This is a genomic window from Escherichia sp. 93.0816 (assembly GCF_013368855.2).
GTDB classification, from domain to species: domain Bacteria; phylum Pseudomonadota; class Gammaproteobacteria; order Enterobacterales; family Enterobacteriaceae; genus Escherichia; species Escherichia ruysiae.
Genome location: NZ_JABWNC020000001.1, coordinates 113,401 through 170,337, shown reverse-complemented (window position 1 = coordinate 170,337; position 56,937 = coordinate 113,401). Strand labels below are relative to the sequence as shown.

General features: G+C 49.9%; 61 protein-coding genes (2 of these 61 cut by a window edge). 26 read left to right on the top strand and 35 right to left on the bottom strand.

The genetic code is table 11. The annotated features are described in order from the left end of the window. A protein-coding gene (gene pabC, locus HEM79_RS00840; protein WP_176241224.1) for an aminodeoxychorismate lyase crosses the window boundary here: on the bottom strand, window positions 1–450 show its 5' portion. Its footprint begins 360 nt before the window's first position; only the first 450 of its 810 coding nucleotides appear in the window; its start codon is at window positions 448–450; the stop codon falls past the left edge of the window. 355 nt (window positions 451–805) lie between these two features. Here pabC and HEM79_RS00835 point away from each other — a divergent pair, with 355 nt between their 5' ends. The 6 genes from HEM79_RS00835 to HEM79_RS00810 all read left to right on the top strand — a co-directional run bounded on the left by HEM79_RS00835 (window position 806) and on the right by HEM79_RS00810 (window position 6,791). After that, window positions 806–1,339 carry a fimbrial protein gene (locus HEM79_RS00835; RefSeq protein ID WP_175119336.1) on the top strand — a complete coding sequence of 178 codons (534 nt, stop codon included), beginning with the start codon at window positions 806–808 and terminating at the stop codon, window positions 1,337–1,339. A gap of 74 nt (window positions 1,340–1,413) precedes the next feature. Beyond that, window positions 1,414–2,091 carry a fimbria/pilus periplasmic chaperone gene (locus tag HEM79_RS00830; protein WP_176241225.1) on the top strand — a complete coding sequence of 226 codons (678 nt, stop codon included), beginning with the start codon at window positions 1,414–1,416 and terminating at the stop codon, window positions 2,089–2,091. A 29-nt stretch (window positions 2,092–2,120) separates the two neighbouring features. After that, the gene (locus tag HEM79_RS00825) at window positions 2,121–4,694 is read left to right on the top strand and encodes a fimbria/pilus outer membrane usher protein (RefSeq protein WP_176241226.1); all 2,574 of its coding nucleotides are present in this window, start codon (window positions 2,121–2,123) and stop codon (window positions 4,692–4,694) included. A gap of 28 nt (window positions 4,695–4,722) precedes the next feature. Next, window positions 4,723–5,718 (top strand): fimbrial protein, encoded by a 996-nt coding sequence (locus tag HEM79_RS00820; RefSeq protein WP_176241227.1) that lies wholly within the window; start codon window positions 4,723–4,725, stop codon window positions 5,716–5,718. A 9-nt stretch (window positions 5,719–5,727) separates the two neighbouring features. Next, window positions 5,728–6,249, top strand: a complete 522-nt coding sequence (locus tag HEM79_RS00815; RefSeq protein ID WP_176241228.1) for a fimbrial protein — start codon at window positions 5,728–5,730, stop codon at window positions 6,247–6,249. A gap of 14 nt (window positions 6,250–6,263) precedes the next feature. Next, window positions 6,264–6,791, top strand: a complete 528-nt coding sequence (locus HEM79_RS00810) for a fimbrial protein (RefSeq protein ID WP_065226607.1) — start codon at window positions 6,264–6,266, stop codon at window positions 6,789–6,791. A 58-nt stretch (window positions 6,792–6,849) separates the two neighbouring features. Here the strand turns inward: HEM79_RS00810 and fabF are convergent, their stop codons facing one another. The 8 genes from fabF to yceD form a co-directional block, all read right to left on the bottom strand. Next, window positions 6,850–8,091: a beta-ketoacyl-ACP synthase II gene (gene fabF / locus HEM79_RS00805; RefSeq protein ID WP_000044680.1), complete on the bottom strand. Its 1,242-nt coding sequence runs from the start codon at window positions 8,089–8,091 to the stop codon at window positions 6,850–6,852. A gap of 88 nt (window positions 8,092–8,179) precedes the next feature. Then, window positions 8,180–8,416, bottom strand: coding sequence for an acyl carrier protein (gene acpP, locus HEM79_RS00800; RefSeq protein ID WP_000103754.1), 237 nt, complete (start codon window positions 8,414–8,416; stop codon window positions 8,180–8,182). Between the two features lie 210 nt (window positions 8,417–8,626). Beyond that, entirely contained in the window at window positions 8,627–9,361 is a 735-nt protein-coding gene (gene fabG, locus HEM79_RS00795; protein ID WP_001008544.1) for a 3-oxoacyl-ACP reductase FabG, read from the bottom strand. 12 nt (window positions 9,362–9,373) lie between these two features. Beyond that, window positions 9,374–10,303, bottom strand: coding sequence for an ACP S-malonyltransferase (gene fabD, locus HEM79_RS00790; protein WP_176241229.1), 930 nt, complete (start codon window positions 10,301–10,303; stop codon window positions 9,374–9,376). Window positions 10,304–10,318: 15 nt separating this feature from the next. Beyond that, window positions 10,319–11,272, bottom strand: a complete 954-nt coding sequence (fabH, locus tag HEM79_RS00785; RefSeq protein WP_000288127.1) for a beta-ketoacyl-ACP synthase III — start codon at window positions 11,270–11,272, stop codon at window positions 10,319–10,321. 67 nt (window positions 11,273–11,339) lie between these two features. Beyond that, window positions 11,340–12,410: a phosphate acyltransferase PlsX gene (gene plsX, locus HEM79_RS00780; protein ID WP_000197577.1), complete on the bottom strand. Its 1,071-nt coding sequence runs from the start codon at window positions 12,408–12,410 to the stop codon at window positions 11,340–11,342. 80 nt (window positions 12,411–12,490) lie between these two features. Then, complete coding sequence (rpmF, locus tag HEM79_RS00775) at window positions 12,491–12,664, bottom strand: 50S ribosomal protein L32 (RefSeq protein WP_000290727.1); 174 nt, start codon at window positions 12,662–12,664, stop codon at window positions 12,491–12,493. A 51-nt stretch (window positions 12,665–12,715) separates the two neighbouring features. Continuing rightward, a complete protein-coding gene (yceD, locus tag HEM79_RS00770) occupies window positions 12,716–13,237 on the bottom strand; it encodes a 23S rRNA accumulation protein YceD (RefSeq protein ID WP_001174481.1) in 522 nt (173 codons plus the stop codon). Between the two features lie 198 nt (window positions 13,238–13,435). On the opposite strand from yceD, the gene yceF reads away from it, so the two are divergent. Beyond that, complete coding sequence (gene yceF / locus HEM79_RS00765) at window positions 13,436–14,020, top strand: 7-methyl-GTP pyrophosphatase (protein ID WP_010352275.1); 585 nt, start codon at window positions 13,436–13,438, stop codon at window positions 14,018–14,020. Between the two features lie 116 nt (window positions 14,021–14,136). Here the strand turns inward: yceF and rluC are convergent, their stop codons facing one another. Continuing rightward, complete coding sequence (gene rluC / locus HEM79_RS00760) at window positions 14,137–15,096, bottom strand: 23S rRNA pseudouridine(955/2504/2580) synthase RluC (protein WP_176241230.1); 960 nt, start codon at window positions 15,094–15,096, stop codon at window positions 14,137–14,139. A 572-nt stretch (window positions 15,097–15,668) separates the two neighbouring features. On the opposite strand from rluC, the gene rne reads away from it, so the two are divergent. Further along, window positions 15,669–18,857, top strand: a complete 3,189-nt coding sequence (gene rne / locus HEM79_RS00755) for a ribonuclease E (protein ID WP_176241231.1) — start codon at window positions 15,669–15,671, stop codon at window positions 18,855–18,857. 195 nt (window positions 18,858–19,052) lie between these two features. Here rne and flgL read toward each other — a convergent pair whose 3' ends face one another. The 11 genes from flgL to flgB form a co-directional block, all read right to left on the bottom strand. Next, the gene (flgL, locus tag HEM79_RS00750) at window positions 19,053–20,006 is read right to left on the bottom strand and encodes a flagellar hook-associated protein FlgL (RefSeq protein ID WP_176241232.1); all 954 of its coding nucleotides are present in this window, start codon (window positions 20,004–20,006) and stop codon (window positions 19,053–19,055) included. Window positions 20,007–20,018: 12 nt separating this feature from the next. Further along, complete coding sequence (flgK, locus tag HEM79_RS00745; protein ID WP_176241233.1) at window positions 20,019–21,662, bottom strand: flagellar hook-associated protein FlgK; 1,644 nt, start codon at window positions 21,660–21,662, stop codon at window positions 20,019–20,021. 65 nt (window positions 21,663–21,727) lie between these two features. Beyond that, entirely contained in the window at window positions 21,728–22,669 is a 942-nt protein-coding gene (gene flgJ / locus HEM79_RS00740; RefSeq protein WP_176241234.1) for a flagellar assembly peptidoglycan hydrolase FlgJ, read from the bottom strand. Continuing rightward, on the bottom strand, window positions 22,669–23,766 hold the full coding sequence (gene flgI / locus HEM79_RS00735) for a flagellar basal body P-ring protein FlgI (protein ID WP_000589294.1): 1,098 nt from the start codon (window positions 23,764–23,766) through the stop codon (window positions 22,669–22,671). The genes flgJ and flgI overlap by 1 nt, the downstream gene beginning before the upstream one ends. An 11-nt stretch (window positions 23,767–23,777) precedes the next feature. Continuing rightward, the gene (gene flgH / locus HEM79_RS00730; protein ID WP_010351791.1) at window positions 23,778–24,476 is read right to left on the bottom strand and encodes a flagellar basal body L-ring protein FlgH; all 699 of its coding nucleotides are present in this window, start codon (window positions 24,474–24,476) and stop codon (window positions 23,778–23,780) included. Between the two features lie 52 nt (window positions 24,477–24,528). Then, the gene (gene flgG / locus HEM79_RS00725; RefSeq protein WP_106487221.1) at window positions 24,529–25,311 is read right to left on the bottom strand and encodes a flagellar basal-body rod protein FlgG; all 783 of its coding nucleotides are present in this window, start codon (window positions 25,309–25,311) and stop codon (window positions 24,529–24,531) included. Between the two features lie 137 nt (window positions 25,312–25,448). Further along, a complete protein-coding gene (gene flgF / locus HEM79_RS00720; RefSeq protein ID WP_176241235.1) occupies window positions 25,449–26,204 on the bottom strand; it encodes a flagellar basal-body rod protein FlgF in 756 nt (251 codons plus the stop codon). Window positions 26,205–26,223: 19 nt separating this feature from the next. Further along, window positions 26,224–27,429: a flagellar hook protein FlgE gene (flgE, locus tag HEM79_RS00715; protein ID WP_176241236.1), complete on the bottom strand. Its 1,206-nt coding sequence runs from the start codon at window positions 27,427–27,429 to the stop codon at window positions 26,224–26,226. 24 nt (window positions 27,430–27,453) lie between these two features. Further along, window positions 27,454–28,152, bottom strand: a complete 699-nt coding sequence (flgD, locus tag HEM79_RS00710; protein ID WP_176241237.1) for a flagellar hook assembly protein FlgD — start codon at window positions 28,150–28,152, stop codon at window positions 27,454–27,456. Between the two features lie 11 nt (window positions 28,153–28,163). After that, complete coding sequence (gene flgC, locus HEM79_RS00705) at window positions 28,164–28,568, bottom strand: flagellar basal body rod protein FlgC (RefSeq protein WP_001196460.1); 405 nt, start codon at window positions 28,566–28,568, stop codon at window positions 28,164–28,166. A 3-nt stretch (window positions 28,569–28,571) separates the two neighbouring features. Further along, window positions 28,572–28,988, bottom strand: coding sequence for a flagellar basal body rod protein FlgB (gene flgB, locus HEM79_RS00700; RefSeq protein WP_000884707.1), 417 nt, complete (start codon window positions 28,986–28,988; stop codon window positions 28,572–28,574). 153 nt (window positions 28,989–29,141) lie between these two features. Between flgB and flgA the strand changes: the two genes are divergently transcribed. The 3 genes from flgA to flgN all read left to right on the top strand — a co-directional run bounded on the left by flgA (window position 29,142) and on the right by flgN (window position 30,591). Then, window positions 29,142–29,801 carry a flagellar basal body P-ring formation chaperone FlgA gene (gene flgA / locus HEM79_RS00695; protein ID WP_176241238.1) on the top strand — a complete coding sequence of 220 codons (660 nt, stop codon included), beginning with the start codon at window positions 29,142–29,144 and terminating at the stop codon, window positions 29,799–29,801. A gap of 75 nt (window positions 29,802–29,876) precedes the next feature. Beyond that, window positions 29,877–30,170, top strand: a complete 294-nt coding sequence (gene flgM, locus HEM79_RS00690; RefSeq protein ID WP_000020871.1) for a flagellar biosynthesis anti-sigma factor FlgM — start codon at window positions 29,877–29,879, stop codon at window positions 30,168–30,170. Between the two features lie 4 nt (window positions 30,171–30,174). Then, window positions 30,175–30,591, top strand: coding sequence for a flagella biosynthesis chaperone FlgN (flgN, locus tag HEM79_RS00685; protein ID WP_176241239.1), 417 nt, complete (start codon window positions 30,175–30,177; stop codon window positions 30,589–30,591). A 39-nt stretch (window positions 30,592–30,630) separates the two neighbouring features. On the opposite strand, the gene murJ is transcribed toward flgN, so the two are convergent. The 4 genes from murJ to rimJ form a co-directional block, all read right to left on the bottom strand. Then, window positions 30,631–32,166: a murein biosynthesis integral membrane protein MurJ gene (gene murJ / locus HEM79_RS00680; protein WP_001050689.1), complete on the bottom strand. Its 1,536-nt coding sequence runs from the start codon at window positions 32,164–32,166 to the stop codon at window positions 30,631–30,633. A gap of 109 nt (window positions 32,167–32,275) precedes the next feature. Further along, a complete protein-coding gene (locus HEM79_RS00675) occupies window positions 32,276–33,199 on the bottom strand; it encodes a Gfo/Idh/MocA family protein (protein WP_000736172.1) in 924 nt (307 codons plus the stop codon). Window position 33,200: 1 nt separating this feature from the next. Continuing rightward, window positions 33,201–33,848, bottom strand: coding sequence for a YceH family protein (locus HEM79_RS00670; RefSeq protein ID WP_176241240.1), 648 nt, complete (start codon window positions 33,846–33,848; stop codon window positions 33,201–33,203). Between the two features lie 10 nt (window positions 33,849–33,858). Then, complete coding sequence (gene rimJ, locus HEM79_RS00665) at window positions 33,859–34,443, bottom strand: ribosomal protein S5-alanine N-acetyltransferase (RefSeq protein ID WP_176241241.1); 585 nt, start codon at window positions 34,441–34,443, stop codon at window positions 33,859–33,861. Window positions 34,444–34,678: 235 nt separating this feature from the next. Here rimJ and mdtH point away from each other — a divergent pair, with 235 nt between their 5' ends. The 9 genes from mdtH to HEM79_RS00620 all read left to right on the top strand — a co-directional run bounded on the left by mdtH (window position 34,679) and on the right by HEM79_RS00620 (window position 41,420). After that, window positions 34,679–35,887: a multidrug efflux MFS transporter MdtH gene (mdtH, locus tag HEM79_RS00660; protein WP_000092223.1), complete on the top strand. Its 1,209-nt coding sequence runs from the start codon at window positions 34,679–34,681 to the stop codon at window positions 35,885–35,887. 171 nt (window positions 35,888–36,058) lie between these two features. Beyond that, window positions 36,059–36,619, top strand: coding sequence for a lipoprotein (locus tag HEM79_RS00655; protein WP_176241242.1), 561 nt, complete (start codon window positions 36,059–36,061; stop codon window positions 36,617–36,619). 105 nt (window positions 36,620–36,724) lie between these two features. Further along, on the top strand, window positions 36,725–37,771 hold the full coding sequence (gene pyrC / locus HEM79_RS00650; RefSeq protein ID WP_000126575.1) for a dihydroorotase: 1,047 nt from the start codon (window positions 36,725–36,727) through the stop codon (window positions 37,769–37,771). A gap of 73 nt (window positions 37,772–37,844) precedes the next feature. Then, on the top strand, window positions 37,845–38,090 hold the full coding sequence (dinI, locus tag HEM79_RS00645; protein WP_001217754.1) for a DNA damage-inducible protein I: 246 nt from the start codon (window positions 37,845–37,847) through the stop codon (window positions 38,088–38,090). A 276-nt stretch (window positions 38,091–38,366) separates the two neighbouring features. Further along, window positions 38,367–38,621 carry a biofilm formation regulator BssS gene (gene bssS, locus HEM79_RS00640; protein ID WP_000414435.1) on the top strand — a complete coding sequence of 85 codons (255 nt, stop codon included), beginning with the start codon at window positions 38,367–38,369 and terminating at the stop codon, window positions 38,619–38,621. 114 nt (window positions 38,622–38,735) lie between these two features. Beyond that, window positions 38,736–39,854: an N-methyl-L-tryptophan oxidase gene (solA, locus tag HEM79_RS00635; protein WP_000872757.1), complete on the top strand. Its 1,119-nt coding sequence runs from the start codon at window positions 38,736–38,738 to the stop codon at window positions 39,852–39,854. A gap of 47 nt (window positions 39,855–39,901) precedes the next feature. After that, complete coding sequence (locus HEM79_RS00630; protein WP_001253739.1) at window positions 39,902–40,015, top strand: YceO family protein; 114 nt, start codon at window positions 39,902–39,904, stop codon at window positions 40,013–40,015. Between the two features lie 261 nt (window positions 40,016–40,276). Next, window positions 40,277–40,843 (top strand): cytochrome b, encoded by a 567-nt coding sequence (locus HEM79_RS00625; RefSeq protein WP_021550586.1) that lies wholly within the window; start codon window positions 40,277–40,279, stop codon window positions 40,841–40,843. 1 nt (window position 40,844) lies between these two features. Further along, window positions 40,845–41,420: a YceI family protein gene (locus tag HEM79_RS00620; RefSeq protein ID WP_176241243.1), complete on the top strand. Its 576-nt coding sequence runs from the start codon at window positions 40,845–40,847 to the stop codon at window positions 41,418–41,420. A gap of 41 nt (window positions 41,421–41,461) precedes the next feature. On the opposite strand, the gene trhO is transcribed toward HEM79_RS00620, so the two are convergent. Further along, window positions 41,462–42,514, bottom strand: a complete 1,053-nt coding sequence (trhO, locus tag HEM79_RS00615) for an oxygen-dependent tRNA uridine(34) hydroxylase TrhO (protein WP_176241244.1) — start codon at window positions 42,512–42,514, stop codon at window positions 41,462–41,464. 224 nt (window positions 42,515–42,738) lie between these two features. Here trhO and lpxL point away from each other — a divergent pair, with 224 nt between their 5' ends. From lpxL to HEM79_RS00600, 3 genes are all read left to right on the top strand, one after another. Beyond that, the gene (lpxL, locus tag HEM79_RS00610) at window positions 42,739–43,659 is read left to right on the top strand and encodes a kdo(2)-lipid IV(A) lauroyltransferase (RefSeq protein ID WP_176241245.1); all 921 of its coding nucleotides are present in this window, start codon (window positions 42,739–42,741) and stop codon (window positions 43,657–43,659) included. A gap of 170 nt (window positions 43,660–43,829) precedes the next feature. Beyond that, window positions 43,830–45,056, top strand: a complete 1,227-nt coding sequence (gene mdtG / locus HEM79_RS00605) for a multidrug efflux MFS transporter MdtG (protein WP_176241246.1) — start codon at window positions 43,830–43,832, stop codon at window positions 45,054–45,056. A gap of 82 nt (window positions 45,057–45,138) precedes the next feature. Beyond that, window positions 45,139–45,513: a MysB family protein gene (locus HEM79_RS00600; protein WP_000180062.1), complete on the top strand. Its 375-nt coding sequence runs from the start codon at window positions 45,139–45,141 to the stop codon at window positions 45,511–45,513. Here HEM79_RS00600 and HEM79_RS00595 read toward each other — a convergent pair whose 3' ends face one another. From HEM79_RS00595 to mdoG, 3 genes are all read right to left on the bottom strand, one after another. After that, window positions 45,514–45,741: a YceK/YidQ family lipoprotein gene (locus HEM79_RS00595; protein WP_001237191.1), complete on the bottom strand. Its 228-nt coding sequence runs from the start codon at window positions 45,739–45,741 to the stop codon at window positions 45,514–45,516. It abuts the gene before it with no gap. A gap of 148 nt (window positions 45,742–45,889) precedes the next feature. Next, on the bottom strand, window positions 45,890–48,433 hold the full coding sequence (gene mdoH / locus HEM79_RS00590; protein ID WP_176241247.1) for a glucans biosynthesis glucosyltransferase MdoH: 2,544 nt from the start codon (window positions 48,431–48,433) through the stop codon (window positions 45,890–45,892). Then, the gene (mdoG, locus tag HEM79_RS00585; RefSeq protein WP_072132895.1) at window positions 48,426–49,961 is read right to left on the bottom strand and encodes a glucans biosynthesis protein MdoG; all 1,536 of its coding nucleotides are present in this window, start codon (window positions 49,959–49,961) and stop codon (window positions 48,426–48,428) included. The genes mdoH and mdoG overlap by 8 nt, the downstream gene beginning before the upstream one ends. Window positions 49,962–50,353: 392 nt before the next feature. Between mdoG and mdoC the strand changes: the two genes are divergently transcribed. After that, entirely contained in the window at window positions 50,354–51,511 is a 1,158-nt protein-coding gene (gene mdoC, locus HEM79_RS00580) for a glucans biosynthesis protein MdoC (RefSeq protein WP_001070366.1), read from the top strand. A 7-nt stretch (window positions 51,512–51,518) separates the two neighbouring features. Here mdoC and clsC read toward each other — a convergent pair whose 3' ends face one another. The 6 genes from clsC to csgB all read right to left on the bottom strand — a co-directional run bounded on the left by clsC (window position 51,519) and on the right by csgB (window position 55,336). Further along, window positions 51,519–53,000, bottom strand: a complete 1,482-nt coding sequence (gene clsC / locus HEM79_RS00575) for a cardiolipin synthase ClsC (protein WP_176241248.1) — start codon at window positions 52,998–53,000, stop codon at window positions 51,519–51,521. Further along, the gene (ymdB, locus tag HEM79_RS00570; protein WP_000842234.1) at window positions 52,942–53,475 is read right to left on the bottom strand and encodes an O-acetyl-ADP-ribose deacetylase; all 534 of its coding nucleotides are present in this window, start codon (window positions 53,473–53,475) and stop codon (window positions 52,942–52,944) included. The genes clsC and ymdB overlap by 59 nt, the downstream gene beginning before the upstream one ends. Window positions 53,476–53,568: 93 nt before the next feature. Continuing rightward, a complete protein-coding gene (locus HEM79_RS00565; protein ID WP_176241249.1) occupies window positions 53,569–53,874 on the bottom strand; it encodes a type 1 fimbrial protein in 306 nt (101 codons plus the stop codon). 116 nt (window positions 53,875–53,990) lie between these two features. Further along, window positions 53,991–54,323: a curli assembly chaperone CsgC gene (gene csgC / locus HEM79_RS00560; protein ID WP_000992819.1), complete on the bottom strand. Its 333-nt coding sequence runs from the start codon at window positions 54,321–54,323 to the stop codon at window positions 53,991–53,993. 58 nt (window positions 54,324–54,381) lie between these two features. Continuing rightward, window positions 54,382–54,840 carry a curli major subunit CsgA gene (gene csgA, locus HEM79_RS00555; protein ID WP_000771421.1) on the bottom strand — a complete coding sequence of 153 codons (459 nt, stop codon included), beginning with the start codon at window positions 54,838–54,840 and terminating at the stop codon, window positions 54,382–54,384. Window positions 54,841–54,880: 40 nt separating this feature from the next. Beyond that, window positions 54,881–55,336 carry a curli minor subunit CsgB gene (gene csgB / locus HEM79_RS00550; RefSeq protein ID WP_010345644.1) on the bottom strand — a complete coding sequence of 152 codons (456 nt, stop codon included), beginning with the start codon at window positions 55,334–55,336 and terminating at the stop codon, window positions 54,881–54,883. A 756-nt stretch (window positions 55,337–56,092) separates the two neighbouring features. Here csgB and csgD point away from each other — a divergent pair. Continuing rightward, on the top strand, window positions 56,093–56,743 hold the full coding sequence (csgD, locus tag HEM79_RS00545; RefSeq protein WP_000481491.1) for a biofilm master transcriptional regulator CsgD: 651 nt from the start codon (window positions 56,093–56,095) through the stop codon (window positions 56,741–56,743). 4 nt (window positions 56,744–56,747) lie between these two features. After that, window positions 56,748–56,937, top strand: the start of a protein-coding gene (gene csgE, locus HEM79_RS00540) for a curli production assembly/transport protein CsgE (RefSeq protein ID WP_000833234.1). The gene runs 200 nt beyond the window's last position; the window shows 190 of its 390 coding nt (coding positions 1–190); the start codon lies at window positions 56,748–56,750; its stop codon lies off the right edge, out of view.

Here is a 56,937-nt window from a genome sequence, read left to right as displayed (position 1 = left end):
GATCAGTACTTGCTCAAGCCGATTAAGATGTTTAATACCTGCGAGATAAGGATTGCGTCCAAGGCGTACTGGACTTAGCGCCAGAGTAATACCCTCCCGCCGCCAGCGGGTGTAATGTTCAGGAAAGGGGGAGACAGATAAAATGCGCCCAGGCGATTCGCAGTGGGCGATGCTATATCCTCGACCACCACTGCCGCGAGTGATAATAACTTTTAAAACGCCACGCTCAGCTTGTCGTGCCAGACTTTGCATCTCATCTTCCAGTATAGGCCAGTCGGAATAAGGAATGCTTAAACGGGAGCAGGCTTCACGTAAACGTGTTAAATGCGCGGTCAAGAGTACTACCTGCCCACGGTTTATCAAAGCCGTTGTAAAACATCCATCACCGAACTGAATGCTCCTGTCACAAGCCGGTAACTCATTGTTACATTTTCCATTAATTAAAAACATTCACTTCCCCAATAAACAAAGAAATACAGTAAATATTTTAGCTTCTATGTTCAAATTTATCTGTTCACTGGCCTCTTTTTGATTGCCCAAAGATATTTATACAACAGCACACATTTAAATCATCAATATTATTGTACAAATCCCCCAGCAATCCTAACAAACCTCACCACCAATCATACACAATACGAATCAATTAAGTATGCCTAAAAACATATTTAAGTAAAAATAAGGTGTTTAACGTTTTGTGCTTTAATATTATATTTTTTCCTGAGGAATTTAAAATTCACTGGAGTGATGGCAGTGCCTTTGTACTGTCAAAGTAAGCATATTTGCTGCAATCTCAAGGATAATGTAAATGAAATTCAAACTAGCCGCTCTGGTTTTAGTAACAACTGCTGGTCTTAGCTCTGTAGCCTCTGCAGATGATGGTAAAATAAACTTTATTGGAGATATCATTGAATCAGGCTGTGAAGTTAACAGTACGCTGTCATCTCCAATGACAGTGAAATTAGGCACAATTGCTAAAACAGCTTTTAACGCTACGGCTGGGACTACTGCTGCAAATACCAAATTTACGCTGGTATTAAAAAATTGCCCGAATGAGCTCAAAAATGTTGCTGTTAAATACGATGGTACTCCGGATCAGATCAATCAGGATGCTTTACAAGTTACTGATTACGGTACAACCGGTGTAGCAAAAGGTGTTGCAATTCAGCTCATGAATTCTTCCGGTAGCGTGCTGCCTCTCGGTACTGAATCCGATAGCACGGCTCTCAATAGCACTGGCGACACTAACCTGGACTTCTTTGCACGTTATATCGCTACAGAAGATACCATAGAGGTTGGTAGTGCAAATGGTACTGTGAACTTTACGTTAGCGTATAACTAAGATACGCCTGATTTTAATATAATTACGTCAGGTAAAACCGAGTTACTCGGTTTTACCTTTTAAAGGTTTTTGAGATGAAATTATCGACTTATTTTCTTGCTACTGCATTGTTATTATCCAACTCTGTTGCACAGGCGGGTGTCATTGTTGGGGGAACACGAGTTATTTATAACGGCGATAAAAAAGAAACGTCTCTGCACCTGAAAAATCCGGATAAATCCTCCTACCTTATTCAGTCATGGGTCGATGGAGATCCGCAAACTAACGCCAAGGCTCCTTTTATTATTACCCCCCCTCTGTTCCGCCTGGGCGCCACTGAAGAAAATGCGTTGCGCATTATTCGCGCTGGAGGCAATCTGCCGACAGATCGCGAAACGATGTACTGGATGAATATTAAAACGATACCCGCAACTGAAAAGCAGGAAAATGTCAACACCTTGCAAATTGCCATTAAAACGCGAATTAAATTGATTTATCGACCAAATGAGATTGCGTCCACTTTACCAGAACAAGTCGCGAAAAATTTGACCTGGCGACGTAGCGGACAGCAAATCACTGTCACCAACCCAACTGCTTACTATATGAACTTCAGTCAGGTCAAGATTGGCGGAAAGGCATTACCTGATGCCACATATGTTGCTCCTATGAGTAGTGCGACATTTCAAATTCCAGCCAACACAACAGGAAATGTAAGCTGGACAATCATCAGTGATTACGGTGCAGCAGGCGACGTACACAACGCTTCTTTGTAAGACGCCATTTAACTGCATAAGGATGTGTAATGAGTTCAAGAATCAATAAAAAGAAAATGATACGGAACAAAATTGCCTGTTTCGTTGCTCTGCAATGCGCCCTGTCTCTCGCCTCATCGGCATATGCACGCGAATATTTTAACCCCGCATTACTGGGAATCGACGGCCCAGGCTCAGGTATTTCAGATCTTAGCGCTTTTGAAGAGGGTGTCGGTCAGATTCCTGGAACCTATCGTGTTGACGTTTACCTAAACAAAATGTCGCTGGGTACACACGATATTACTTTCAGTATGCAGAAAGACCTTCAGGGTCAGAACATATTGCAACCATGTATATCGGTGGAAAAATTAAAGCAATTTGGTGTTCGTACCGAGTTATTCCCGCAACTTATCAATAAAGAAGGCTGCGCCAATCTCGCGGCAATTCCGATGGCCTCGGCAAAACTCATTTTTAACCGTCAGCAGCTAATGGTGGAAATACCTCAAGCGGCAGTCGAAGCGAAACCGCGTGGATACGTGGCACCTGAAAATCTGGATGAAGGAATAAATGCGTTACTGCTGAACTACAATTTCACCGGTGCTAATACAAAATCGCGTGATAGCAATTCATCTGATTCTGACAGCTATTATCTTAATCTCCTTCCTGGATTAAATATCGGGCCATGGCGCTTACGTAATTACAGTACCTGGAGTCGTAACACTTTTGGTAGTGATACCCAGAACAACTGGGATTCTCTGTATACCTATGCCCAGCGAAATATCATTTCGCTCAAGAGCCAGCTCACGCTTGGAGAAAGTTCTTCTCCGTCAGATATGTTTGATAGCGTTCCGTTTCGCGGTGTGCAGCTAGCTTCTGATGACGATATGTTACCTGACAGTATGCGTGGTTATGCGCCTGTTGTACGCGGAATCGCCAGAACCAATGCGCAGGTTATTGTTAAACAAAATGGTTACACCATTTATCAAACTTATGTTTCGCCAGGCGCATTTGAAATCACGGATATGTATCCGACCGGAAGTAGCGGCGATCTGGACGTAACGGTTAAAGAAGCGGATGGCAGTGAACAGCACCAGGTTGTTCCCTTTGCATCGCTCCCCGTGTTGCAACGTGAAGGCCGCCTGAAATATAGCGTGACCAGCGGGAAATACCGCTCTTATGACAGTCGTGTTGATAAAGAGTATTTCACGCAAGCAACAGCCATATATGGCCTGCCCGTTGGATTTACCTTGTATGGCGGTGGGCAATTCTCGCAACATTATCAATCATTAATTTTAGGTATGGGTAAAAACCTGGGTGAAATGGGCGCCTTATCTATCGATACCGCCCAGGCTTGGTCCCAACAGCAGGAACAAGAGAAAACCAGCGGTCAGTCAGTACGGGTACGCTATAGTAAAAACATTCTCGCCACCGGGACTAACGTTTCTATCGCGGGCTATCGCTATTCCACATCGGGTTATTATTCACTGCAAGAAACGCTCGACACCTGGCGTGAAAATAATCAAAACATGCCAGAACGGCGGCGTAACCGAGCGGAGTTCCTGCTTAACCAAAATCTTGGGCAGAATGCTGGTTCAGTATCGCTTAATGCCATTAGCGAAGATTACTGGAACAGCGATCGACAAATGCGTTCTGTTGGCGTTGGCTACAGTAATAGCTGGAGTGGCATGACTTACAGCCTGAATTACAGTTATAACCGTAATACCAACGACAATAGTAATTACCGCGACAATAATACAACGCGTAATAAGTACTACAATAGCGATCAGATTTTCTCATTTAATATCAACATTCCATTAAATCGCTGGTTGAATAACAGTTGGGCAAGCTACAGTCTGAATACCAGTAAACACGGAGATACCAGTCATTCTGTAGGCCTGAATGGTTCTGCGCTTGACGATCAGAACCTCAACTGGAATATTCAGGAAAGTGAAACGGATCACGGTGTAGGTAATGGCGGTTATGCCAGCCTGGACTATCAGGGAACCTATGGTCGCGTCAATGCTGCGTACAGCTATGACCAGAACCAGCACCGGGTGAACTATGGTATTGATGGGGGTATTGTTGTTCATGCCAATGGCATCACCCTAAGCCAGTCCCTGGGAGAAACCACTGCACTGGTTGAAGCGCCAGGTGCCAGCGGTGTAAATATCAGTAACCAGACCGGTGTAAATACCGACTTTCGTGGCTACACGATCGTTCCTTATATCAGCCCCTATCGTGAAAACACTATTTCACTTAACACTGAAGCATTACCTGAAAATGCAGATGTTGAGCTCTCCTCACGTACCGTAACGCCGACACGTGGCGCTATTGCGCGAGCAAACTTTAATATTCGCATAGGTAATCGTGTATTAATGATGCTGGATAAACCATCGGGAGAAGCGATACCTTTCGGAGCCATTGTCACCCTGCTTAACAGTGAAAATGCAAACAGCTTTATCGTCGGCGATAACGGACAAGTCTATATGACAGGTATGCCGGACAGTGGTGTACTCGCCGTTAAATGGGGAAACGATGCGCACCAAAATTGCCGGGTTGAATTCAACGTCACTCAACAGCAATCGACAAATAGTGTATTAGAGAGCCATGGAAGGTGCGAATAAATTGAGCCAGAAAAGAGGAAACAATGCTATGAATAAACAAAGGGTAATCATCTTTCTTATCTCAGGCATTGCATTACTGCCGTTAACAACAACAGCATCGCAATTTCGGACTGATACTGCACAGGTAGTCACTTACTCTCATGATTTTTCAACGTGGAGCATACCAACGAGTGTAGGTGGAACAACCTGGTTTGATGACTGGAATAAATTGTATTGGATCGATATCGCGTCCGGAGGTTCTGGCAGTGCATATGCCGATCTTACAGTAAATGGGACGGTGGTCGGAACAACGGGCGACGGAGCAACCATATATCAAACTAGCAATCCAGGTATTGGCATTGCATATCAACTCAATTTTTCAACTCCAACAGATACCACACCAAATTTGGCGAAAGCAGCACCTCACACGCTGACTTTCCCGGAAGGTTTAAGCAAGAGTGGTTACCTACACATCAAGTATGAATTAGTTCGTCTTACAGAGCAGATACCGCCAGGACCTCTTGTCGCTGTTCCTGACGTCACATTAAATTATCACAACCCGCCGGGAAGCACTTATTCGGATAAATCATTTCTTGCACGCTCGGGAGTTTCTTCGCAGCCTACCATGACGCCATGCACGATAAATGCCCCAAAAGAAGTGAACCTTACAACACTTTATGGCGGTAATGCAGTCAGTGGGGCACAGCTGGCTACGCCAATACCTACGATAACATTAACAAATTGTCCGGGCGCAATTACGGGTATCTCTTACAAATTTAGCGCCTTATACGGAACTCACGGCTCGGTGGATGGCGTGATGAACGGTGAGACCGGAACCGGCTATGCGCAAGGCGTATATGTGCAATTTCAAAACCCCGATGGAAGCGGATTCGATCAGTTTAACAATAACTTTGCATTGAATTATATCGGCTCAGGTGATTATACAATACCCGAATATAAAGTAGCTTATTACATTGACGATGTTAATAACATAACCACCGGCCAGGTAAAATCCGCATTGCAATTTACTGTACAATATAATTAAGGAAAAATGATGAATATAATATGGAAGCGTAAGTTTATAATATTTGTTATCGCCAGCAGTCTTCTGGGGGCTTCCTCCGTTAATGCGGTAGATATCAATATTAATGGATTAGTACTGGCATCTCCGTGCGTCGTTAATGGTGGGAATAATGCCGTGAATGTAAATATTGGCGATAATATTCAGGCGGATTCTCTTTCGGCTGCGGGAAGCGCATCCACCTGGAAAGACTTCACTTTGCAATTAACCAATTGCCCACTCTCAACCTCCAGCTTTAGCGTCGCTTTCTCTGGTACGCCGGACGATGATATTGCCACAAACTACGCCAATACTGGTTCAGCAACCAATCTCTCTCTTGAGCTCACTACGCAGGATGGTTCTACAACGTTAGGTAATGGTTCATCAATCAATAATACCCCTATTCCTGGTTCTCACGCCTATGACCTTCAGCTTCGTACGCGGGCTGTATCGAAAGGAAATGTGATGCCTGGATCAATCACCGGCCTGGTTCAGGCAACATTTACTTATCAGTAACAGGTGCTAGCGCCATGATTACTCAACGAAGTGCCACAATTTTTACCTTACTGGTAACGCTCTGGCCTTTATGTGCATTTCACTCTGCCCAAGCGGCTGATATTAACATTAATGGCACGGTGGTAGCATCAGCATGTGTCATAGACACACAAACGAAGGATCAAACTGTCAGGTTTGAGCAGGCGCGAGCCGTTAATTACGACACGGTCGGCCATACCAGTGAGTGGCAGAACTTTAGTCTGAATTTATCTTCTTGCCCTGCATCAACAAGCAGTGTTACAGCGTTGTTTACCGGGGAAAGCGATCTTGTTGACCAGACGAAGTTCGCGAATACACTTGGGGATGCCACCGGGATGGCGCTGCAGATTATGACGGATGACCACATAACAGAAATTAGCCCGAATGGTAAAATGACGGTAAACGTCGACCAGGCCAGTAGAAAAGCGACCTTCCCACTTGCTGCACGGATGTATACCCCTACCGGTACGGTCACGGCAGGTGAATTCCATACTGTTGTGCAGTTTACGTTTACTTATCAATAAGTTGACGTAAAAAAAGCGAAACACATTGTGTTTCGCTTTTTAACTATCGACTTAAGGATTAAACGCGTTTAAAGATCAACGAACCGTTAGTACCTCCAAAGCCGAAGGAGTTACACAGGGTATACTCCATTCCGCTGACCTGACGCGCTTCGTGCGGTACGAAATCCAGATCGCAACCTTCATCCGGGTTATCCAGGTTGATGGTCGGCGGAACAGCCTGATCGCGCAGTGCCAGGATGGAGTAGATAGACTCTACCGCACCCGCCGCACCTAACAGGTGACCGGTCATGGATTTCGTGGAGCTTACCAGCACACGGCTTGCAGCTTCACCGAAGATGGTTTTCACTGCCTGCGCTTCGGCTTTATCGCCAGCAGGCGTTGAAGTACCGTGCGCGTTAACGTAGCCAATCTGGCTCGCTTCAATACCTGCATCACGCAGAGCATTTGCCATTGCCAGAGCTGCGCCTGCGCCATTTTCCGGCGGCGACGTCATATGATAGGCATCGCTGCTCATACCAAAGCCGACGAGTTCAGCGTAAATTTTCGCACCGCGTTTTTTCGCGTGTTCGTACTCTTCGAGCACCAGCATACCGGCACCATCGCCCAGTACGAAACCATCACGCTCTTTATCCCACGGGCGGCTAGCCGCTTGCGGGTTATCATTGCGGGTAGATAATGCACGTGCCGCGCCGAAACCGCCAACGCCCAGCGGCGTACTGGCTTTCTCTGCGCCACCTGCAACCATCACGTCAGCATCGCCATACGCGATAATACGCGCAGCATGACCAATGTTGTGCACGCCGGAAGTACAGGCGGTCGCGATAGAGATGCTTGGGCCACGCAGGCCATACATGATAGTCAGGTGACCTGCCACCATGTTCACAATCGTTGACGGAACGAAGAATGGGCTGATTTTACGTGGACCACCGTTCATCAAAGATGTGTGGTTTTCTTCGATCAGTCCGAGGCCGCCAATCCCGGAGCCAATTGCGGCACCAATGCGGGTTGCGTTCTCTTCCGTTATTTCAAGGCCAGAATCCTGCATGGCCTGAACGCCAGCGACAATTCCATATTGAATGAAGGCATCCATCTTGCGCTGTTCTTTGCGCGAGATAATGTCCTCACAGTTAAAATCCTTTACTAAGCCAGCAAATTTCGTTGCATAGGCGCTAGTATCGAAATGGTCGATTAGGCTGATGCCACTCTGACCGGCAAGCAGAGCTTTCCAGGTAGACTCTACGGTATTGCCGACAGGAGACAACATGCCCAGTCCGGTCACAACTACACGACGCTTAGACACGTTTGTCCTCCAGGGAGGGAAAAAAATGATTCTAGTGGGACAAAAAGATAAAACTCAGGCGGTCGAACGACCGCCTGGAGATGTTCACTTACGCCTGGTGGCCGTTGATGTAATCAATGGCAGCCTGAACGGTGGTGATTTTCTCAGCTTCTTCGTCCGGAATCTCAGTATCAAACTCTTCTTCCAGAGCCATTACCAGCTCAACGGTGTCAAGAGAATCCGCGCCCAGGTCTTCAACGAAAGAAGCATTGTTGGTAACTTCTTCCTGCTTAACGCCCAGCTGTTCGCCGATAATTTTCTTAACGCGTTCTTCGATAGTGCTCATACTCTTAAATTTCCTATCAAAACTCGCTTTCGCGATGGTTTTCGTAGTGTATAAAATGTTGAAAAATTTGCAACTAAATCCCGGCAGGTCTTACCACGATTTTACGTTATTTTGAGGCCATACCCCCCAACAACGCAAATCATTTTGCACTAATTATTACTCATAACCACGCAGACTGCGCGCAACATGAGCATTTTGTGCAAATCGCGGTCAGACCATGTACATCCCGCCGTTCACATGCAAAGTTTCACCCGTGATGTAAGCTGCTTCGTCGGATGCCAGGAATGCAACCGCGTTGGCGATTTCCTGTGCGCCGCCGAGGCGACCCGCAGGAACCTGCGCCAGGATACCCGCACGCTGGTCATCGCTCAGCGCACGTGTCATGTCCGTTTCAATAAAGCCCGGAGCAACAACGTTTACAGTAATACCACGTGACGCAACTTCGCGCGCCAGGGATTTACTGAAGCCGATCAAGCCCGCTTTCGCCGCAGCGTAGTTGGCCTGACCGCCATTTCCCATGGTACCAACCACAGAACCGATAGTGATAATACGACCATGACGCTTTTTCATCATAGCGCGCATTACCGCTTTTGACAGACGGAAAACAGATGAAAGGTTGGTTTCGATAATATCGTTCCACTCATCATCTTTCATTCGCATTAACAGGTTATCACGAGTGATACCGGCATTATTGACCAGGATATCGACTTCACCAAATTCTGCGCGAATTTTTTCCAGAACAGATTCGATAGATGCCGGGTCGGTCACATTCAACATCAGACCTTTACCGTTATCACCTAAATAATCGCTGATCGCCTGAGCACCGCTTTCACTGGTCGCAGTACCGATAACTTTCGCGCCACGAGCTGCGAGCGTTTCCGCAATTGCGCGACCAATCCCACGGCTTGCACCGGTTACCAGTGCGATTTTTCCTTCAAAATTCATGTTTTTCCTCTTTTAAAGCTCGAGCGCCGCTGCCATCGCTGAAGGTTCGTTCAGCGCCGAGGCGGTCAGGGTGTCGACAATGCGTTTTGTCAGGCCAGTAAGCACTTTGCCTGGTCCCACTTCATAAAGATGTTCAACGCCTTGCGCTGCCATGTATTCAACAGATTTCGTCCATTGAACCGGATTATACAGCTGACGTACCAGCGCATCACGGATAGCATCGCCATTGGTTTCGCATTTCACATCAACGTTATTCACAACCGGAACGGTTGGGGTATTGAAGGTGATTTTCGCCAATTCAACAGCCAGTTTGTCGGCAGCCGGTTTCATCAGCGCACAGTGAGACGGTACGCTCACTGGCAACGGCAACGCACGTTTTGCGCCCGCAGCTTTACAGACTGCACCTGCACGCTCAACCGCTTCTTTATGACCGGCAATAACGACCTGCCCCGGAGAGTTAAAGTTTACCGGAGAAACCACCTGACCTTCTGCAGCTTCTTCACACGCTTTCGCAATAGACGCATCATCCAGACCGATGATTGCCGCCATAGCGCCCGTTCCTTCCGGTACGGCTTCTTGCATAAACTTGCCGCGCATCTCAACCAGACGCACTGCATCAGCAAAATCAATCACACCAGCGCAAACCAGCGCGGAGTATTCACCCAGGCTGTGACCGGCCATCATCGCCGGTGCTTTACCGCCCTGCTGCTGCCACACACGGTACAGCGCAACAGATGCAGTCAACAGCGCAGGCTGGGTTTGCCAGGTTTTATTCAGTTCTTCGGCAGGCCCCTGCTGAGTCAGCGCCCACAGGTCGTAGCCCAGCGCCGCAGAGGCTTCAGCAAACGTTTCTTCGACAATAGGATAGCTCGCCGCCATATCAGCCAGCATTCCAACGGTTTGAGAGCCCTGTCCAGGGAACACAAATGCAAATTGCGTCATCTTTAAATCCTTATCCTAGAAACGAACCAGCGCGGAGCCCCAGGTGAACCCACCGCCAAAGGCTTCAAGCAGAACCAACTGTCCAGGCTTAATACGCCCGTCGCGTACAGCTTCATCAAGTGCACAAGGCACAGAAGCGGCCGAGGTATTACCGTGTCGATCCAGCGTCACGACAACATTGTCCATAGACATGCCGAGTTTTTTCGCCGTCGCGCTGATAATACGCAAGTTCGCCTGATGCGGAACCAGCCAGTCCAGTTGGGAACGATCAAGGTTATTTGCCGCCAGCGTCTCATCAACGATGTGCGCCAACTCGGTTACCGCAACCTTGAAGACTTCGTTGCCCGCCATGGTCAGATGAATTGAATTTTCTGGATTCACACGGTCGGCGTTAGGCAATGTCAGCAATTCACCATAGCTGCCATCGGCATGAAGATGCGTGGAGATAATTCCAGGCTCTTCAGAGGCAGCAAGTACCGCAGCGCCCGCGCCGTCGCCAAAAATGATAATGGTCCCACGATCTGTTGGATCGCAGGTGCGCGCCAGTACATCGGAACCGACGACCAGAGCATACTTCACCGCACCAGATTTCACATATTGATCGGCTACGCTCAACGCGTAGGTGAAACCTGCACAGGCTGCAGCAACGTCAAACGCCGGGCAACCTTTAATGCCCAACATGCTTTGAATCTGACATGCTGCGCTCGGGAAGGCGTGCGTGGCAGAGGTTGTTGCCACAACGATCAGGCCAATCTGGTCTTTATCAATGCCCGCCATTTCAATTGCACGCGTCGCCGCTTCGAAGCCCATGGTAGAAACGGTTTCGTTTGGCGCGGCAATGTGGCGTTCGCGGATGCCAGTACGAGTGACAATCCACTCGTCAGAGGTATCCACCATTTTTTCCAGATCGGCGTTTGTCCGCACTTGTTCGGGCAGATAGCTGCCAGTACCAATAATCTTCGTATACATGTACGCTCAGTCACTTTTCGGTTATATACCGTCACTTGCAAACTGCGAGTTCGCTGGCAGCGTCCTGCTACCGCAGAGATCCGCTTTTGCCACCGTCCAACAGCTCAAAACCAGCTGGGTATACAGATTCCAGGCGAGCGGCAATTCGCTGAGGAACTTGTCGCTGCACCGCCTGCACTGCCTGTTCAATCGCGACCGCAAAAGCTCGCTGATTGGCTGCACCATGACTTTTTATCACCGTGCCGCGCAATCCTAACAGACAGGCGCCGTTATACTGGTCGGGGTTGAGGTGACTGAATCGCCTCGTCAGGCTCTTTTGTAGCCAACGCTTTAATAACAGTAGCCACCACGACCGTTTTTTCCCTTCTCCCTGAGATTTCAGCAGAGAAAGGAACATCCTGACAACACCTTCCATCGTCTTTAATGTGACATTTCCTGTAAAGCCGTCACAGACCAACACATCTGTCTTGCCAGTTAATAACTCATTGGCTTCAAGATAGCCGATATAATTGATAGAAGGGATTGTTTTAAGCACCGCTGAGGCATCCCGAATGCTGTCGAGACCCTTTACTTCTTCTTCACCAATATTGAGCAACGCCACGCGAGGATTTGGAATTTCCACCACCTCTTCAGCCAAAACTGAGCCCATAATGGCAAATTGCACCAACATTGTGCTGTCACAATCGACGTTGGCTCCTAAATCGAGAACCACCGTTTTGCCCTTTTGTTGATGCGGTAACACCGTCACCAACGCCGGGCGCTCAATCCCCTCCAGGGGCTTGAGTAATAATTTAGCCAGCCCCATCAGCGCCCCGGTATTGCCAGCACTGACACAGGCTTGCGCTCGACCTTCTTTCACCAGCTCCAGCGCCACGCGCATTGAGCTACCGCGACTGGCGCGGATAGCCTGCGAAGGCCGGGCATCACTGGCGATAACTGACTGCGCAGGAATAATCTGCAAACGCGAACGTTGTTCAAAATCAGCTTTAGCAAGTAATGGCGTGATGGCGTCGGGGTTACCGACTAAAAGAAGAGTGAGTTGCGAATTAGAGTTCAGTGCCTGCAAAGCTGCAGGCACTGTCACAGAAGGGCCAAAATCGCCCCCCATGACATCTAACGCCAGGGTTAGACGTGTCAAGGTATCGTCGCCGCCCGGTTTGGTCTTTCCCCAGTTTCCTGGGGAAAATCCTCACTAAGCTTCATCACGCAGATGCGTGATTACTTAGCGATGACCTTGCGGCCACGGTAGTAACCGTCGGCAGTGATGTGGTGACGCAGGTGTTTTTCACCAGAAGTTTTGTCTACAGACAGGCTGGTGACTGCGGTCAGCGCGTCATGGGAACGACGCATGCCACGTTTGGAACGGGTTGGTTTATTCTGTTGTACGGCCATGGACCTTACTCCTCAATTACGGTTTATCCCCGATCCAACGGGGAGCACCAATTACTTACGCTTTAAGCTGGCTAATACGGCAAATGGGTTTGGCTTTTGCGCTTCTTCAGGCAGTTCACCAAAGACCATGTCCGCTTCGGACACTTCACAGTGTTCAGAATCATGCACCGGAACTACCGGCAAGGCGAGGATGATTTCATCTTCAACCATTGCAAGCAGATCGATTTCACCGAATTCGTTAACCTCAATCGGTTCATACGCTTCCGGCAGTGCTTCAGCCTGTTCGTCTGAACGCACAGGACTAAAACAATACGTTGTGTAGACCTGATGAGTAAACGGCTTCCCGCAACGCTGACACTCGAGCGTTACCGTCACCTTCGCATCGCCGTTTAACACTGCGAGACGTTGGTTATCGATAGCGAACGACATGGAGCATTCCACATCACTGTCCACACTGACTACGGATTCGGCGACGCGCTCAACCTGATCAGGAGTATAGATACCCTGGTAATCAAGGCGTTTTTGAGCCGTACGAACCGGATCGAGAGTCAGGGGTAATTTTACCTTTTGCATAGGGCGCGCATATTAACTTTGTAACGTCATAGAGTCAAAGAAAAAGGCAGCCTGTGGTTGCCTTTTGCCAATAATTCGCACACATTGCGGGTTACTGCTTTATTTTCGTTCAGTGCTGATAACGAACATCAACCTGCAAAACGAAGCGCATAGTTTAAAATGGCTATCATCAATACGCTATATCTGATGGAAAAAAATATGTCTAAACTTATTTTAGCCTCCACTTCGCCCTGGCGCCGCGCCCTACTTGAAAAACTACAAATCTCTTTCGAATGTGCCGCCCCGGAGGTCGACGAAACCCCGCATAGCGATGAATCGCCGCGCCAGCTGGTGCTCCGGCTGGCGCAAGAAAAAGCGCAATCCTTAGCATCACGTTATCCCTCTCATTTAATTATTGGTTCAGACCAGGTGTGTGTTCTTGATGGCGAAATCACCGGTAAACCGTTAACGGAAGAAAATGCGCGTCTGCAATTACGCAAAGCCAGCGGCAATATTGTCACCTTCTATACTGGGCTGGCGCTGTTTAATTCGGCGAGCGGGCATCTGCAAACGGAAGTGGAACCTTTTGACGTTCATTTCCGCCACTTAAGCGAGGCGGAGATTGATAATTACGTGCGTAAAGAACATCCCCTGCACTGCGCTGGCAGTTTTAAGAGTGAAGGGTTTGGCATTACGCTATTCGAGCGTTTAGAAGGACGTGACCCTAACACGCTGGTTGGTTTGCCGCTCATCGCGCTCTGTCAGATGTTACGTCGGGAAGGGAAAAACCCACTGATGGGGTAGTTTTGTCTGCCGGATAAAGCATTTACGCCGCATCCGGCAATCGGTTCTGGCAGCCTGATGCAGCGTAAACGTCTTATCAGGCCTATCGCCTTTTATATCTGGCTTATATGCTTGTATTAACGCCCATTACGCAGTTTCTGCAAACAACGCTTCAGACCATCATCCATCGGCGCTTCGATACGCATCACCTCACCCGTTCCCGGATGGGTAAACTTCAATGCTGCCGCGTGCAGGAACAAACGCTTCAGCCCCGTTCCAGTCTCAGTGAGCTGTTGATCAAACTCACGATCGCCGTAACGATCATCAAACGCAATCGGATGACCAGCGTATTGAGTATGCACACGGATCTGGTGTGTACGTCCGGTAACCGGACTGCAACGAACCAGCGTGGCAAACGCATAGCGTTCTTCCACTTTGAAGCGCGTTTCTGACGGTTTACCTTCCTGGCTCACACGCACAATACGTTCGCCGCTTTGCAGAATATTCTTCAGCAGCGGAGCCTGAACACTCTTCACGTGCGACTGCCACTGACCGCGTACCAGCGCCAGGTAATCTTTTTGCATCCCTTTTTCACGTAATTGCTCATGCAGAGAACGTAACGCCGAACGTTTTTTCGCTACCAGCAATACACCTGAAGTGTCCCGGTCGAGTCGATGCACCAGTTCAAGGAATCGCGCTTCCGGGCGCAACGCCCTCAGCCCTTCAATAACGCCGAAACTTAAACCACTGCCGCCATGCACCGCCGTACCTGAGGGTTTATTGAGCACCAGGATATGATCATCTTCATATAAGATGACGTCCGCCAGCGCCGCCACTTTTTGCAGATGCGGCGAAACGGCCTCTTCTTCCCGTTCGGCAACGCGAACCGGCGGAATACGCACTTCATCACCGGCTTCGAGTTTATATTCAGGCTTAATACGTTTTTTGTTCACCCGCACTTCGCCTTTACGCAAAATACGGTAAATCATACTTTTTGGTACGCCTTTCAATTGGGTACGCAAAAAGTTGTCGATACGTTGCCCCGCTTCATCAGCGGTGATAGCAACGATTTTTACGGATGGAGTCTCTGTTTTCATGGTGGGCGATTCTAAATAGCCAACAGGATTCGCGCCACTCATTTTTCTATGCTTATATTTAGTTCTGCACCTTATTACTTCCCAGTGCAATCACTTAATTGATGGTTATTAAACCAATCGCCAGCAAGAAGTGAAAAAACTGTGAGTAAGTGGGTGATAAATGGTAAAAGTCATCTTGCTATAACAAGGCTTGCAGTGGAATAATGAGAACGTTTCCGTGTCCAACCTTGTTAAAACAAGAAATTTTACGGAATACCCCATTTTGCCCGACCGATCATCAACGCAGCAATGGCGTAAGACGTATTGATCTTTCAGGCAGTTAGCGGGCTGCGGGTTGCAGTCCTTACCGGTAGATGGAAATATTTCTGGAGAGTAATACCCAGTCTGTTTCTCTGATAATTGCGCTGTTTTTCCACATGAAAAACGGGCAACCGACACTCTGCGCCTCTTTGAGCTGACGATAACCGTGAGGTTGGCGACGCGACTAGACACGAGGCCATCGGTTCACACCCGGAAAGGCGTTACTTTGCCCGCAGCTTAGTCGTCAATGTAAGAATAATGAGTAAGTTACGATGAAAAGAATGTTAATCAACGCAACTCAGCAGGAAGAGTTGCGCGTTGCCCTTGTAGATGGGCAGCGTCTGTATGATCTGGATATCGAAAGTCCAGGGCATGAACAGAAAAAGGCGAACATCTACAAAGGTAAAATCACCCGCATTGAACCGAGTCTGGAAGCTGCTTTTGTTGATTACGGCGCTGAACGTCATGGTTTCCTCCCACTAAAAGAAATTGCCCGCGAATATTTCCCTGCTAACTACAGTGCTCATGGCCGTCCTAACATTAAAGATGTGTTGCGCGAAGGTCAGGAAGTTATTGTTCAGATCGATAAAGAAGAGCGCGGCAACAAAGGCGCAGCACTGACCACCTTTATCAGCCTGGCAGGTAGCTATCTGGTTCTGATGCCGAACAACCCGCGCGCGGGTGGCATTTCTCGCCGTATCGAAGGCGACGACCGTACCGAATTAAAAGAAGCACTGGCGAGCCTCGAACTGCCTGAAGGCATGGGACTTATCGTGCGCACCGCAGGCGTCGGCAAATCTGCTGAGGCGCTGCAATGGGATTTAAGCTTCCGTCTGAAACACTGGGAAGCAATCAAAAAAGCCGCTGAAAGTCGCCCTGCTCCGTTCCTGATTCATCAGGAGAGCAATGTTATCGTTCGCGCATTCCGCGATTACTTACGCCAGGACATCGGCGAAATCCTTATTGATAACCCGAAAGTACTCGAACTGGCGCGTCAGCATATCGCTGCATTAGGTCGCCCGGATTTCAGCAGCAAAATCAAACTGTACACGGGTGAAATTCCGCTGTTCAGCCACTACCAGATCGAATCGCAGATCGAGTCCGCTTTCCAGCGTGAAGTCCGTCTGCCGTCTGGTGGCTCCATTGTTATCGACAGCACCGAAGCGTTAACCGCCATCGACATCAACTCCGCTCGTGCAACTCGCGGCGGCGATATCGAAGAAACCGCGTTTAACACCAACCTGGAAGCTGCCGATGAAATTGCTCGCCAGCTACGCCTGCGTGACCTCGGCGGTCTGATTGTTATCGACTTCATTGACATGACGCCAGTACGCCATCAGCGCGCGGTGGAAAACCGTCTGCGTGAAGCAGTACGTCAGGATCGTGCGCGTATTCAAATCAGCCATATCTCTCGCTTTGGCCTGCTGGAGATGTCCCGTCAGCGCCTGAGCCCGTCGCTGGGTGAATCCAGCCATCACGTCTGCCCGCGTTGCTCTGGTACTGGCACCGTGCGTGATAATGAGTCCCTGTCGCTCTCTATTCTGCGTCTGATTGAAGAAGAAGCCCTGAAAGAGAACACTCAGGAAGTCCACGCTATTGTTCCTGTCCCTATTGCCTCTTACCTGCTGAACGAAAAACGTTCTGCGGTAAATGCAATTGAAACCCGTCAGGACGGCGTGCGCTGTGTGATTGTACCAAACGATCAGATGGAAACTCCGCACTACCACGTACTGCGCGTGCGTAAAGGGGAAGAGACGCCGACCTTAAGCTACATGCTGCCGAAGCTGCATGAAGAAGCAATGGCGCTGCCGTCAGAAGAAGAGTTTGCGGAGCGTAAACGTCCGGAACAACCTGCACTGGCAACTTTTGCCATGCCGGATGTGCCACCTGCTCCAGCCCTGGCTGAACCTGTAGCACCTGCAGCAGCTCCGGCGCCTAAAGCAGCGCCGACTACGCCTGCGGCTCCTGCCCAACCAGGCCTGTTAAGCCGTCTATTCAGCGCCCTGAAATCGCTGTTCAGCGGTGGTGAAGAAACCAAACCAACCGAGCAGCCTGCACCGAAAGCAGAAGCGAAACCGGAACGTCAGCAGGATCGCCGTAAGCCTCGTCAGAATAATCGCCGTGACCGTAATGAACGCCGCGACACGCGTAGCGAACGTACAGAGGGTAGCGATAATCGCGAAGAAAACCGTCGTAATCGTCGCCAGTCACAGCAGCAGACTGCCGAGACGCGTGAGAGCCGTCAGCAGACTGATGTAACGGAAAAAGCGCGTACCACCGACGAGCAGCAAGCACCGCGTCGTGAGCGTAGTCGTCGCCGCAACGATGATAAACGTCAGGTACAACAAGAAGCGAAGGCACTGAATGTTGAAGAGCAATCTGTTCAGGAAACCGAACAGGAGGAGCGTGTACGTCCGGTTCAGCCGCGTCGTAAACAGCGCCAGCTAAATCAGAAAGTGCGTTACGAGCAAAGCGTTGCGGAAGAAGTAGTAGCTGCACCGGTGGTTGAAGAAACCGTCGCCGCCGAACCTGTTATGCAGGAAGCGCCTGCCCAGCGTACTGAACTGGTGAAAGTACCATTGCCAGTCGTTGCACAAACTGCGCCGGAACAACAACAAGAAGAGAACAATGCCGATAACCGTGACAACGGTGGTATGCCGCGTCGTTCTCGCCGCTCGCCGCGCCACCTGCGCGTGAGTGGTCAGCGTCGCCGCCGCTATCGTGATGAGCGTTATCCGGTTCAGTCACCAATGCCGTTAACCGTAGCGTGCGCGTCTCCGGAACTAGCCTCTGGCAAAGTCTGGATTCGCTATCCGGTTGTACGTCCGCAAGATGTACAGGTTGAAGAGCAACGCGAACAGGAAGAAGTACAGATTCAGCCGATGGTAACTGAAGTCCCTGTCGCCGCCGCTGTCGAACCCGTCGTTGCCGCGCCGGTTATTGAAGAAGTGACCGAAACCGTAGAAGCACCGGCTCAGGTTGTACAAGCGCAACCGGAAGTGGTTGAAACGACGCATCCTGAAGTGATTGCCGCAGCGGTAACTGAACAGCCACAGGTGATTGCCGAGGCTGATGTTGCTGTAGCGCAGGACGTTGCAGAACATGCGGAGCCGGTAGTTGAACCACAGGAAGAGACGGCAGATATTGAAGAAGTGGCTGAAACTGCCGAGGTTGTGGTTGCCGAACCTGAAGTTGTCGCTCAACCTGCCGCACCTGTGGTCGCTGAAGTCGCAGCAGAAGTTGAAACGGTAGCCGCTGTTGAACCTGAGGTCGCAGCTGAGCATAACCACGCTACCGCGCCGATGACACGCGCTCCGGCACCGGAATATGTTCCGGAAGCACCGCGTCACAGTGACTGGCAGCGCCCTACTTTTGCCTTCGAAGGTAAAGGTGCCGCAGGTGGTCATACGGCAACGCATCATGCCTCTGCCGCTCCTGCGCGTCCGCAACCTGTTGAGTAATCATTAGCTCAAAGTAATCAAGCCCTGGCAACCGCCGGGGCTTTTTATTTCATCTTTGAATCAACAGATTCAAATTCATCAAATGGCATTCTTACTAGCCAACTACTCAAATCAGGCAAAAAAAATGCCCGCCCCGGCGATCCCAGAGCAGGCAGACAAAACATACCCAGTTTCATGATATGTTTGAAAAAGTGCTTATTTGTTGAGCTGGAAAAGCGATAACCCCTGCATATCAGTAAACGCTTTGTACGACGCCTGCAATGCCGTTTGCTGCATGATGTAAGATGAAATAGTCGCGTTCCAGTCCACATCAACCAAATCACTCATCTGCTGCGTTTGGCCTAAAGCGCGATCGCTACCTAAAGAATCCAGCGACTCCAGCTCGTTCAGCTGCGTGCCTAATTCCGCGCGTACGGTGAGCACATTATTCAACGAGTTTTTCAGGCCACGGTTGGTTTTATCTAACGCCGCAGCGGAGGTTTCTTGATCCGCTTCACTATCCGCAACAGGTGTTTTAAGCGCCGCAATGGCGCTATCCAGCATGGCAAAAAGATTGGTTTCAGAATCGCTACCGTCTGGTTCCGCTACAGCATTACTGGTAATGCTATTAAAAATTTTGTCGCCGGTATGCCCTATCACCATCGAACGCGAAGCATCGACCTGTTGCTTAATACTTTCTGTTCCGCCGACATATTTACCTTTCTCTTCGCTAAACGGCGCGGTTTCTGTTTTATAACCCGCAAAAATGTAGCGCCCGTTACCGTCAGTGGTATTCGCCAGATTCAACAACTGGTCACGTAGCCCCTGAATATCCGTTGCCAGCGATGCCCGGTCATCGTCACTCAAGGTGCCGTTGCTGGCATAGACAATTTTCTCCTGAGCATTCTGGATAGCAGTGGTCACCTGGCTAAGCACGCTCTCTTCCAGTGACACTTTTTGAGTGGCAAAAGTACGCGCCAGCGTGTACTGGCTGTTTTGCGCCTGCGCTTGTGAGAGCACTACGGCTTGTGATGCAGCAATGGGATCATCTGAAGGGTTAATGACTCGCTTACCCGTCGACATCTGTTCGCCGTACTTCATCCATTCCGCCTGAGAACTGGTGATACCGCGCATATTCTGCTGGTACATCATTTGAGTACTGAAACGCATTTTTTCTCTCCCTTAGCGAATGTTAATCAGCGCATCAAAAATGGCGTTCGCCGCCTGCAAAACCTGCGCATTCGCCAGGTAATACTGCTGAAAACGTTGCAGGTTGCCGTACTCTTCGTCGAGGTTGACGCCGGAAATAGATTGCTGCTGATTAGAAAGCTGCGTCACCACATTACCCTGCGTAGTACTGCTGGTTTTCAACGTAGCGGTTTTATTACCGATGTCGCTGACCAACGAGGCATAGGCGTCGTTAAAGGATTTCGCCCCGCCCACCGTTTTACTGTTGCTTTGCAAATCCAGCAGCGCCTGACCATTGCGGTTGTCGCTCTCACCAGCCGTTTTATCACTCGCCATGGCGATTTCTGCTTCATCGGTGATTAAAACATCCATGTTGACGATGGCATCGCTTACCGGTTTCAGCGTAAAGCTGTCGTTAGCGTCTGGTGTGCCAGTAAACGTCAACTCCAGACCATCAAACGTGACTTTACCGTCAGCATCAGGCGTCACCGGAAAAGTGGTATTGCTGGCAAGGCGGGTGACTTGCCACTGATCGTTGCTAAAGGAAATTTTATAATCTGTCGCCAGCACGGCGGAGCCATCGGTCACGGTGGCGCTAATCGCGCTGTTACCCTGGTTTTTAGTATTCTCCAGTACAACCGGCTTCCCGACGGCAAAGAAATCCTGCCCTTCCTTACCATTGGCATCAAATCCCTTGTTATGTTGGGTATTGAAAGCCTCGGCAAATGCCAGCGCCAGTTGTCCAAGCGTATTACGCGTCTGGTCCAGATCCTGAGAACGGAATGTCAGAATGCCGCCCAGCGACCCGGTATTCAGCAATTTCTCCGGGATCTCAATATTGCCCGCTGTCCCATCAACATAAGCGACCGTGGTACGAGAAGGATCTGCGCTGGACGGTACTGCCGCAAGCTGGCGCGCCGTGCTACCTTGTACCAGCGAGTAACCATTGGCCATCGTGATGTTATAAGTGCCGCCATCCTGAACGCTGACTTCTACACCAACAATCTGGTTTAATTCACTCACCAGTTGATCGCGTTGATCCAGGAGATCGTTGGGTGACGCCCCTGCCCCCACACCTGTCAGGCGTGAGATTTGATCGTTCAGGCTGGCGATTTGTTTAGCGTAATTGTTGATCTGGTCAACGCTGGCACCTATCGCGATATTGACCTGTTTGTCCTGGTCGCGCAGATACTGATCGGTGGTTTTAAACTGATTCACCAGCCCTTCTGATTTACCAATCAGCGCCTGACGTGCTGCTGGATCTTCCGCGTTGCTGACCAGCGTTTGCAGACTGGTGAAGAAGTCCTGCATCTGTGTTGCCAGCGACGTGGTGCTGCCAGAGAGCATATTGTCGATTTTCGACATCTGTTCATAGCGGGAAGTCAGGCCGCTACTCTGGGTCTGCGCCGCACGTAACTGGTTGGTAATAAAGGCGTCGTACTCACGCTGCACGCCAGAAACGTAGACGCCATTGCCAACCCAGCCGCCTGCACCCAGAGTGCTATTGGCCTGCGCCATAATGGTCGTTTGACGGGTATATCCGGCAACGTTATAGCTGGAAATATTATTACTCGCCGTATTTAACGCCGCCTGAGCCGCATTAAGTCCGCTCATGGCGTTATTGATCAAGCTGGACATGGAGGTTCCTTATAAGCTTTCAATTACAGAGCATTATCGGCAGACACCCGCCGGACTTGAGTTGTTCAGAACAGATTATCGATACTCATGTTGTAGGTTTTACTCACCTTGTCGCTTACCGATTTCATCTGTTGAATCATATTGGTGAGTTTGCGGGCATAGTGAGGATCGGTAGCATATCCCGCGTCCTGTAATGCCTGCGCCCCCTGCTCGGCGCTTGCGGCGGTCGTCACGGCAGCGTAACGCGGATTACGCGTTAACAGTCCAACATAATCCGACAATGCTTCAAGATAAGAGCTGTAAACCCGAAACTTCGCCTTCACTTTTTTCGCTTCGCCGTTTTCATATTCGGTGGTGGTAATTTCAGTCACCGGTCCTTTCCAGTTGCCGGAGGCTTTGACGCCAAACAGGTTATAGCTTGGTTCACCATTTTCACGACGAATTTGCCGTTGACCCCAGCCTGATTCCAGCGCAGCCTGGGCGAGGATCAGATGATGTGGCACACCGCTTTGCTGGCTTGCCAGTTGGGCGGGCAATGAGAGTTGGGCGAGAAATGCTTTACTGTCACCAGGCAGCGAATCATCGTAGTTGCGTGGCACGGCTTTTTGCACCAGCTGCGTAATCGTCTGATTTTGATAACGCATCACGGTTTCGAGCGGGAATTTCATCGGTGCCGCTGGCGTCGCTTCATCTGGCAGTGGTTGTTCTGGCGTCATCTGCTTAACCATCATCTCCGCCAGTCCCAGACCTTTTCCCGCCGTCATCTGTTGGGCAATCTGCTGGTCATACATACTGGTGTAGAGACGAGTGTGCTCGCTGCTGAACAGACCCTCTTTCGGTAGGGCTTCACGCATACTTTTCAGCATCATCTGCACGAACATCCCTTCCACCTGGCGGGCAACCGGGCGAATATTTGCCGCAGGATCTTCGCCCGCTTTCGCTTTCAGATCGTTAAGCGATTGCGCATCCCAGGCGGCACTCGCCAGTAGTTTGCTGTCGCTAATCATCAGATGATTTCCAGTTTTGCCCGCAGACATCCCGCGCTTTGCATTGATTGCAGTATGGACATCAGATCCATCGGCGTAGCGCCCAGCGCATTGAGCGCGCGCACCACGTTATTGAGGCTGGCGCTGGAACGTACGCTTTGCAGCGAACCGCCGCTCTGGCGTAAGTCGATCTGGGTTTGTGGCGTTACCACGGTCTGCCCGCCACCAAACGGTGTGTCTGGTTGGCTCACGTTAGCCTGACGATTTACCGTAACCGAGAGATTCCCCTGCGCTACCGCGCAACTGTCCAGCGTCACTTCACGGTTCATCACCACTGAACCAGTACGCGAGTTAATAATCACTTTGGCGTCCTGCGGGATGACATTAACCTGCATATTCTGGATATCGGCAAGGAAACGCACCTGGGAACTGTTGCCACTCGGCACGCGTACCTGAATAGTCCGCGCATCTAACGCCGTAGCGTTACCGTATCCACGTGTGCGGTTGATGGTATCGGCAATTTCCTGCGCCATGGTGAAATCTTCCTCATTTAGCTGCAAATTGAGGGTATTGCCAGCGCCAAACTGGCTGGGCAATTCGCGCTCAATAATCGCACCATTAGTGATCCGTCCACCGTTCAGTTGGTTAACCTGGACACTGCTGCCTCCCGCCGATGCGCCCGCACCGCCAACCAGAATGTTGCCCTGCGCCAGCGCATACACCTGGCTATCAACGCCCTTAAGCGGGGTCATCAACAACGTGCCGCCACGCAGACTTTTGGCGTTCCCCATAGAAGAAACCACCACGTCGATGGTTTGCCCCTGGCGACCAAATGGTGGAAGCGACGCCGTCACCATTACCGCAGCCACGTTTTTGAGTTGCATATTGGTGCCAGTCGGAACGGTAATTCCCAACTGCGAGAGCATGTTATTAAGCGTTTGAGTGGTAAACGGCGTCTGGGTCGTCTGGTCGCCTGTACCATCCAGGCCAACGACCAGGCCATAACCGATCAGCGAGTTTTGCCGTACGCCCTGAACGCTGGTGAGATCGCGAATACGGTCGGCCTGCGCCACCGTCGCAACCAGCAGAAGAATGAACGCAGAGAGAAATTTAATCACCACAGCCTCACTTACATTGGCGACAGGTTAAGGAAGAAACGCTGTAACCAGCCCATATTTTGCGCTTCGTTAATGTAGCCGTTACCCACGTACTCAATGCGCGCATCCGCCACCTGAGTAGACGGTACGGTATTGCTGCCGCTGATGGTGCGTGGATTGACCACGCCGGAGAAGCGAATAAATTCAGTGCCCTGATTAATGGCGATCTGTTTTTCACCCACCACATGCAGGTTACCGTTGACCAGCACCTGATCGACCGTCACTGTTAATGTGCCGCTAAAGGTATTGCTGGCATTAGCACCGCCTTTACCGTTGAAACTATTGCCGCCAGAGGCATCGACATCGGCGCGGGCGTTACCAAACAGTCCCTGCAAATAGCGCGGCACGGTATCAAAACCGAAGCTGGTTTTGCCATCGCGGCTGGCATTAGCGGAGGAACTCTTGCTGGCGCTGACGTTCTCCTGCAACACAATGGTCAGCGTGTCACCAATATTGCGCGGCCGGCGATCTTCAAACAGCGGTTGATAGCCATAGTTAATCGGCTGGGCAGACTGAAAAATAGAACCGTTGGCAACAGGCGTCGGTCCGGGAACCGGCTGTGCACTGGTCGCCCCCTGCACCAATGGGGTGGAGGGTATCCAGGCACAGCCGGATAGTGAAAGCACCAACAAGCTGGAAATGGCGTAAGTGTGCACAGCGTTTTTTTGCATGGCTATCATCTTCAAAAATCAGTAAACCGGTGAACCTGCCACCGGTTATGCCTTAGAGTTGCGTTAGTTTTTGCAGCATCTGATCGGTGGTGGATACCGCTTTACTGTTGATTTCGTAGGCACGCTGTACCTGGATCATGTTGACCAGTTCTTCCGCCACGTTGACGTTAGATGTTTCAACATACCCTTGATACAACAGCCCTGCACCGTTCAGACCCGGTGTGCTTTCATTCGGCGCGCCGGAGGATTGCGTTTCGGTGTAGAGGTTTTCACCAATACTCTCCAGCCCGGTGTCGTTCATAAAGGTAGTGAGATTGAGTTGCCCAACCTGAACCGGCGCCGCCTGACCTTGCTGGGTAACGCTTACCACGCCATCACGACCAATGGTGATAGTTAACGCATTCGCCGGAATGGTGATTGCTGGCTGCACCTGAAAGCCACCGGCCGTCACCAGTTGCCCGTTCTGATCCACCTGGAAAGAGCCGTCACGGGTATAGGCTGATGAACCATCCGGCAGCATGACCTGGAAAAAACCCTGCCCTTTGATGGCAACATCTTTGCTGTTATTGGTTTGCGACAGATTGCCCTGACTGTGTAAACGTTCAGTGGCGACCGGACGCACACCGGTGCCGATTTGCAACCCGGATGGTAAGGTAGTTTGTTCGGAAGACTGCGCGCCAGGCTGGCGAATGGTTTGATAAAGCAGATCTTCAAACACCGCCCGCTGGCGCTTAAAACCGTTGGTGCTGACGTTTGCCAGGTTGTTGGCAATAACGTCCATATTGGTTTGCTGGGCGTCGAGACCCGTTTTGGCGATCCATAATGAACTGATCATAAAATGTCCTGTGGTGGATTGCTGACAAGCAGAGCAAAAGCACGCGACGGTGCGAATTTCCCCTCTCCCTAACCCTCTCCCCAAAGGGGCGAGGGAACAGTCCGCGCGCTTTTATTGCAATGTCATCAATCGTTCAATTAACTCATCGACAGCAGTTGGTTGGCACGGCCTGCGTTATCATCGACGCTGCTGATCACCTTCATCTGCATTTCAAAACGCCGCGCGCTGGCAATCATGTCGCTCATCGCCGCAACGGCATTGACGTTACTGCCTTCCAGTACGCCCGACATCACGCGCAACGTCGGGTCAGCCTGCAGCACCGTGCCACGCGTGGCCTGGCTTTCCGCACTTAAACGAAAAATACCGTCATCACCACGCTGTACTTCACTGCCCGTGGCTTTCACCAGTTTCAGACGACCCACTGGCGCGACGGTATTTGCCGGATCGCCGGGATTCAGCGCCGAAATAGTGCCATCGGCGGCAATAGTGATTTCTGCCCCTTCCGGCACGGCAATCGGTCCCGCCTCGCCAATCACCGGATGCCCCTGAATCGTCAGTTGCCCGGTGGGATCAACCTGAATGCTGCCATTACGCGTATACCCTTCGCTGCCGTCAGTAGTCTGCACGGCCAGCCAGCCGTCCTGCTGTAATGCGACATCCAGCGGGCGCGAGGTGTAATCCATCTTGCCAGGCGTCATGTCTGCACCCGGCGTTGACGCCGTTACCAACGTGCGCGTGGGCAGAGAAAGCCCTTCCACCGGCACTGCGCGCAAGGCGTTTAACTGCGCGCGAAAGCCCGGTGTCGAGGCATTTGCCAGATTACTGGCGGTCACCGCCTGTTGATTCAGCGTCTGGCTGGCGGCGCCCATTGCGGTATAGATTGCGTGATCCATTGAGCTATCCCGTCAGCGATTAGCGTAAGTTAACCAGCGTGTTAAGGATCTGATCCTGGGTTTTGATGGTCTGGGCGTTAGACTGATAGTTACGCTGGGCGACAATCATATTGACCAGTTCTTTGCTGAGATCGACGTTGGACGCTTCCAGCGCGCCGTTGGTCAGACTGCCAAAATTCCCCGTTCCGGCAGTGCCTAACAGCGCCACGCCAGAAGATTGCGTCGCAGACCAGACGTTATCGCCTTCGGATGCCAGACCTTCGTTGTTGGCAAAGTTCGCCAGTACAATCTGCCCCAGCAACTGGGTTTGTTCGTTGGAATAGTTACCGACTACCGTGCCGTCATCGTTGATTTGATAGCTCACCAAATCGCCAGGTTTGTAGCCGTCCTGGGTGGTTGCCACAATGTTGTTCGCGCCGGTATTTTGCTGCATAGAATTGAGGAAACTTAACGAGAATAAGGCAGGATCTGCGCCATTGATTGCGCCGGTGGTAATGTTCGCTGTCCCCCCCGAAGTCAATATGCCATTGGCATTAAACGCTAGCGTCGTTGCGTGGTTCGCTGTGCCTGTTGGATCACTGCTGTCCTGAGTGTAAACATCCCAGTTATTATCCCCGGTCTTCACAAAAAAGACGTTCATGTCGTGAGCATTGCCCTGACTATCGAAAACAGTCACCGAGCCTTTTTTGTTATAGCTATCCGCATTACTGGCATCGAAGGTAGTCACAGACGGAAGCGGATCACTGGAGTTCAGGTTGATCTGCATCGACGCCGTGGTGGTGGTTTTTGCCGCCATCAGGGTATTTGGAATCGAAATATTGGTCGGATTCGCCCCTTGCTGAATGGTCGGTGGCGTGCCGGTTGCCGGATAGCCCGTCAATTGCAAACCTTGCATATTCACCAGGTTGCGGTTTTCATCGAGTTTGAATTGCCCGTTACGGCTGTAAAACACCGAGCCGTTGCTGTCTACCAGGCGAAAAAAACCGTTCTGGCTGATAGCAACGTCAAGACCACGTCCGGTATTGGTGGTCGTGCCATCGGTAAAATCCTGGGTGATACCGGCAACTTTTACCCCCAGTCCCACTTTAGAACCCGCGAACATATCAGCAAATGAAGCCGTGCCGGATTTAAAGCCATAGGTGGCGGAGTTGGCGATATTGTTGCCAATGACATCGAGGTTGGTGGCGGCAGCGTTTAATCCGCTTACCGCTTGAGAAAAGGCCATGACTGACTCCTGAAATGTGAAGGCTTAGATTATCTGCCGTACTTCGTCGAGCGTGGTGGTGCCGTAAGTACCAAGATCCAGCGTGTTCCCGTTGTTGCCGCGAATCACGCCCTGCACCAGAGCAAACTGCAGCGGTTGAGCCACCAACTGCGTACCACCGTTACTGGCGCTAATCGCCACGTTATAAGAACCATTTGGAGCGGTTGTGCCGTCAGTTAACGTACCATCCCAAGTGAAACTGTGGACGCCGGCGGTCAGTTCACCGATATCAATAGTGCGCACAACCGCGCCGTTTTTATCAGTGATAGTGGCAGTGACTTTATCTGCCGCCTGTTGCAGTTCAACACCGAACGGTGTGGTCGTGGTTACCGCGCCTTCTTCACTGCCGGTTCCGGCAAGAATGGTGGTGCCGGGGATCATCACACCGTGACCAATCAGGTTACTGGCCTGTAGCGACTGACTGTTGTCTATCTGCCCGGAAATCGAACCGAGCGTTGTATTGAGTTTTTCAATCCCGCTGACCGTGCTGATTTGCGCCAGTTGCGACGTCAGCTCGTTGTTTTCCATTGGATTGGTCGGATCCTGGTTTTTCAGCTGTGCCACCAGCAAAGTCAGAAAACTGCTTTGTAAATCTGCGGCGTTGCTGCCCGTGATCGAACTACTACTGCTGGTAGTGCTGACGCCGGTATTTGTCGGATCGGTGGTGGTTACCGCAATGGACATGGCTTTCTCCTTTATTGACCGAGCGTGAGGGTTTTCAGCATCATGCTTTTCACCGTGTTGAGCACTTCCACGTTGGCCTGATAGCTGCGCGACGCCGACATGGTGTTAACCATCTCCCCGACAACATCAACGTTTGGCATTTTCACGTAGCCCTTCGCGTCCGCCAGAGGATTACCCGGCTCATAAACCAGTTTGTCCGGAGCCTGACTTTCAATGACATCGGCAACCTTTACGCCGCCCGTGGCAGCGCCTGGCGCGGCGTTCACCTGGAACACCACCTGTTTTGCCCGATAAGGTTGTCCGTCTGGGCCAGTCACACTGTCGGCATTCGCCAGATTACTGGCCGCCACGTTCAGACGCTGGGACTGAGCAGTTAACGCCGATCCGGCGATATCAAAAATATTCAGCAGTGCCATCCGTTAATTTCCGCTCTGTAAAACATTCATCATGCCTTTGATTTGCCCGCTCAACGCACTAAGGCTCATCTGGTATTGCAGGCTGTTATCGGCAAACTGGGTACGTTCGCGATCCATATCGACGGTATTACCGTCCAGCGAAGGCTGGTCCGGAATACGGTATTGCAGTTCTGCGGTAGGAGGCGTCAGCGCCTGCGCCGGAATGTGTTGCGTTGAGGTCATAGTCAGGGCGACCACGCTGGTTTCATCCCGTCCACGCTGCATCACTTTTTTAAGTTCGCTGGCAAAATCTATATCGCGCGCCTGATAACCAGGGGTATCGGCATTGGCGATGTTTGCCGCCAGCACTTCCTGACGCTGGGCGCGCAGATTGAGCGCCTCTTGTTGAAAACGTAAGGCGGCGTCGAGCTTATCGAGCATATCTCCTCCGCAGGTATCAAAATTCTGCCGTCAGCTTAAAGGCTTTACGCGCGCGTTATCGGCGGAATAAACGCAAAATGGTTCGCTATTTATGCCGTTGATGGTCACAGCGCGCGGGTACAATTTGGCCTGTAGAAATGGCTGGAGGCGAAAATGCTGGCAATGAAGCGTTGTATGGCGATCATCGCGATACTGTTCAGTCCGCTGAGTGCGGCTGGCGATCTCACATCACAATTGCAAACCTTTTTTGCCGCACAACTGGCAGGGTTGAGTGATGAAGTCCGGGTCTCTATTCGTACTGCGCCCCATTTACTGCCTCCGTGTGAACAGCCGTTGCTGTCGATGACCAGCAATTCTCGCCTGTGGGGCAATGTGAATGTGCTGGCACGCTGCGGCAACGACAAACGATATTTGCAGGTTAATGTGCAGGCCACGGGAAATTATGTGGTTGCTGCGATGCCCGTTGTGCGGGGAGGAAAGCTGGAATCTGGCAGTGTCAAACTAAAGCGCGGACGGCTGGACACCTTACCGCCGCGTACTGTGCTGGATGTCAATCAACTTGTTGATGCCGTCAGCCTGCGCGATCTGGCGCCCGAGCAGCCTGTACAGCTAACCATGCTGCGCCAAGCCTGGCGAGTCAAAGCCGGTCAACGCGTCAATGTGATTGCCAGCGGCGATGGATTCAGCGCCAATGCTGAAGGTCAGGCACTGAACAATGCCGCCGTCGCGCAAAATGCTCGTGTCCGCATGATGTCGGGTCAGGTGGTCAGTGGCGTGGTGGATGCTGATGGGAATATTCTTATAAACCTGTAAGCTATTAAAGATTGACCGACTATTGCCGATAAATAAGCAACAAATGATAAAAGCGCCCTCAATGAGGAATAAACCATGAGTATTGACCGCACTTCACCTCTGAAGCCCGTAAGCACCGTTCAGCCACGCGAAAACACTGACGCGCCGGTAGCCAATACCCGCTCGACTAAAACGACCGCAGCCACCAGCACCAGCGTCACGTTAAGCGATGCGCAGGCAAAACTGATGCAACCAGGCAGCAGTGATATCAATCTTGAACGCGTAGAAGCGTTGAGACAGGCGATTCGTAACGGCGAGCTAAAAATGGATATCGGTAAAATTGCCGACGCACTGATCAGCGAAGTACAACAAGACTTACTGAGTAAATAGGCTTATGACGCGTCTTGCAGAGATCCTCGACCAGATGTCCGCAGTGCTTAACGAGCTTAAAATGGTGATGGATCAAGAGCAACAACATCTCTCTATGGGGCAGATCAACGGCAGCCAGTTGCAATGGATTACAGAACAAAAAAGCTCACTGCTGGCAACGCTGGATTACCTTGAGCAGTTACGTCGGCAAACACTGGATACTGCAAACAGCGACGATATCGCGCAGCGTTGGCGGGAAATTACCGTGAAAACGCAGCAACTGCGCCAGTTAAATCAACATAACGGCTGGTTACTGGAAGGACAGATTGAGCGCAATCAACAGGCGCTTGAGATGCTGAAACCGCATCAGGAACCGACGCTGTACGGGGCTAACGGTCAAACCTCAACGTCCCATCGCGGCAGTAAAAAGATATCTATCTGAAGATTTTCTCCGGCCTGCAATGCAGGCCGGAACGCATTATTACACCGTCCGACGGGCAAACTCTTTAACTTTGAAGCCCAGCACCGCCAGCGCGGCAAAGTATGCCGCGATCCCCGCGACAACAACCGCCATCAAGCGTAGTAAGCGCCAGGGCATAGTGCCCAATGACCACTCTGGCATGATGTGTAACATGCCTAACAGCACGCCAGACATCACCAATACGGCTACCAACAAACGCAGCAGAAACGCAGTCCAGCCGGGCTGCGGGGTGAAGATTTTCTGCTTACGCAACTGCCAGTACAGCAGCGAAGCATTCAGACAAGCAGCCAGACCAATGGAAAGCGACAATCCGGCATGTTTCAACGGGCCGATAAACGCCAGGTTCATCAATTGCGTCAGGATCAGCGTGACGATGGCTATTTTTACCGGTGTTTTAATGTCCTGTCGGGAATAAAAGCCCGGAGCCAGCACTTTCACCACAATCAGGCCAATCAAACCCACCGAGTAAGCAATTAACGCCCGCTGGGTCATCAGCGCATCAAAGGCGGTAAATTTACCGTATTGAAACAGTGAAACGGTCAACGGCCCGGAAAGGATACCCAGCGCCACCGCGCTTGGCAGCGCCAGCAAGAAACAAAGACGCAGCCCCCAGTCCATCAAGCGGTTGTATTCATCGTGATTGCCGCTGGCAAAACTTTTCGACAGCGATGGTAGCAAAATGGTGCCAAGCGCCACGCCCAGTACGCCAGACGGGAACTCCATTAAACGGTCAGCGTAATACATCCAGGAGACTGAACCGGATGCCAAAAACGAAGCAAAAATGGTGTTGATGATCAAGGAGATCTGACTGACAGAGACGCCAAGAATCGCCGGTCCCATCTGTTTCACCACGCGCATCGCACCCGCATCGTGGAAGTTAATGCGTGGCAAAACCAACATGCCTATCTTCTTCAGGTGCGGTAGCTGATAAACCAGTTGCAGGATCCCGCCCACCGTTACAGCCCACGCCAGCGCCAGCACAGGCGGATTAAAGTACGGCGCGGCAAACAGCGCAAAACCAATCATGCTGATGTTAAGTAACGTCGGGGCAAATGCCGGAATCGAAAAACGGTTCCAGGTATTGAGAATCGCCCCCACCAGCGACGCCAGAGAGATCAGCAAAATATAGGGAAAAGTAATCTGTAATAGCTGGGTAGTCAGGGCAAATTTGTCGGCAGTATCAGCAAAGCCCGGCGCGGTCACCATGATTACCCACGGCGCGGCGAGCATCCCGGCAACCGTCACAACCGCCAGCGCGAGTGTCAGCAGACCAGAAACATAAGAGACAAAGACCCGCGTGGCGTCTTCACCCTGCTTGCTTTTATATTCCGCCAGAATCGGTACAAATGCCTGGGAAAATGCCCCTTCAGCAAAAATACGGCGCAACAAGTTAGGAAGTTTAAAAGCGACAAAAAAGGCGTCGGTTGCCATCCCTGCGCCAAAGATTCTGGCGACAATTGCGTCACGTGCGAAGCCAAGCACACGCGAAAACATGGTCATCGAGCTGACGGCGGCCAGCGATTTTAATAAATTCATCGGTGTTCTAATCCAGACCCACGGGCAAAACGCCTGCAAGGCAGGCGCTGAAAGAGGCGAATAGTCTACCTGGATTATGGTGAATTGCTACCGCCAGATGTTACAGGGTTTATTCACTCATCGCGTCGCGCCAGATCTTGTCAACGATGCGCTGCGCCAGCACCGCCTGTTCACCGGCGGTTTGCGGAACTGTCTGATTTTGCACGCATTCAATGAAGTGACGTGCGCAACCAACAAATCCACGCTGCTCGAGAGTACTCTGCCAGCCTGGAATCGGTTTATGCACTACCCCCTGCCCGCGCTCCTCACGCCATTCACGCATATCCGTAATGTCGATGAGCGCACCGTCAGTCACGGCCTGCACGGCTTCACGCTGACTTCCGGCACGGCGATGCATACTGGTGGTAATCTGCAAAGAACCCGCAGAAAAATGGTGCTCGGCAAACAGCATTTCGCCAGCGTCGTTAGTCAGTAGCGTGCCGCCATCCAGAGAGGCTTTGCCGCCAGACAACCACAGCGCGGTATCCACCACATGCAGATAATCATCCAGCAACGTGAAATAAAGATCGTGCGGGCCGACGCTATTGCTACGATGCTTATCCATTCTTAGCGAGGCCGCCGTAGCGAGTTGCGTTTTTAACTCACAGTAGAGCGGTGCGAAACGGCGGTTAAAACCGACCATCAGGGTGAGTTTTTTCCGCGCTGCCAGCTCCACCAGCCGCTCGGCATCACGCAGATTTTCCGCCAGCGGTTTATCAACACAAACATGCACCCCCGCGTTTAACAGCGCACTGACCACCTCAAAGTGGCTGGCAGTGCTTGAATGCACGAAAACTGCATCGCAACTGGCGGCGAGGCTGGATAACGAATCAGCGTAGGGAATGCGCCAGCTTTCACAAACTGGCAGAGCTTTCTCACGCGTTGGCGACCACGCGCCTTGTAACGTCCAGTCAGATGCTGCCGCCAGCACCGGTAACCACGCTTTTTGCGCGATGCCGCCTAATCCCACTACGCCGATACGTAATTTTTTCACTTTAATCTCCCAGATGGGCCAGCAATGAATCAAGACGCTGTTTCAGTTCTGCCACTTCGATTTCCAGTGCTTCGACACGAGCCTGTAAATCGCCGTCAACCGCGTTCGACGACTCCGTTAACACCGGCTGATCCTCAACCTCACCGCTGAAAAGATGCATATAACGGCTTTCACGTTTACCCGGTTCACGAGCCAGGCGAACCACAAAAGGCCCGTCTTCACGATTAGCCAGTTGTTCCAGCGTGGACTCCACTTCCGCCATATCGCTAAATTCATACATCCGCGCCGCGCGGCTGCGCAATTCGCCTGGCGTCTGGGCACCGCGTAACAACAAAGTGGTTATCAACGCCACTTCTGCGGCACCCAGTTTCAGATCGCCAAATTCTGAATTACAAAAGCGTTGCTCATATTTGGTGACCCGATTACCAAAACCGCTCACCGTGCGTAAATAATGACGTTTGACCAGATTATCCAGCTGCTCCTGCACCTCGGATTCACTCAGATTCATTACCGGTTCACGGTTCGTTTTCTGATTACAGGCCGTTACTACACCATTTACAGAAAGCGGATATTGCTCCGGCGTTGTCACCTGTTTTTCCAGCAAGCAGCCAATCACGCGGGCTTCCAGTGCAGTAAGTTGATATTTCATGAGATTCTCCTTAGCGGCCGGGCGCCCAGTCTGGGGTGGTTAATGCCGTCAGTACGTGATCGCGCCATTGTCCATCAATCAACAAATAGTCTTTCGCATAGCCTTCTTTTTCAAAACCCAATCTCGCCAGTAAATCACCGCTGCGTTTATTGTGCGGCATATAGTTGGCCATAATGCGATGAATATGTTGGGTGCGCTGCATATAACGAATGGCGGCGGTCAGGGCTTCAAACATTAGCCCTTTGCCTTGCCATTTTTGCCCGATCGAATAACCGAGATAGCAAGCATGAAAAGATCCCCGCACCACATTAGAAAAATTGGCAACGCCAATAATCTCTTTCTCATCCGGGTCGAACAACCCAAAATAGAATGCAGAACCTTGTTTATGAAATTCATTAATCATGCTTAACCTGGCCTGCCAGCCTGAAGGATAGCAGTGGCTTTCGTCGCGCACTGGCTCCCAGGGCTTGAGGAAATGGCGATTCTCTGCGTAATAATCCGCCAGCCGCCAGGCATCACGATCATGCACCAGACGCACGACCAGTCGGTCCGTGGTTAAGCGCACTTTTGGCACGTTACTGCGATAGCCAAACATTCTATACCTACTCCTTCCCGTAACGTCTTTAATACGCTGTAAGTATTACTATACCTGCGCAACCAGAGCCTGTGAAAAGTCCCAAATGCCATTTCCTGCATTATTCACATATTTGATAAAAACTCTCTATCAAAGAGGACTTTCGATAAAAAAATATTGTCCCGGGAATTGTGGGAAAAGTATTAGCGACCATGCAGAATAGAAAGTGCTCATCTTTTATTTCCCGGGAGGGGAAATGTCGCGCGTGTCGCAGGCGAGGAACCTGGGTAAATATTTCCTGCTCATCGATAATATGCTGGTCGTGCTGGGGTTCTTTGTTGTCTTTCCGCTGATCTCCATCCGCTTCGTTGATCAAATGGGCTGGGCCGCCGTGATGGTCGGTATTGCCCTCGGTCTGCGTCAGTTCATTCAGCAGGGGTTGGGTATTTTTGGCGGCGCAATTGCCGACCGCTTTGGCGCTAAACCGATGATTGTCACCGGTATGCTGATGCGCGCAGCCGGATTCGCCACCATGGGCATCGCTCAGGAGCCCTGGCTACTGTGGTTTTCCTGCCTTCTCTCAGGTCTTGGCGGCACTCTTTTCGATCCGCCGCGTTCGGCGCTGGTGGTCAAATTGATTCGCCCGCAGCAGCGTGGCCGCTTTTTCTCGTTGTTGATGATGCAGGACAGTGCCGGTGCGGTCATTGGCGCATTGTTGGGGAGCTGGCTGTTGCAATATGATTTCCGCCTGGTCTGCGCCACAGGGGCGATTCTGTTTGTACTGTGTGCAGCGTTTAATGCCTGGTTGTTACCGGCATGGAAACTCTCTACCGTGCGCACGCCAGTCCGCGAAGGCATGGCTCGCGTGATGCGTGATAAACGTTTTGTCACTTACGTCCTGACGCTGGCGGGCTACTATATGCTGGCCGTTCAGGTGATGCTGATGCTGCCGATTATGGTCAACGACGTCGCTGGCGCACCCTCTGCCGTTAAATGGATGTATGCCATTGAAGCATGTCTCTCCTTAACCTTGCTCTACCCTATCGCTCGCTGGAGCGAAAAGCGTTTTCGTCTGGAACATCGGTTGATGGCTGGGCTGCTGGTCATGTCGTTAAGCATGATGCCCGTTGGAATGGTCAGCAGTCTGCAACAACTCTTCACCCTGATTTGTCTGTTTTATATCGGTTCGATCATTGCCGAACCTGCGCGTGAAACATTAAGTGCCTCGCTGGCGGATGCACGAGCGCGCGGCAGCTATATGGGGTTTAGTCGTCTGGGTCTGGCGATTGGCGGCGCTATCGGTTATATCGGCGGTGGTTGGCTGTTTGATCTGGGTAAGTCGGCACAACAACCAGAGCTACCGTGGATGATGTTGGGCATTATTGGCATAATCACCTTTCTTGCTCTGGGTTGGCAATTTAGCCAGAAGCGCGCTGCGCGTCGGTTGCTGGAACGCGATGCCTGAAAACGCGATGCGTTCTGTTACCAGTGGTCGCCCTGTCAACCTGACGCGCCTTAACAGCTTGTTATTACCTGCCGCCGCAGAATTCAGTTTTTTCTGCTGGCGAGTTTAACGCTGGTGGCACATGCTGCGTTGTGTCAGGATATTGACGCAGATTTCATGTCGAGGACTACCATGAACAAGTTTTTATTTGCCGCTGCATTGTTCGTCAGCGGCCTGCTCGTTGGCTGTAATCAACTCACCCAGTACACGATTAGCGAACAAGAAATTAACCAGTCGCTTGAAAAACATAATAATTTCTCAAAAGATATCGGTTTGCCCGGCGTAGCTGACGCCCATATTGTTCTGACAAACCTGACCAGCCAAATTGGTCGCGAAGAGCCGAATAAGATAACCTTAACCGGGGATGCAAATCTGGATATGAACTCCCTGTTCGGCAGCCAGAAAGCGACCATGAAACTAAAACTGAAAGCACTGCCGGTTTTCGATAAAGAAAAAGGCGCTATCTTCCTGAAGGAAATGGAAGTGGTCGATGCGACGGTACAACCGGAAAAAATGCAGACAGTGATGCAAACGTTGCTGCCCTATTTGAATCAGGCATTACGCAACTACTTTAACCAGCAACCGGCTTATATTCTGCGCGACGATGGCAGCAAAGGTGAAGCAATGGCGAAAAAACTGGCAAAAGGTATTGAGGTGAAACCTGGCGAAATTGTCATTCCGTTTACTGATTAAACACGAGGGCGCATTCGCGCCCTTTATTTTTCGTGCAAAGGAAAACGTTTCCGCTTATCCTTTGTGTCCGGCAAAAACATCCCTTCAGCCGGAGCATAGAGATTAATGACTGCACCATCCCAGGTATTAAAGATCCGCCGCCCAGACGACTGGCACCTTCACCTCCGCGATGGCGACATGTTAAAAACTGTCGTGCCGTATACCAGCCAAACCTATGGTCGGGCCATCGTTATGCCCAATCTGGCACCGCCCGTGACGACCGTTGAAGCTGCCGTGGCTTATCGTCAACGTATTCTTGACGCCGTCCCTGCCGGGCACGACTTCACCCCGCTGATGACCTGCTACTTAACTGATTCACTGGATGCAGACGAACTGGAGCGAGGGTTTAACGAAGGCGTGTTCACCGCTGCAAAACTTTACCCGGCAAACGCGACCACCAACTCCAGCCACGGCGTGACGTCGGTTGACGCTATCATGCCCGTACTGGAGCGAATGGAAAAAATGGGTATGCCACTGCTGGTACACGGAGAAGTGACACACGCCGACATCGACATTTTTGACCGTGAAGCCCGCTTTATTGAGACTGTTATGGAACCGCTACGCCAACGCCTGGCTGGGCTGAAAGTGGTTTTTGAGCACATCACGACTAAAGATGCCGCTGAATATGTTCGTGATGGTAATGAACTACTGGCTGCTACCATTACCCCTCAACATTTGATGTTTAACCGTAACCACATGCTGGTTGGTGGTGTACGTCCGCACCTGTACTGCCTGCCCATTCTCAAACGTAATGTGCATCAACAGGCGCTGCGTGAACTGGTCGCCAGTGGCTTTAGTCGCGTTTTCCTTGGGACTGACTCCGCGCCACATGCGCGTCATCGCAAAGAGAGTAGTTGCGGTTGTGCCGGCTGTTTTAATGCACCAACGGCGCTGGGCAGTTACGCCACTGTCTTTGAAGAAATGAATGCGTTACAGCACTTTGAAGCGTTCTGTTCTTTAAACGGCCCGCAGTTCTATGGTTTACCGGTCAACGAATCGTTTATTGAACTGGTACGCGAAGAGCAGAAAGTGGCTGAAAGCATCGCTCTGACTGACGACACGTTGGTGCCATTCCTGGCCGGAGAAACGGTACGCTGGACAGTTAAACAATAAAAAACGTAGTTCCCTGTTGTCATTAGGTTATTTTACCTGTATAAATAACCAGTATGTAAAACAGGGGGCTATTATGAGAATTGAAGTCACCATAGCGAAAACTTCTCCATTACCTGCCGGAGCCATTGACGCCCTGGCCGGTGAACTTTCCCGCCGTATTCAATATGCGTTTCCTGATAACGAAGGTCATGTTTCTGTTCGTTATGCCGCAGCCAATAATTTATCGGTTATTGGTGCAACAAAAGAAGATAAACAGCGCATTAGCGAAATTCTGCAAGAAACATGGGAAAGCGCAGATGACTGGTTCGTTAGCGAATAATATGCAGTAATGTTTGTTTTTGCCGGGTCGCCCCGGCTTTTTTATTTTCAGCACAAAATTTCTACACTTCCTCAAAATAATTGCACGATATGCTAAAAAAATATGAATGACATGCTGTTTTATTGTTCATATAAATCTTAAAAACAAAAAAATATCTCTTTCCCCCTTTAAAAATTCTGTGGATACCCTTACTTATTGGTATACTGAAGTTGCTTCAGATAAAAATGCATTGAACCTCGAATAACGTTGTCTAGTAACACGAATTAGGGGGCCATGATGGAAAAAAACAATGAAGTCATTCAGACTCATCCGCTCGTAGGGTGGGACATCAGCACCGTTGATAGCTATGATGCTCTGATGTTGCGTTTGCACTACCAGACCCCAAATAAGTCCGAGCAGGAAGGGACTGAAGTTGGTCAGACACTCTGGTTAACTACTGATGTTGCCAGACAATTTATTTCGATATTAGAAGCAGGAATAGCCAAAATTGAATCTGGTGATTTCCATGTAAATGAGTATCGTCGTCATTAACTTGACATGACCATCCACCCAAAAGGCACCAGATTGGTGCCTTTACTATTTCTGGGTTGTATATCTGCATTCACTTAATTACTCTGCTTAAACCATGAGAGCAGAGAGAAAAAAATGAAATACGATCTCATCATTATTGGCAGCGGTTCCGTAGGCGCTGCAGCCGGGTATTATGCCACTCGGGCCGGTTTGAAAGTGCTGATGACCGACGCCCATATGCCGCCGCACCAACACGGCAGCCACCACGGTGATACACGATTAATTCGCCATGCTTATGGTGAAGGCGAAAAGTATGTTCCGTTGGTGCTTCGCGCGCAAACCCTGTGGGATGAACTCACCCGTTACAACGAAGAAGACCCCGTTTTTGTGCGCTCTGGCGTCATCAACCTCGGCCCTGCCGACTCCGAATTCCTCGCCAATGTCGCCCACAGCGCGGAACAATGGCAACTCAACGTCGAAAAACTGGATGCGCAGGCCATTATGGCTCGCTGGCCTGAAATACGCGTTCCTGACAATTACATCGGCTTGTTTGAGGCTGATTCTGGCTTTCTACGCAGCGAACTGGCGATTAAAACCTGGATCAAACTGGCGAATGAAGCTGGCTGTGCTCAACTGTTTAATTGCCCGGTTACCGCTATTCACCATGATGACAACGGCGTAACCATTACAACAGCCGACGGCGAGTATCAGGCTAAAAAAGCGATCGTCTGCGCGGGAACCTGGGTAAAAGACCTGCTGCCAGAACTCCCTGTCCAGCCAGTACGCAAAGTGTTCGCCTGGTATCAGGCCGATGGTCGTTATAGTATGAAAAATAAATTTCCGGCCTTTACCGGAGAACTGCCCAATGGCGATCAATATTACGGCTTTCCCGCCGAAAATGACGCCCTGAAAATTGGCAAACACAATGGTGGACAGGTGATTCATTCAGCAGATGAACGCGTTCCGTTTGCTGAAATCGCCAGTGACGGTTCTGAAGCCTTTCCCTTCTTACGTAGCATACTGCCGGGCATTGGTTGCTGCCTGTACGGCGCTTCCTGCACCTACGATAATTCACCTGATGAAGATTTTATTATCGACACCCTGCCCGGTCACGATAATACGCTGCTGATTACCGGTCTGAGTGGACACGGATTTAAATTTGCATCGGTATTAGGGGAAATAGCCGCCGATTTTGCGCAAGGCATAAATAGCGATTTTGATTTGACGCCATTCAGACTTGCCCGCTTCAAATAATCATCATCACGGCCTCAAAAATGAGGCCGTTTTTACAGGAGTTTTTAATGCGTCGGCTGGTGAACTATCTCATTAATAATATCCGCGAGCATCTCATGCTATATCTTTTTCTCTGGGGATTATTGGCAATTATGGATCTGATCTACGTGTTTTATTTTTAACCGCACCCCACTGACATAAATTGACAAAACCTTAATCTCTCTTTCATTTGGCGTGAAAAATTGAATAACTTTATTTCTGTCCTGGTAGCATTCCCCAGACATACCTCATCCTGAAACCACTAAACTTATGAAGATTCTTTCATTATTAAATCAAAATTATTGAAATAAAAATAAATATCATTCGAATTGTTATTTTTCAGTTGCAATTCATTCTCCAACGCGCCATTTTCATTCTTTCGCAAATAAGTTTCGGATGCATTTATGCCCCTTACAAATACCCCCAAACGCTATGGTGTTATATCGATGGCCTTTCATTGGCTGAGTGCAATCATTATCTACGGCATGTTTGCTTTAGGACTATGGATGGTAACGCTCAGTTATTACGATGGTTGGTATCACAAAGCACCAGAGCTGCATAAAAGCGTCGGTATTCTGTTAATGATGGGGCTGGTTATACGCATTCTGTGGCGCGTTATATCCCCACCGCCTGGTCCGTTGCAAAGTTATTCGACCATGACGCGTCTCGGCGCACAAATTGGACATCTCACGCTGTACTTTTTGCTCTTCGCCATTGGCATCAGCGGCTATCTCATCTCGACCGCCGATGGCAAACCGATCAGCGTTTTTGGCTGGTTTGACATCCCCGCGACCCTTGCCGATGCTGGCGCACAGGCTGACCTTGCCGGTGCCCTGCATTTTTGGCTCGCGTGGAGCGTCGTCGTACTGTCCGTTATGCACGGATTTATGGCCCTGAAGCATCATTTCATCGATAAAGACGACACCCTGAAGCGTATGCTGGGAAAATCGTCATCTGACTATGGAGTATAAAATGAAAAAAAGCCTGCTTGGTTTAACCTTTGCTTCCCTGATGTTCTCCGCCGGTTCAGCTATCGCCGCCGATTACAAAATTGACAAAGAAGGTCAGCACGCCTTTGTCAATTTCCGCATCCAGCATCTTGGCTATAGCTGGTTATATGGCACCTTTAAAGATTTCGACGGTACTTTTACCTTTGATGAAAAGAATCCAGCGGCTGATAAAGTGAATGTGACAATTAACACCACCAGCGTCGATACCAATCACGCCGAACGTGATAAGCATCTTCGCAGCGCAGATTTCCTCAATACCGCAAAATATCCGCAGGCGACGTTCACTTCTACCAGCGTGAAGAAAGACGGTGATGAGCTGGATATTACGGGTGATCTGACACTAAATGGCGTAACCAAACCAGTAACGCTGGAAGCAAAATTGATTGGTCAGGGCGACGATCCGTGGGGCGGTAAACGTGCGGGCTTCGAGGCAGAAGGCAAAATTAAGCTGAAAGACTTCGACATTAAGACTGATTTAGGTCCAGCTTCGCAGGAGGTTGATCTGATTATTTCGGTAGAAGGCGTACAGCAGAAGTAATGCATAGATGTTGCCGGATGACGCACATCCGGCACGAATGTTTATTTTGTTGGATCAGGAATGACCAGCGTCGTGTTCAGGCGTCCACGCGATTTATTAAAGATCTTATTGCCATTTTCTCGCCCGGCACGACGGCGGCGCTGTTCTTCTGGCGGTAATGCACTTTCTTCACAGCAAATCTCACTACAACAGCCCTTGAATTTCTCGGCACATGCCGGACACTGGATAAACAACAGATGACAGCCATCATTTCTACAATTGGTATGGCTGTCGCAAGGTGTGCCGCACTGATGACAATGCGCAATAATTTCGTCAGAGATCCGCTCGCCCATCCGCTCGTCAAAAACAAAATTTTTACCAATAAAGCGGACAGGCAAACCTTGTTCACGCGCCTTACGAGCGTATTCAATAATCCCACCTTCAATATGCCAGACTTTATTGAATCCGTTATGTTTCATCCAGGCACTGGCCTTTTCGCAACGAATACCACCGGTGCAGTACATCACGATTTTTTTATCTTTATGCGCCTGCATCATCTCAACCGCTTTTGGCAGTTGTTCGCGAAAGGTATCTGCCGGAATTTCCAGCGCGTTTTCAAAATGCCCCACTTCATATTCATAGTGGTTGCGCATGTCGATAAACAGCGCATCGGGATCATCAAGCATGGCGTTCACTTCCGCTGCTTGCAGGTATTCCCCGACGTTACTGGCATCAAATTGAGGATCGTCAATACCATCGGCAACAATTCGGTCGCGAACCTTCATGCGCAGCACCCAGAAGGATTTCCCGTCATCATCCAGCGCAATATTCAGACGTAAACCGTTTAAAGCAGAGTCAAAAGCATAAAGCTGTGCGCGAAATGTCTCTACGTTGCTCGCCGGTACGCTGATTTGTGCGTTGATCCCTTCATGCGCCAGATAGACCCGCCCAAAGACATTCAACGCGGTAAATAGCTGATATAAAGCATCACGGGTCGTTTTGGGATCGGTAATGTGGAAATATTTATAGAACGAAATGGTGGTGCGTGGTTCGCTCTCGGCCAGCATTTTGGCTTTCAGCGCGTCATTAGAAATGCGGTTGTGTAACACTGGCATGGTGTACGGTTCCTGCGGGGTGGGAAAGTAAAAATCCGCAGCATGATATAGCAATTATCAACAATTAACATCCATACATTTTACGCTACATTTGCGCATTAAAAATTATTAATGATTTACATACGCGGTAATTTCGCCCAGTCTTCGGTCACAAATTTTGGTTGCGGACGAAAAAATGCGACAATACATACAATTGCCCGTATAGGTTGAAAGACAGGATTGATATGACGAATCTACCCAAGTTCTCCACCGCACTGCTTCATCCGCGTTATTGGTTAACCTGGTTGGGTATTGGCGTACTTTGGTTAGTCGTTCAGTTACCCTACCCGATTATCTACCGCCTTGGCATTGCGGCAGGACGACTGGCGTTACATGTTATGAAACGTCGCGCCAAAATTGTACATCGCAACCTGGAACTGTGCTTCCCGGAGATGAGCGAACAAGAACGCCATGAAATGATGGTGAAGAATTTCGAATCCGTTGGTATGGGGTTGATGGAAACCGGCATGGCGTGGTTCTGGTCGGATCGTCGAATTGCCCGCTGGACGGAAGTGATTGGCATGGAACATATCCGTGACGTGCAGGCGCAAAAGCGCGGCATTCTGTTGGTCGGCATCCATTTTCTGACGCTGGAGCTGGGCGCAAGGCAATTTGGTATGCAGGAACCTGGTATCGGCGTCTATCGCCCAAACGATAATCCGTTGCTCGACTGGCTGCAAACCTGGGGGCGCCTGCGTTCGAATAAATCGATGCTTGATCGCAAAGATTTAAAAGGAATGATCCGGGCACTAAAGAAAGGCGAAGTGGTCTGGTATGCGCCGGATCACGATTATGGTCCGCGCTCGAGCGTTTTCGTGCCGCTGTTTGCTGTTGAGCAGGCGGCGACCACCAGTGGCACCTGGATGCTGGCGAAAATGTCTGGTGCGTGCCTGGTGCCGTTTGTTCCGCGTCGTAAGCCAGACGGCAAAGGCTATCAGTTGATCATGCTGCCGCCAGAGTGTTCACCGCCGCTGGATAACGCCGAAGTCACCGCTGCGTGGATGAATAAAGTGGTCGAGAAATGCATCATGATGGCACCGGAACAGTACATGTGGCTGCATCGTCGCTTTAAAACGCGCCCGGAAGGCGTACCTTCACGCTATTAAATCTCCCTTGCCGGATGTTTCGAACTGCATCCGGCATTACCGCTGCAAATCCCCCTGATTTAGCGATAAAAGCTCTGTACATTGCGTCACCTATAAGTCAGGCGCATAATTAGTGTGCTTACTTTTTCTTCTTTTATTCACCGCGCCTGGCGCACCAACAGCGGATTGCTATGTCACTCTGTGAAAATGACACCCCCATAAACTGGAAACGAAACCTGATCGTTGCCTGGCTAGGTTGTTTTCTTACCGGTGCCGCCTTCAGTCTGGTGATGCCATTTTTACCCCTCTACGTTGAGCAACTTGGCGTCACTGGCCACAGCGCGCTGAATATGTGGTCGGGAATTGTCTTCAGTATTACCTTTTTATTTTCCGCTATCGCCTCCCCTTTCTGGGGTGGACTTGCCGACCGCAAAGGCCGAAAAATCATGCTATTGCGCTCTGCTCTTGGCATGGGCATCGTGATGGTGCTGATGGGGCTGGCGCAAAATATCTGGCAGTTTTTGATCCTGCGGGCGCTGCTTGGTTTGCTTGGCGGATTTGTCCCCAACGCCAATGCTCTTATCGCCACACAAGTACCGCGTAATAAAAGCGGCTGGGCGCTGGGTACGCTCTCCACCGGCGGCGTTAGTGGCGCGTTGCTCGGCCCGATGGCTGGCGGCTTACTCGCTGATAACTACGGCTTACGTCCGGTATTCTTTATTACCGCCAGTGTGCTCATACTCTGCTTTTTCGTCACCCTGTTTTGTATCAGAGAAAAATTCCAGCCAGTCAGCAAAAAAGAGATGCTGCACATGCGGGAAGTCGTGACATCGCTTAAAAACCCGAAACTGGTACTTAGCCTGTTTGTCACAACATTGATTATCCAGATTGCTACTGGATCTATCGCGCCAATCCTGACGCTGTATGTCCGCGAACTGGCAGGAAATGTCAGTAATATCGCCTTTATTAGCGGCATGATCGCCTCCGTGCCCGGCGTGGCTGCACTGCTAAGTGCCCCACGACTCGGTAAACTTGGCGATCGTATCGGGCCAGAAAAGATCCTGATAACTGCGCTGATCTTTTCTGTGCTGCTGTTGATCCCAATGTCTTATGTCCAGACACCACTGCAACTGGGGATTTTACGCTTTTTGCTCGGCGCCGCAGACGGCGCTCTGCTCCCCGCCGTACAAACGTTGCTGGTTTATAATTCGACTAACCAAATCGCCGGGCGCATTTTCAGCTACAACCAGTCGTTTCGCGATATTGGCAACGTTACGGGGCCGTTGATGGGCGCAGCTATTTCAGCACACTACGGCTTTCGTGCTGTATTTCTGGTTACCGCCGGAGTCGTTTTGTTTAACGCGGTCTATTCGTGGAACAGCCTGCGCCGTCGCCGACTCACCCAGGTATCGAACTGATTTTTCGCCTTTCATACTTGCAAAAGCGGAGAATCAGCTATTCTTTCCCTGAACACCTCAGCAAATCAAAGGGAGAGTCGTGATGACTATGTACGCAACGCTTGAAGAAGCCATTGATGCCGCACGCGAAGAATTTCTTGCTGACAACCCCGGCATCGACGCCGAAGAAGCGAATGTGCAACAGTTCAATGTCCAGAAATATATTCTGCAAGATGGCGACATTATGTGGCAGGTTGAGTTTCTCGCCGATGAAGGCGAAGAAGGTGAATGCCTGCCCATGTTTAGTGGAGAAGCCGCACAAAGCATCTTTGATGGCGACTATGATGAGATTGAAATCCGCCAGGAATGGCAGGAAGAAAATACTCTGCATGAATGGGACGAAGGTGAATTCCAGCTTGAGCCACCGCTGGATACCGAAGAAGGACGCGCAGCAGCCGATGAGTGGGATGAGCGTTAATTACTCATATGCTCCGTGATGAATGTCGATCGGCAACAGTAATGTATCAAAGACTAAAGAGAATGGGAGATCAAGGATCGTGACATAGCGCCATGCCGAGTCACGTACATCCCATTGCACGCCGGGATAATATTGGTTGCCATGCCCCTGTCCCGGTATGGTGCGGCTAATGATGCTGCCACAACCACTCAGCAAAGCAACCATGATGCCTACTACAATTAAGCGCATTTGAACCCTCTTCTGTAAAAAAATACCGGCATTACGCCGGTATTTTTATTGCTGACAAAGTGCTTATTGTTTTTGCCGGATGCGGCGTGAACGCCCTATCCGAACTACGAAGCCTTGCAAATTCAATATATTGCAGGCATCTACACTTTTATTGCGAAGCCGTATCCGGTTTACGCAATGCCTGTGGATTCAGCTTTATCCCTTCGTAGTAACTCACCCATGAAGAATATCTCTCCGGTGAATTCCAGACGCGGAAATGCAAACGAGCCATTGTCACCGGATCGCTTAGCAGTACCAGACGACGATCGCGATTCAGTTTCTCTGGCGTCTCGTTCAGCGCCTGTTCAACATGGCGGTCACGGGCGATTTCCAGCACCTTACTGGCGCGGTGACGCGCGGTGGCCATTGCCGTTGCCAGAGCGTTAAACGACGGATTAAACACTGCGTGCATAAAGCCATCGTCGAGAGAACGTTGACGGTTCATCTCAAGGAAACGATCGGTATCGATCAGTACCTGAGGCGGTGAATACTCTTCCGGGATCAGGAACAGTTTCCAGCGTTTCGTGCGCAGCCCAACGGTTGTACGGCTGGAGATCACCGAAACAAACGGTGACAGAATCAGCGAGAAGACAATCGGTGCCAGCCAGAACAGGAAACGCAGATCCAGCCACGCCATACCGACCGCCCACACTAACCCCAGCAGCAGCTGTGAGCCGTGGCGTTTAAACGCTTCGCCCCAGGAGGTAGAGTCGTCATCACGTTGCGGGGAATTCCACACCACTTCCCAGCCGAGGAAGGCGCTAACCACGAATACCGTATGGAACAGCATACGCACCGGCGCCAACAGCACGGAGAACAGCACTTCTAACAGCAGCGATAACGTAACTCGCCAGAAGCCGCCATACTCTTTCGTTCCTTTGCACCAGATAAGCAAAATACTCAACAACTTCGGCAGGAACAGCAGCACCATCGTCGAGGCAAACAGCGCAATCGCCAGTTCAGGACGCCACTGTGGCCAGACCGGGAATAACTGCCGTGGTTGCAGGAAGTATTGCGGTTCGGTCAGTGCGTGTACGACCTGCAATGCGGTAGAGAGCGCGAGGAACATAAACCACAGCGGTGCGGAAAGATAAGACATCACGCCCGTCAGGAACACCGCGCGGTGAACCGGGTGCATCCCTTTAACCAGGAACAAACGGAAGTTCATCAGGTTACCATGGCACCAGCGGCGGTCACGTTTTAACTCGTCAAGCAGGTTAGGCGGCAGCTCTTCATAAGAGCCCGGGAGATCGTAAGCAATCCATACCCCCCAGCCTGCACGACGCATCAATGCGGCTTCCACGAAGTCGTGCGAAAGAATTGAACCCGCAAATGATCCTTCACCAGGCAGCGGCGCCAGCGCACAGTGCTCGATAAACGGTTTCACGCGGATAATCGCGTTATGCCCCCAGTAGTGTGACTCGCCGAGCTGCCAGAAATGCAAACCGGCAGTGAACAATGGCCCATAGACACGGGTCGCAAACTGTTGGCAACGTGCATACAGCGTATCCATACCAGACGCTTTCGGCGACGACTGGATAATCCCGGCGTTCGGGTTGGCTTCCATCAGGCGCACCAGACCGCACAAACAATCACCGGTCATCACCGAGTCCGCATCCAGCACCACCATGTAGCTGTACTGGCTACCCCAGCGACGGCAGAAATCGTCAATGTTACCGCTTTTACGCTTCACGCGACGGCGACGGCGGCGATAGAAAATCTGGCCTTCGCCCTGCACTTCGGCGATCAGCTCCATCCAGGCTTTTTGTTCTGCCACACAGATGTCCGGGTTGTAGCTGTCACTCAGGATATAAACATCAAAGTGTTTGGCATTACCGGTCGCTTTCACTGATTCCCACGTTGCACGCAGACCTGCAAAAACGCGATTCACGTCTTCGTTACAGATAGGCATGATCAATGCTGTGCGATGCTCCGGATTTAACGGTTCATCGCCAACGGTTGAAGCGGAAATACTGTATTTATCGCGACCAATAAGCAGTTGCAGGAAGCCCATCAACGCCGTCCAGAAACCGGCAGACACCCAGCAGAAAAGAACAGCGAAGAGGATCAGAATACCGGTTTGCAGCATGTAAGGCAGAAGCTGCATAAAGGAAACCCACAGATCCTGATCGACCATATCAACTGGATTAATCAGCGCCCACCCCTGATAAGGCAGGATGGTCTTCATATACCAGGTAGCGACGACGGTTTGCGCCAGAGTGAGGAGAAGCAGGATGTAACGACGGATGGTGCCGACGGTACGCCACTTTTGCTCGCTCTCCTGCTCTTCTTTGGTCAACCGCGCCAGATAGCGCGGCGTCACATCGCGCCCACGCAGACGATCCCAGAAACGCCCAACCGGGTTAGTACGCCACGGATCGGGGAACATAGAAGAACGTTTTGCTTTCGGCATTGCCTTAAGCTGATCGCGCCCTTCGTCGTCTTGAATTAACTGTCCATCAGCGAGTGAATCTGGCCAGGCTTGTTCCAGACGTGCTTTTACCGACCCTTGCGGGGAGTCATCCTCTCGCGCATAGGTCCGGTGTTCAGCATCCAGCGCCTGATGAACGGCGCGGATATCAGTCTTCGGCAATGCCGCTTTCTCACTTGCGGAGATGGGCATTGCGTCAATGTACTCGGTTGTCTTATTCATTGGCAGGTAACTGGTAGCTCCAGGTTTCACTCAACGTTTGATCGGCATTCACCAGGGCAGCACGCATTTCAGTGGTTTTCTTGGCATCTTTCACTTTCACGCGCATTACCAGACGCCAGCCTTTGGTGACCGGGTTATAACGCACCGTGCTTTCTACGATCTCACCATTATCGCCAATGCTGGTTTGTGCAGTGACCGGAGTATCCTCTGGCAGTTTTTTCATCTCTGCGCCGGTAAAATCGACCACAAAGGCGATAGTGCCGTCAGGCTGGCGAATCAGGTTCGACTGTTTCACATCCCCCGTTGAACGACGCGTCTGCTGCACCCAGGCGTTATCAGGCGCGTGAAGTTTGTCTTCATCACGGCTGAAAGTAATGGTGTATTTAAAGTTCATCTCTTTACCTGGTTCCGGTAACTGATCCGGCGTCCAGTAAGCGACGATGTTATCGTTGGTTTCATCGTTGGTTGGAATTTCCACCAGCTCAACGCTGCCTTTGCCCCACTCCCCTTTCGGTGTCACCCACGCGCTTGGACGGAGATCGTAACGATCGTCGAGATCTTCAAAGCGGGAGAAATCGCGGCCACGCTGCAACAGGCCGAAGCCTTGCGGGTTTTCCATCGAGAAGCTGCTGATCGCCAGATGTTTCGGGTTGTTTAGCGGACGCCAGATCCACTCACCGTTACCAGCATGGATAGACAGACCATTAGAGTCGTGCAATTCCGGACGATAATTATTTGCCGGAGATGGCTGGTTCGGCCCGAACAGGAACATACTGGTTAACGGCGCAACACCCAGTTTGCCGACTTTATCGCGCAGGTAGATTTTCGATTGCACATCAACAACCGTGTCACGTCCCGGCATAACAACAAACTTATAAGCGCCTGTCGCACGCGGCGAATCAAGCAACGCATAAATCGTTAAACGCTTGTCGGTTGGTTTTGGACGCTCGATCCAGAACTCTTTAAAGCGTGGGAATTCTTCACCTGATGGCAACGCGGTATCAATTGCCAGGCCTCGGGCAGAAAGACCGTAAACCTGACCTGCGCCAATCACGCGAAAATAGCTGGCCCCGAGCATACTGACGATTTCATCATTTTTATCTTTGCTGTTGATCGGGTAAAGCACTTTAAAACCGGCAAAACCAAGGTCTTTTACCGTGTCTTTGTCATGCTGAACATCGCCGAAAGTGAAATAATCCGGGCTGTATTTGATTCTTTTTACTGCCGTTGCAGTGACTTCATTTATTTTGACCGGTGTGTCGAAGTACATACCCTGATGGTAGAACTCGAGCTTGAATGGGGTCTTCAGATTGTTCCAGTATGCTTTGTCATGATTAAACTGGATCTGTTGATAGTCCGCGTATTTCATGTCGCGGAAAACGGAGGGCAAGTTACTTTTAGGCGCCTCATAGCCTTTCCCGGCTAAGGATTGAGCTTGCTTTGCGACATCGTCAATGCTGAAGGCCCAGCTTGATGATGTATACAGGGTTAACATTACTGCAGCACTCAACCAACGCATTTTCATCATTTGTAGTTTATGTTTCATAATAAGTAAGCACTTCCCCCTTTGTGTGCTTATATCGATCCGATCTATTTTAATGGATAACCAGCCATTCCGACAACAGAATCCCGGTATTATTCAGCGTGCCGGCTCATGGATTAAGCACCTGATTGCAACCGTTTTCACTTTCCGTGCTTCTCCTAAAGACAGAAGGAGCGAGTTCGTGTAGGGTTTGCCAGCAAATTTATTTATCAACCGTCTTACAGGCGCTTCCATTTTGGTTAGTGATTGCGGCTATGCCGCGCAAAAACACATTTGAAGCCGGCACCACATGCGGCAGGTCAGTGTCGTTATGGCAAAAGCCTAAAGGCATTACCCGGCAGGGATAAGACGAAAAATCCGAGATTAGTTAACCATATATGAATCCAGTACCCGCGCAGCGTGAATATTTCCTCGACTCCATCCGCGCATGGTTGATGTTGTTAGGGATCCCTTTTCATATTTCTTTAATCTATTCAAGCCACACCTGGCATGTGAATAGCGCAGAACCGTCATGGTGGCTGACGCTTTTTAACGATTTCATCCACGCCTTCCGTATGCAGGTATTTTTCGTTATTTCCGGATATTTTTCCTACATGCTGTTCTTGCGCTACCCATTGAAAAAATGGTGGAAAGTGCGCGTTGAACGTGTAGGGATCCCGATGTTAACGGCTATTCCCCTACTCACCTTGCCGCAATTTATTATGCTGCAATATGTCAAAGGCAAAGCGGAAAGCTGGCCTGGGCTATCATTGTATGACAAATATAACACGCTGGCCTGGGAATTAATTTCGCACCTGTGGTTTTTACTGGTGTTGGTCGTTATGACGACACTTTGCGTATGGATATTTAAACGAATAAGAAATAATTTAGAAAATTCAGATAAAACGAATAAAAATTTCTCGATGGTTAAGCTATCGATACTATTTTTCTGTCTGGGAATTGGCTATGCAGCAATAAGAAGAACGTTATTTATCGTTTATCCACCCATATTAAGCGATGGCATGTTCAATTTTATTTTCATGCAGACGCTGTTTTATATGCCGTTCTTTATTCTCGGTGCGCTGGCTTTCATTTTCCCTAATCTTAAAGCCTTGTTTACCACACCGTCTCGTGGATGCACTCTCGCAGCAGCACTGGCATTTGTTGCTTATTTGCTCAATCAACGCTACGGCAGCGGCGATGCCTGGATGTATGAAACCGAGTCAGTGATCACGATGGTGCTCGGCCTGTGGATGGTGAATGTGGTCTTCTCCTTCGGCCACCGTTTGCTTAATTTTCAGTCGGCGCGGGTAACCTATTTTGTAAACGCATCGCTATTTATTTATCTGGTTCATCACCCGTTAACGCTCTTTTTCGGTGCTTACATCACTCCGCACATCACATCAAATCTGCTGGGTTTCCTCTGCGGTCTGATATTTGTGGTAGGGATTGCGATAATTCTGTACGAAATTCATTTACGCATTCCGTTGTTGAAGTTTTTGTTCTCCGGCAAACCGATCGTAAAACGCGAGAATGACAAAGCGCCAGCTCGCTAAACCATACTTACAATAACCATTCAACGGGCAATATTGACGCTAGTCTGACCATAACCCGCTTCCAGAAACTGGTGGCGGGTTCTTTTTTGAGGATAATTTCCTCCTTCCCATGGCGATCGACCCAGTTGATTCGTCCCCACCGATCCAGACGGAGCTGCCAGGCCGCATCATACTGGCTCTGAATAAAGCGTTTATCGATTAATTGTGCCAGCGTTTCGCTCTCTATCACGAAGCCCATTTCAGTATTGAGCAATGTTGAACGCGGATCGAAATTGAATGAGCCAATAAACACTATTTTGCCATCGACACTGAATGTTTTAGCATGAAGGCTTGCGCCGGAATTACCGGTTATACCGCGATCGTGCAACGTGCTGCTTTGTTCCCGCGTCGGTTTCAGTTCATATAACTCAACGCCATAGCGGAGCAATTTTTTGCGCCAGCGAGCATACCCGGCATGAACGACAGAGACATCGTTAGCGGCAAGTGAATTGGTTAAGATAGCTATCCTGACCCCTTTTCTGACCATTCGTAAAAGCTGCGCCACTCCCGCGCGCGTTGGCACAAAATAGGAAGAGATAATATCAATACGTTCGCTGGGTGAGCCCATGATATCAAACAGGCGCTGCGGTAACAGCGAATGCCGTTTTGCCTTGCCCTCCCCTTTTGCCGGATCATCACTTAATAAACGCGTTCTTGCCCAGATAAGCGGCAACGTTCCGTCAACCAGTTGATTTATAAATGGACTTAACTCCATTTGGCGCAAATAGCGATGTGTCTCGGTGTCGTTGTACCAGGACGCAGGTAGCTCAATACGGTCAGCCATTTCGCCATCGGGAACATCCAGCACCTGCTGCAATGGTGACACTGATTTGCAATACCAGTAGCGGGCGAAATCATCGGCAACGTCCTCAACAACCGGCCCTATTGCCAGAACATCTAAATCTGAAAAAAGTGGCTCTTCTCCCGCACCGAAATAGGCATCGCCAACGTTGCGCCCGCCCACCAACGTCACCACGCCATCAATAGTAAAACTTTTATTGTGCATACGACGGTTGAGGCGGGAAAAATCGGTGATATAACCAAGCGGACGTAACAGGCGAAAAGAGAAAGGATTGAAAAGTCGAACTTCAATACGCGGGTGACTATCGAGCAAGCGTAAAATATCATCAAGACCGGGAGTATTATTGTCATCCAGCAACAAACGGACGCGAACGCCACGCTTCGCTGCGGCTAACAGAGCCGAAAACAGCAATCGCCCCGACATATCGTCCTGCCAGATGTAATACTGAACATCCAGAGTATGCTCCGCCATTTCTGCCAGACGATATCGTGCAGCAAACGCATCCAGACTTTTATCCAGGGGGAAAATGCCGCACTGTCCAGGATGTTGCGAGCACAGTGGCAGCACCGCGCTCGCCAGCCGGGGCAAGTCATTCATCTCCTTGTTGGGTAAGGAGTCTTTCGTAGAGGTGGGCATTTTCTGCATCATAACAGACAAAGTATACCTGCTCAGGTAAAGCGTGACGGGTAATAAATTCTGAAACGGTTTTTACTGCGATTTCAGCCGCTGCAGCACGCGGGTAGCCATAAACGCCGGTACTGATGGCAGGAAAAGCCACTGTCGCATAGCCGTTTGCCGCTACCAGTCGTAGACTATTGAGATAGGCATCCTGCAATAACTGGTCTTCGTTTTGTTCGCCACCGCGCCACACAGGCCCAACGGTATGCACAACAGCTTTGGCGGGGAGATCGCCCGCAAGAGTAATAACTGCATGTCCCGTGGGGCAATCGCCCTGTTGCTGGCGAACTTTCAAACAGGCATCAAGCAGCGCCGGGCCGGCTGCGCGATGAATAGCACCATCAACGCCGCCGCCCCCCATTAGTGACGGATTAGCCGCATTAACAATAACATCAACGGCTAGTTTAGTAATATCACCCTGCACAACATGAATACGCGATTTCATAACGCCTCCTTACACCTCTTGTTTCTTAAGTGTACAGCAGTGTTTTTAGGTAAATCGCATTTTTCTTGTCAGCAACGTGAGTAGTTCAGAAACTTAGTTATATTCGATGTTCATCACAGCCAGCTTTTTCTGCTCATCAAGATACTGCACTTTTACTGAGGCAATTTGCGCATTTTTTACTTTGCCACTCATTAGCTCTTTGCTGGAATACGTTTTGCCCTGTACTGGACCATTTTGCATACAGGTCATTTCAACTGGCGTTTGCATCACGTCACACGCGGGTTCCACGATTTGACCATAAAAATGAATCACGCCACCTTGCGCATTGCTTTCCGCTGTTGCAAAGAAAGGAAAAACCAGGCTGCCGAGCATCAGGGAGTTTAACAACGGTCTGAACATCTATTCTGTTTCCTCAATGATTAATCATCCTTGAGGGGGTTATCCATGCTTTCAGGTTGGTCGATTCGCATCAGACCGTTCTCTTCCGGCTCGTTTTATGCTCAACTATCAATACATTAAGACTTTCCTGAAGAGGGCGGCCATTGTTGTGATAAATGAAGTGACTGTCCATCAGAAACCGTAACAACTATTTTCACCCGATCGTCCGGGGAAATATTTAAACTCAACTTCGTCAAGGCAATGGGTTGATTAGCGGGTAATGAAAGGGTCTTTTCTTGCTTCGTCTGACTTTGTCCCGAACTGCCTTCGCGTAGTGACAATATCTGAACCCGGCACAAGCATGATTGCGTCAGAGTAACTTCAGGAATAATGGTGTACATGTCACCTTGCTGAGTTGTATTAAAGGTTATCTGGCTGGAAAGCGCCGCGAGAAGTAATAACGCGTTCATACTATTCTCCCGAAAAAAAACAGGGCTTACGCCCTGTTTCTGTCATACAAATTCTGTATTAGTACTGATGAGCGGTCGCGTTGTTACCAAAGCCAACCTGAGTTACGTTGACGCTGGAGTTAGATGCAGTCTGGTCAACTGCTGCACCGTTGCCGCCACCGAACTGTTTAACAGTCATTTCAGAGTTTTTACCGTTCCACTGATCAAGAGTGGCGCTGTTACCGAAGCCACGCTGGGTCAGTTCAATTGAGCTGTCATCAGAACCTTGTCCAACGTCTGCACCGTTACCGCCGCCGTGCTGGGTAATAGTCAGATCAGAGTTGCGGGCATCAGCCTGCAATGCAACAGCAGAGTTACCGCCACCGTACTGGTAAATATTCAGCTCTGAATTCGGGCCGCTGTTATTGCCACCACCACCGTGGTTACCGCCGCCACCGCCGTACTGAGGAATAGAACCTGCCAGAGCGCTACCGGAGAATACGATTGCTGCAATTGCTGCTACTTTTAAAAGTTTCATGTAAAACCCCCATCGGATTGATTTAAAAGTCGAATGGAAATTAACGTTGTGTCACGCGAATAGCCATTTGCGACTGTCTCTGCACTACAATTGCCGTTTTTTGAGTACCATGCTGCGTAATATTTGCTTTATTACCAGAACCTTTCTGGATAATCATTGCAGTATTACCATATGCGCCTTGCGAAATACTGGCATCGTTGGCATTGCCCGCCTGATCAATATATGCAAGGTTATAATCTCCTGTCTGGTCAATCTTTGCCCGGTTGCTATTACCTTCTTGCGAAACAACCGACAAAAGTTTTGAGCCTCCCTGCCGTAACTGTGCACTATTATTAGTACCAGCTTGACCAACTATGGCTGCCTGATTAAATGAAGACTTACTCAATTCATTTACCGCTAAGTTATATTCTGAATTAGCTAAATCATAACCTGCTGCGGCTGCAATCCCAGGCGCACCCAGTATTGTTAACATCACAAATAACAATTTGTTTTTCATGTTGTCACCCTGGACCTGGTCGTACATTTAAGAAATTAAATCATTTCAACTTGGTTGTTAACGCAAACCGTTTTTTGTTAACGCTGCGTTACGATGGAAAGTATGTCTGCGGAAATATTTTTAATAACTCACCCGCGCGTTGTATTTTGCTTTTTTTGTTCATACCAAAGTATTAAAACTCCCGCAAATACGCTGTTATTTACGCAAAAATTATTTTGTTTTCTTTTAAAGTACCGTTTTTTGACAGCAAAAAATCAACTGTCGGCCTTCCTTCATGATTCGCGAAGATTACGTCGATATGTCTGTTTGACAAGCCGTGACAAACAGCGTCTTTTTACGGCAAAAATTTGTCCAAGGGCAACATCAGCGAAAGTAAGAAATTTTCACACGACAAAAGAACTATGTGGAAATAATTTTTATATGCATAATTATAGACTTAGCGTCATTTGTATGACTTTTTAAAATTGTGCAATAAAAGCCATATGTACAACTTTTCTATCAATTCTAAACTCCACAACCACGCTGCGTTAACATTTTAAAATTCCAGCTTACATTTTGTTACACGCTTAACACTTGATTTAAGATTTGTAATGGCTAGATTGAAATCAGATGTAATCCATTAGTTTTATATTTTACCCATTTAGGGTTGATTTATTACTACACACAGCAGTGCAACATCTGTCAGTACTTCTGGTGCCTCTATTTTATAAAGGCAGCTGTCAGGTGTGCGATTAATAAAAAAAGCGGGGTTTCATCATGTTTAATGAAGTCCATAGTATTCATGGTCATACATTACTGTTGATCACTAAACCTTCTTTGCAGGCGACCGCGTTATTGCAGCATTTAAAACAATCGCTGGCAATCACAGGAAAACTGCATAATATTCAACGTTCTCTGGACGATATATCTTCTGGCTGCATTATTCTGTTGGATATGATGGAAGCAGATAAAAAGCTCATTCATTACTGGCAGGATACATTAAGCAGAAAACACAACAACATTAAAACGCTGTTGTTAAATACTCCAGATGATTACCCGTACCGCGACATTGAAAACTGGCCGCATATCAATGGTGTTTTTTACGCCATGGAGGATCAAGAACGCGTAGTCAATGGGTTGCAAGGCGTCTTACGTGGTGAATGCTACTTTACGCAAAAGCTTGCCAGTTACTTGATTACACATTCCGGTAACTATCGTTATAACAGCACGGAATCAGCCCTCCTTACTCATAGGGAAAAAGAGATCCTTAATAAGCTGCGTATCGGCGCCTCCAATAACGAGATTGCTCGTTCGCTGTTCATCAGCGAAAACACGGTAAAAACGCATCTTTATAATCTTTTCAAAAAGATAGCAGTTAAAAACCGAACACAAGCGGTCTCATGGGCAAACGATAACCTCAGGCGATAAAGCCATGAAACGTTATTTATGCTGGATTGTAGCAGTAGAACTTCTCTTCGCTGCGGGAAATGTTCACGCCGTTGAAGTAGAAGTACCGGGATTGTTAACTGACCATACTGTTTCCTCTATTGGCCATGATTTTTACCGTGCCTTTAGTGATAAATGGGAAAGTGACTACACCGGTAACTTAACAATTAATGAAA

Coding starts and splice junctions, on each gene's coding strand:
- HEM79_RS00835 (WP_175119336.1), top strand. CDS start 806: ATGAAATTCAAACTAGCCGCTCTGGTTTTAGTAACAACTGCTGGTCTT.
- HEM79_RS00830 (WP_176241225.1), top strand. CDS start 1,414: ATGAAATTATCGACTTATTTTCTTGCTACTGCATTGTTATTATCCAAC.
- HEM79_RS00825 (WP_176241226.1), top strand. CDS start 2,121: ATGAGTTCAAGAATCAATAAAAAGAAAATGATACGGAACAAAATTGCC.
- HEM79_RS00820 (WP_176241227.1), top strand. CDS start 4,723: ATGAATAAACAAAGGGTAATCATCTTTCTTATCTCAGGCATTGCATTA.
- HEM79_RS00815 (WP_176241228.1), top strand. CDS start 5,728: ATGAATATAATATGGAAGCGTAAGTTTATAATATTTGTTATCGCCAGC.
- HEM79_RS00810 (WP_065226607.1), top strand. CDS start 6,264: ATGATTACTCAACGAAGTGCCACAATTTTTACCTTACTGGTAACGCTC.
- acpP (WP_000103754.1), bottom strand. CDS start 8,416: ATGAGCACTATCGAAGAACGCGTTAAGAAAATTATCGGCGAACAGCTG.
- fabG (WP_001008544.1), bottom strand. CDS start 9,361: ATGAATTTTGAAGGAAAAATCGCACTGGTAACCGGTGCAAGCCGTGGG.
- fabD (WP_176241229.1), bottom strand. CDS start 10,303: ATGACGCAATTTGCATTTGTGTTCCCTGGACAGGGCTCTCAAACCGTT.
- fabH (WP_000288127.1), bottom strand. CDS start 11,272: ATGTATACGAAGATTATTGGTACTGGCAGCTATCTGCCCGAACAAGTG.
- rpmF (WP_000290727.1), bottom strand. CDS start 12,664: ATGGCCGTACAACAGAATAAACCAACCCGTTCCAAACGTGGCATGCGT.
- yceD (WP_001174481.1), bottom strand. CDS start 13,237: ATGCAAAAGGTAAAATTACCCCTGACTCTCGATCCGGTTCGTACGGCT.
- yceF (WP_010352275.1), top strand. CDS start 13,436: ATGTCTAAACTTATTTTAGCCTCCACTTCGCCCTGGCGCCGCGCCCTA.
- rluC (WP_176241230.1), bottom strand. CDS start 15,096: ATGAAAACAGAGACTCCATCCGTAAAAATCGTTGCTATCACCGCTGAT.
- rne (WP_176241231.1), top strand. CDS start 15,669: ATGAAAAGAATGTTAATCAACGCAACTCAGCAGGAAGAGTTGCGCGTT.
- flgL (WP_176241232.1), bottom strand. CDS start 20,006: ATGCGTTTCAGTACTCAAATGATGTACCAGCAGAATATGCGCGGTATC.
- flgK (WP_176241233.1), bottom strand. CDS start 21,662: ATGTCCAGCTTGATCAATAACGCCATGAGCGGACTTAATGCGGCTCAG.
- flgJ (WP_176241234.1), bottom strand. CDS start 22,669: ATGATTAGCGACAGCAAACTACTGGCGAGTGCCGCCTGGGATGCGCAA.
- flgH (WP_010351791.1), bottom strand. CDS start 24,476: ATGCAAAAAAACGCTGTGCACACTTACGCCATTTCCAGCTTGTTGGTG.
- flgG (WP_106487221.1), bottom strand. CDS start 25,311: ATGATCAGTTCATTATGGATCGCCAAAACGGGTCTCGACGCCCAGCAA.
- flgF (WP_176241235.1), bottom strand. CDS start 26,204: ATGGATCACGCAATCTATACCGCAATGGGCGCCGCCAGCCAGACGCTG.
- flgE (WP_176241236.1), bottom strand. CDS start 27,429: ATGGCCTTTTCTCAAGCGGTAAGCGGATTAAACGCTGCCGCCACCAAC.
- flgD (WP_176241237.1), bottom strand. CDS start 28,152: ATGTCCATTGCGGTAACCACCACCGATCCGACAAATACCGGCGTCAGC.
- flgC (WP_001196460.1), bottom strand. CDS start 28,568: ATGGCACTGCTGAATATTTTTGATATCGCCGGATCGGCGTTAACTGCT.
- flgB (WP_000884707.1), bottom strand. CDS start 28,988: ATGCTCGATAAGCTCGACGCCGCCTTACGTTTTCAACAAGAGGCGCTC.
- flgA (WP_176241238.1), top strand. CDS start 29,142: ATGCTGGCAATGAAGCGTTGTATGGCGATCATCGCGATACTGTTCAGT.
- flgM (WP_000020871.1), top strand. CDS start 29,877: ATGAGTATTGACCGCACTTCACCTCTGAAGCCCGTAAGCACCGTTCAG.
- flgN (WP_176241239.1), top strand. CDS start 30,175: ATGACGCGTCTTGCAGAGATCCTCGACCAGATGTCCGCAGTGCTTAAC.
- murJ (WP_001050689.1), bottom strand. CDS start 32,166: ATGAATTTATTAAAATCGCTGGCCGCCGTCAGCTCGATGACCATGTTT.
- HEM79_RS00670 (WP_176241240.1), bottom strand. CDS start 33,848: ATGAAATATCAACTTACTGCACTGGAAGCCCGCGTGATTGGCTGCTTG.
- rimJ (WP_176241241.1), bottom strand. CDS start 34,443: ATGTTTGGCTATCGCAGTAACGTGCCAAAAGTGCGCTTAACCACGGAC.
- mdtH (WP_000092223.1), top strand. CDS start 34,679: ATGTCGCGCGTGTCGCAGGCGAGGAACCTGGGTAAATATTTCCTGCTC.
- HEM79_RS00655 (WP_176241242.1), top strand. CDS start 36,059: ATGAACAAGTTTTTATTTGCCGCTGCATTGTTCGTCAGCGGCCTGCTC.
- pyrC (WP_000126575.1), top strand. CDS start 36,725: ATGACTGCACCATCCCAGGTATTAAAGATCCGCCGCCCAGACGACTGG.
- dinI (WP_001217754.1), top strand. CDS start 37,845: ATGAGAATTGAAGTCACCATAGCGAAAACTTCTCCATTACCTGCCGGA.
- bssS (WP_000414435.1), top strand. CDS start 38,367: ATGGAAAAAAACAATGAAGTCATTCAGACTCATCCGCTCGTAGGGTGG.
- solA (WP_000872757.1), top strand. CDS start 38,736: ATGAAATACGATCTCATCATTATTGGCAGCGGTTCCGTAGGCGCTGCA.
- HEM79_RS00630 (WP_001253739.1), top strand. CDS start 39,902: ATGCGTCGGCTGGTGAACTATCTCATTAATAATATCCGCGAGCATCTC.
- HEM79_RS00625 (WP_021550586.1), top strand. CDS start 40,277: ATGCCCCTTACAAATACCCCCAAACGCTATGGTGTTATATCGATGGCC.
- HEM79_RS00620 (WP_176241243.1), top strand. CDS start 40,845: ATGAAAAAAAGCCTGCTTGGTTTAACCTTTGCTTCCCTGATGTTCTCC.
- trhO (WP_176241244.1), bottom strand. CDS start 42,514: ATGCCAGTGTTACACAACCGCATTTCTAATGACGCGCTGAAAGCCAAA.
- lpxL (WP_176241245.1), top strand. CDS start 42,739: ATGACGAATCTACCCAAGTTCTCCACCGCACTGCTTCATCCGCGTTAT.
- mdtG (WP_176241246.1), top strand. CDS start 43,830: ATGTCACTCTGTGAAAATGACACCCCCATAAACTGGAAACGAAACCTG.
- HEM79_RS00600 (WP_000180062.1), top strand. CDS start 45,139: ATGACTATGTACGCAACGCTTGAAGAAGCCATTGATGCCGCACGCGAA.
- HEM79_RS00595 (WP_001237191.1), bottom strand. CDS start 45,741: ATGCGCTTAATTGTAGTAGGCATCATGGTTGCTTTGCTGAGTGGTTGT.
- mdoH (WP_176241247.1), bottom strand. CDS start 48,433: ATGAATAAGACAACCGAGTACATTGACGCAATGCCCATCTCCGCAAGT.
- mdoG (WP_072132895.1), bottom strand. CDS start 49,961: ATGATGAAAATGCGTTGGTTGAGTGCTGCAGTAATGTTAACCCTGTAT.
- mdoC (WP_001070366.1), top strand. CDS start 50,354: ATGAATCCAGTACCCGCGCAGCGTGAATATTTCCTCGACTCCATCCGC.
- clsC (WP_176241248.1), bottom strand. CDS start 53,000: ATGATGCAGAAAATGCCCACCTCTACGAAAGACTCCTTACCCAACAAG.
- ymdB (WP_000842234.1), bottom strand. CDS start 53,475: ATGAAATCGCGTATTCATGTTGTGCAGGGTGATATTACTAAACTAGCC.
- HEM79_RS00565 (WP_176241249.1), bottom strand. CDS start 53,874: ATGTTCAGACCGTTGTTAAACTCCCTGATGCTCGGCAGCCTGGTTTTT.
- csgC (WP_000992819.1), bottom strand. CDS start 54,323: ATGAACGCGTTATTACTTCTCGCGGCGCTTTCCAGCCAGATAACCTTT.
- csgA (WP_000771421.1), bottom strand. CDS start 54,840: ATGAAACTTTTAAAAGTAGCAGCAATTGCAGCAATCGTATTCTCCGGT.
- csgB (WP_010345644.1), bottom strand. CDS start 55,336: ATGAAAAACAAATTGTTATTTGTGATGTTAACAATACTGGGTGCGCCT.
- csgD (WP_000481491.1), top strand. CDS start 56,093: ATGTTTAATGAAGTCCATAGTATTCATGGTCATACATTACTGTTGATC.